Origin of the sequence: Nostoc sp. NZL, assembly GCF_015714705.1 — a bacterium.
GTDB classification, from domain to species: domain Bacteria; phylum Cyanobacteriota; class Cyanobacteriia; order Cyanobacteriales; family Nostocaceae; genus Nostoc; species Nostoc foliaceum_A.
This window is the reverse complement of the sequence record NZ_WBKL01000165.1, coordinates 1-57,671: the sequence shown is the minus strand read 5'-3', so window position 1 is coordinate 57,671 and position 57,671 is coordinate 1. Positions and strand designations below refer to the sequence as shown.

Below are 57,671 nucleotides of genomic sequence, written 5' to 3'. Positions count from 1 at the left end.
TTTGAGTTCGGCTCTTACAGCCGCAGCTAACATATTCACAGTTACAGGCTTGGCAGCTTGTCGCACCGTGTTCAGGGCATTTTTCACAACATTCGGTTGAGATCCCTTTAACGCATTAGCAACTTGTGGTAAAAGTGTAGGAGTCCCAGGAATAGCCGGCAGCGCATAGCGCATTGGCGACGGCGCTTGATAAACGGGAACGTAGATCCGCTCAACAACGCTTCCAGAACGGTTGGGGACTGGTGGTGTATTGTTTGCTAAAAGTGGAAGTGGTGGTAGATTACCAGTTGTTTGCTGGTTACCAAGAGCTATTTGGTTAGTATTTGCCTGACTGGAGAATCCAGGGGTGAAAGATTTTTGATTGCTTTTTGCTCCTTGCTTATCTATAACTGCCAGTGCTCCCAGCATGTAGTCAACTAACTCTGCCTCAATTTCTGTTTTTACGGGCAACTGTGACTGCGGTTGCGGCACTAGAAGAGCTGGCTGGGTTAAGTTGGTATTTAAAAGATATACGACTCCAGACTGTACCAGGTAGATCATACCAGCGATCGCCACGCCTAAAGTTGTGCCCACAATCAGCAGTTTGCCCAAAGTCCGACTACTTTTCTGATGCTTTCTACTAACTGGTTTAACGGTGGCGGTGTCAAATACAACGGTACTCAAGTGCTTGTGGTTATCTTGAGTAACTGACTGTACTGCTTGATTCACTGTGTTCGGTAAGATAATCTGCGGTATCGTAACTGTTTGCAGCACGTTTTCTGGAGGCGGCTGGCGTTGAGGTTGGGGAGAAACCCCAGCAACAGACTGGTTCGATTTCTTCTGCCTACTGTGGTTAACGGTTTGAGAAAGCAGATTACCACTAACATCCAGAATGGAGTCGATATCGGCAAAGAGTTCATCCATTAAACCATCAGCATAGTTTTCTATCGACCAAGGCTCGTTGGCGATTAAGTCTTCTGATGGTTCCGGTACTATGAGACGGGTGCTGGCTTCTTGTAACATAGACTTTCTGGGTTGTTGCTAGGACGAGGAAACGCCGCGCCTACTGCCTGGGAATTAGGATTACAGATAAAATATCCAATCCGCCGTCTTATTGAGACGAGTTGGTTGAGCGTTGGTATTAAAGTCAACTTTAATCTGGGGATTGTTGATGATGCCACTACTATTATTTATGTCATCTATCATACCAATCTCCTTCCCTACTACTATACTCAGTCTTTATCAAGCTTGTGTTAAGCTAATGCTGGAAACTCTGATTGGCTCTTGGTTCTACGCAATTCTAAATATAATAATAAAGCGTTAACGTCTGCTGGGTTTACACCACCAATACGTGCAGCTTGACCAAGAGTGAGTGGTTTTACGTGAGTTAGTTTTTCGCGTGCCTCTTTAGAAAGAGTATCAATTGTTGTATAGTCCAAGTCCGCAGGTAACTGGCGGTGCGCTTGGCGAGCAATTTGGTCAATCTGATTTTGTTGCCTAGCGAGATAGCCAGAATACTTGATGTCAATTTCTGCACCTTCTTTCTCGGCACGGTTGAGGTTGGGGTTTCCCAGTCCAAACCTGTCGAGGTCAACGTAATGGAATCCCGGGCGGCGCAGCAAGTCATTGAGAGTAATTGAACCTTTGATTGCTTGTTGGGTATTAGATGCGATCGCTATTCCCATTTCATCATGTTCTTTGACTCGTGTAGCTTGCAATCTTTGTTTTTCTGTGGTAATATTTTGCTGCTTTTGGGTAAATAGATCCCATCTGCGATCGTCAATTAAACCAATTTCCCGCCCCAAGGGTGTCAAGCGTTGGTCAGCATTATCAGAACGCAATATTAACCGATACTCAGACCTACTAGTGAGCATCCGGTAAGGTTCCCGCAGGTCTTTTGTACACAGGTCATCAACTAGCGTCCCGATGTAACTTTGCTCACGGGCAAAAACAATCATTTCTTGAGAGCGAACAAATCGAGCTGCGTTAATTCCCGCCACAAGCCCTTGAGCTGCGGCTTCTTCATAACCTGTGGTGCCGTTAATCTGCCCAGCACAAAATAGCCCGGCAATCTTCTTAGTCATCAGTGTGGGGTAACACTGAGTTGCAGGTAAATAGTCATATTCCACAGCATAGGCGGGACGCAGCATCACACATTTTTCTAAACCGGGGAGAGTCCGCAACATTTGCAATTGCAAATTTTCTGGTAACCCTGTGGAAAAACCTTGGATATAAAGTTCAGGTATATCCCGTCCTTCTGGTTCAATAAAGATTTGATGGCTTTCCTTATCGGCAAAGCGCACAATTTTATCTTCAATACTGGGACAATAACGTGGCCCTTTCGCTTCCACCCAACCGCCATAAACTGGCGATAGGTGCAAATTATCTTGAATTAGGCGATGGGTTTCGGCGGTTGTGCGGGTGATGTAACAAGGCATCTGTTCCCGTTCTACCCACGCATCTGGGTCAAAGCTAAACCAGCGGACATCTTCATCCCCTGGCTGGATGAGCATTTTACTATAATCTACTGATCGCTTGTCTACCCGTGCTGGAGTTCCAGTTTTGAGTCTTCCGGTTTCAAATCCCAGACGATTCAGGGTTTGTGTCAATCCCTCAGCCGCAAATTCTCCAGCCCGTCCGGCTGGCATTGACTTGTTCCCAACCCAAATTTTGCCCCCCAGGAAGGTGCCAGTCGTTAAGATAACTGCTTTACACTGGAACCCGACACCAAAATAAGTTTCAACGCCGATAACTTCACCGTTAGCACCCAGCACCAAATCTGTCGCCATACTTTCGCGGATTGTCAAGTTTTCTTGGTTCTCGACAATATTCTTCATCACCGCTGCATATTCGCGCTTGTCTGTCTGGGCGCGTAATGCCCAAACAGCAGGCCCCCGTGAAGAGTTGAGGATACGTTTTTGCAGGTAGGTGCGGTCTGCTACTTTACCAATTTCTCCGCCAAGTGCATCTACCTCATGGGTCAACTGAGATTTGGCCGGGCCACCCACTGCTGGGTTACAAGGTTGCCAAGCGATTCTATCCAAGTTGAGCGTCAATAGCAGGGTACGACAACCGAGGCGTGCAGAGGCGAGAGCTGCTTCGCAACCGGAGTGACCTGCACCGACGACTATGACATCAAAAGCGTCTTGGAATTCAACGGAATTGTGCATGGTCATACTTACAGGATCAGCAAGCTTAGAGTTCTTTCCAATTTTAACTGTTCCAGTGGTTTCATGGATGTATCTTTCTAATAAAAAAGTTATCAAATTTACTAGTACTCAATTAGAGACAAGTTTCTTTTTTTAACTTGAGCAATAAGTAAAAAATATAATATTTTTTAAGAATCGTGGCAATGTTCCAGTTTATTTACCACAGCAATCTTTCACATAGCTAACCATGAGAATAAGCTGATTTGTTACGGTTCTATATTAGATATATTGCATAAGTTATATAGAGGCATATATCAACGTGATAAATTCTCTGCTTTTATCTATATCATTTTTGGCTGTAACTCATCATTAACAGATTACAAGAGATTTATCACTTTTATTCTTAAATCAACTAAACAATTATTTAAAAATGAAACTCCCCATCAGAAAGAAAAAAAATATTACTAAAATTGTCAGAAAGGCGACCTTCATTAGTATAGTTATCTTGATGATTTTTATCTTAGTAGCTAGTAATGAGATTACGCATCACAAATTAGCTAGAACTGCCCAACCATTAAATGGATGCTTGAGTAGTGATTTATTAACTTGTACAGATACCTCTAAAAAGACAATATTAGAACCATTTATTCCCAACCAAGAATTAAATGAGCAACAGCGTTTTTTATCTGCGATCGCCAGGAAGTTACCAGTTCCCCAGACTGGTACTTATGAATATATTTTGCTACGAGCTTATGGTGCAGTCTTTGTAAATCAAGATGTCGGGATTAAACTACCGCCAAAATATATCTTTGCTAATGAACAAGAAACCCAAGAGTTTCAAGCTACTTTAACAATGGGTCATGTTGATGGCACTAGGGATTGTTATTTACAAAATTCGGCGGCTGATGCTTTAAATAAAGCGCGATCGCTACAAAAAATACCGCTAAAATCTGGTTATGGTTCTGGTGATTGCACTCGCACTTTTAACACGAATTTAAGATTTTGGCACAAATATGCTAATGAACAAGTTTTGGCAAAAGTTAAAGAGGGTAAAGAGACAAAAATTCTCGGTTTAGTTGCACCTCCTGGAACTTCACAACATCTCTGGGGATTAGCAATTGATTTACGCGTAGGTAGTAAAGAACAAAGAAAAGCTCTTAATGAAAATGGTTGGTTTCAAACTGTAGAAAATGATGTTCCACATTGGACTTATGTAGGTTTAACTGAAGAGAATCTACCTCTATTTGGTTTTAAGAGACAAGTTGTTAGAGGCATTACTTATTGGATTACGCCACTTTAATTGTTAGATAGTAATAAAACTTGGGAATACTAACTTAAAAGATGTATTGTCAGGGATTTAGCTATGCCAAATGAAGCTGCTAGCCAGGAGCAAAGCTTCCTGATTGATTTATTAAGAGCAACTTATCAAAATCAGGAAATCTATCCAATATTACAACATAACTTAAGCAAACTCAACGAAAATTTAGCTTTAATTTTGCGAAAATGGGTAAGCGATCGCTTTGCTCAAGAACCTGCAATTGCTATTAATTTAGCTAGAGTCCTTATCAAACTGAGTACCATTATTCAAGAGTTTGAACAAGGGAACCCTGCGAGTAATCTAGAAATTGCAATCGCTGGTTATGAAGCAGTTTTACAAGTGTGTACCCATGAGGCTTTTCCCAAAGAATGGGATATTGTCAAGCAAGCTTTGGTAATAGCTTATCAGCAACGCCAGCAAATTCTCTCTAGAACCATTGGTGAACTTCGGGATCAGACTGTACAAACCCAGAGTCAAATTAATACATTAACTGAGCAATTACAAGAAGAATTACAACAAGCAAAGCTGCAAGTCAAGGACTTAAAAACAACAATTGCACAGTTACAACATGAAGTAAGTAGTTCCGAATCAACGCGAGAAATAACGTCTTTAATAGCTGAGTTACAAGAGTTGAAGCAGCGTCAAATTCGTGTAGAACAGGTTACCACCACGGCTCATGCTTCACCTAAGATTGAGCAGTTTAATACAGCTATTTTTTATGATATTGAAAACTTAACAATGGGTAGAAGCAACCCTAACTTAAATTTTTCTCTGAAACAAATTCAAACAAATCTGGAAAACACTAGCGTAGTTAATAAAATTGCTATCCAATGCGCTTATGCTGACTGGAGTGATTCTCGATTAAGGCTACTCAAGAATGAAATTCAAGAACTTGGCATTGAAGCAATTCAAATTTTTGATTACAGTCATAAACGGAATGCAGCAGATATGCAACTAGCCATTGATGTGATGGAATTAGCCCAGAGTCGTCCTACCTTACAAGTTTTCGTTATTGTATCAGGTGATGGTGCATTTGCCGCTTTAGCTAAAAAGCTTCATGAATATGGAAAGACTGTAATTGGATGTGCTTACGAAGGACAAATTAATCGGGTTCTCAAGTCTGTTTGTGATCGCTTTATACCTATACCTACTCCCCAAGCAAAAATAGAGGAGATTCCAATTCATCAAGTAAATAGCGATAGTTCATTAAATGATAATATTTTAGTGGTAACCAAGAAGACTTTGCAGGAATTAAAGCAAAATTTTGAGTACTTAAATCAGCTTAAACAAGGAGGCATTCATATACCTCAAATTCACAAGATATTGAGAGAGAAAATTCCATGCTTTGACCAAAAAAGAGAAAAACATGGTGAAAAGTTAACGAACTTTTTAAAAAAAGTCATTGCAGGAACAGATATTTGTCTATCGATTGAGAACAATAAATTAGTTTTGACAGAAATAACGATAGGGTCTACAGGCTCATCAAATAACATTTTGAAAGGTGTAACTGACTCTAGCAGTAACTTCAAAGAGATTGTAGTAGCTGGTAAATCTTAATATCAATTATTTGTGAAACTTTATAACATCAAGTTTGTTGAGACAAGAAGCTTAAACACCTTGTTCAATATTTTTAGATCCTAGATGTAGATCGGCTTGTTGTTAAACATCGCAACCTACAATATTAGAATTTACGCAACAATAGCCAAAACACTGATTTTTATGTAGGGGCAATTTATGAATTACCCCTACAGCGTTTATTTTTGTCTAAGTCCTAGATGTAATCAAATAGATCCTCTAGTTTGAGCAAAATATTAATTGAAAAGTCGATTTAGTATTACTTCACTTCGTTGGGTTCAAACTTTGTCACCTTACCTTTCTTAATTGCTACAATCACATCGTAGTGTGAACAGTAAGCGAATGTGACATCATTGGTTTTGTTATAAAGGTTAACTACATGACCTGCACCACCTAGCTGGATACCGATTGGCTCCAAGTCAGCAAAAAAGAAACGACGCAGTTGATCACCACTACCAATCTGACCCTTACTCTTAGTAAGTAAATCTAGTTTCTGTGCTACAGACATTTCTTCGGCTGCTGATGCTTGGACTAATAACGGATTAATCACCTTTAATGGTGCGTCCCAAACTGTGAAAAAACCAACCAAAGCAAAACTTGTAAGTAGGGGCGCGAGTTTCATTTGTGACTCCTCTTGTTTGTTTTATCCTGAACATCCCAAGCATCTCAGGCGGGAGTGAGAACCTATTGAAACTAAGCCACTATTTTTATGAATTTATCCCTTAAGAAAATTTAGTTGATTCTCAGCGCTTTCTCAGGCAAGGATGGTAGTTTAAAGCCACAGCATAATTTAAGTATTTTCTCAACAAAACTCATTTTTAACTGCGTAAGCGCAACTTAATATAATGAGCAATGCTTTCATTGCAGTGGTGTTATTGTGACTAGACCCAAAAGACCACATCGCCTAATCCATAGAGTTTCGGGACAAACATATCTCTGGCTAGCAATGGTAATTTTTGCAGCTTCTGGCGCAGTTACTCGGAAGCTAACAGAAATTGGTGCTGAACATTTTATCGGCAATCGCAATCCGATTTCTTTGTGTAATGTTTTATTCGTGGGAAACCTTTGCGCCTTGATACTTCTGATCCTAATCTATGGGCGACAGTGGAACAAAGCTACTTTGAAGCAATTCTCAAGGACGGATTGGGTCAGTCTAACAGCAGTAGCTATTTTATCAGGAGCCTTAGCCCCTGGCTTAATTTTTCAGGCATTAGCACTCACAGGGGTGAACAATGTCATCTTGGTGGGACGTTTGGAACCGCCTCTAACTTTGGCTTTATCAGTCTGGTTATTGAGGGAACGCGTAAATATTTGGGAATTTATCGGAGCGATCGCAGCGTTTATCGGTGTTATCCTAACTATCATTCTTCAGCCTCCAACAGATGCCATGATGAACATGGGAGGTTTCGGTTTAGGCATAGGAGAACTTTTGGCAGCAGTAGGATCTGTGGCCATAGCCGCTTCTACGATTCTTGGTAAGAAATACCTTTCGCAGATACCTTTGGGAATCTATAGCATTTTTCGGACTGCACTAGGAACTGTAATCTTTTTCTTCATTGCTTTAGTCCTCTATGGTAGCGATCATTTTGCTGATGTTCTCTCACCGTTCTTGTGGCAATGGATGTTTCTCTATGGTGGGTTAATTGTGGTACTAGGTCAGTCTTTTTGGATTAAAGGCTTGAAAACTGCCACTGTATCTATGGCTTCCTTAGTTAGCTCATTTAGCCCAATTGCAGGCATCCTAGCAGCTTATTTAATTTTAGGTGAAGCCCCAACCCTACCTCAATATATTGGTGGTAGCGTGATTTTAGTAGGCATATTCTTGAGCCAGCTTGGCACTTGGCATAAGATTACTAACAGAGTTGCATCTGAGAAAGTGAATTCTACTCCAGCAAAGCAACAGGTAGAAACTGGTATGGGATTCAAGGGAATTTAAAGTGGAAAAAAGCTTATGTCTTAAACCTTTGCGTTATTTTTAACTGTACAGTTATGAATGTCCTGCTGCATTACTGCATTACTACATACAGCACTGCATACAGCACTGCGAAAGCAAACCACCCCTTCCAAATCAGTAAAACCCTTGTGGTATAAGAATTACGAATTACGTTAGCGTAGCGGGGCGAAGCCCATTACGAATTACGAATTACGAATTCTGCCCTGCTGCACTAGTATGTCAAAATGAAAATACCCGATACATCAAGGTGAGCGATCGCTCCGAAAGCTAGATTAAAGGATTGACCTGAGCAATGGCAGACCCAACCAATCACAATCAAGCGGGAGAAGTAGCTCCCAGCACTGTTGACAAGCAAGCTCCCAGTGTGGCTGAAGAACACGCTCCTAGTACAGATTCACCCGAAGCTACAGACCTTCCTACTGCTAACACGCCAGACCCTAAAGCCGCAAATCCAGAAACTAACCCAAATGCTGCGAAACCAGTTGCTACACCCCCCAGGCGAGAAAAACCCGCAGCCGCAGCTAAAGCCGCAGTAGGCGAGAAACCAGCCGCCGCAACAGAAGAAAAACCCGCAGCAGCAGCTAAAGCCGCCAAAAAGGAAAAAGCTCCATCTGTTGAAGACAAGCCATTTGTAGAGTTCATTGAGCAAGACTACTTGCCAGCTTTACAAAAAGCGATCGCTCAACAAGGTGTGCAAGATTTACAAGTGTCTTTTGCCAAGCAGAAAGTGCCAATCACTGGCTTTGAATCTGCTGAAGAATGCTGGCAAATTATCGGCAGTTGGAAAGAAAAAGGTCAGCGTCAGTTTAACCTGTATTTTCCCGAAGAAGATATTCAAGGGAAAAAGGGATTTTCCTGTAATGAAGGCAAAAAACCTAGCACTCTTGAGTCATTCTTAATCGATGAGCGCAAAATTACCCTCGATTTGTTGGTCTTTGGCTTAGTTCAGCGCTTGGACGGTCAAAAGTGGCTAGGTATAAATTAGTCATTGGTCATTTGTCATTAGTTTTTTAACAAATGACTAATGACAATTTAAAGTTCATGGAAATGGTATATAACGGCTCCAGTATTGGGGTCGTTATCTATTTTCACGTAACCAGATTTGTACATCTCATTGAGAGTAGCTTCAACTTCAGCAAAGCTAGCTCCCGTGAACTTTACGCCTTGAGTAACAGTTAAAATACCACTTTTGTTTTCCGCCGCTTCAATCAGTTTAATCATCAGTTGGTTGCCTGTTGGGCGGTGGACTTGAGAGGCAACCACTGTTTGATTTAACGGCACACCCAAGGGAGATACACCCGCTTTTAATCTCAGGTTGCGTTCGTATTCGTCAACCATGTTGGGGATAAGAAGCAGATCCACCGTCTGCCCTATGTAAAACAAACCAAAAGTACACAGCCACAACAAACCCGTCCCTATTTTGCCATTGTATAAGCGGTGTAGCCCTCCCAAGCCGAAAAATCCGACTGCACACAAAATATAAGAGACAAGGAGTCGGTCTTTCTGTTGATTGTTTTCAAGATTCATCTTGTTTTCAACCCTTTGGATTTGCTCTTGTTGTCGGAGATGGGTTTTCCATGTTGTAGTCACAACTATAGAAAATTACTGAGATAGCAGTGCATTGAGAATACAAGAAGTGCGTGCTACTCCACTTGATCGAAACAGTTCTAATCACTGAACTACGTTTATTTGACTACTGATCCGCGATTCTTGGTTCCGTAAACATTGAATGATTGTTGCAACTCTTAATCTTTTGCTTACAAATTTCTCACCCGCACCTTGGTAGACTGAACTTTATACAATTGGATTATTGTGGGCTGTTACGCCTTGCCAGAGCTTTAACCTTGGCTTTCTGGTCTACTTAAGATAATAAAGACGAAAGAGCAATCAAGACATGGTAGATTCCCTCAAAAAACCAGGCTTTGAAGAAATCCGGCCAGGGATTAAAGTCCCGGCAAAAGAAACCCTGTTAACACCTCGGTTTTATACTACCGATTTTGATGAAATGGCGCGGATGGATATCTCGGTCAATGAAGACGAGTTACAAGCCATTCTCGAAGAGTTCCGCACCGACTACAACCGCCATCACTTTGTTCGGGATGCCGAGTTTGAACAATCCTGGGATCATATTGATGGGGAAACTCGCAAATTGTTTGTTGAATTTCTAGAACGTTCTTGTACAGCAGAGTTTTCCGGCTTTTTGCTGTATAAAGAACTTGGCCGTCGCTTGAAAGGAAAAAGCCCCGTCTTGGCAGAGTGCTTTAACCTGATGTCACGGGATGAAGCACGTCACGCTGGCTTTTTGAACAAAGCTTTGTCGGACTTTAATCTGTCTCTAGATTTAGGGTTTTTGACTAAGAGCCGCAGTTATACCTTCTTTAAGCCGAAATTCATCTTCTACGCTACTTATCTTTCTGAGAAGATCGGTTATTGGCGCTATATCACCATTTATCGCCATTTAGAAGCGCATCCCGAAGACCGGGTTTATCCAATCTTCCGGTTCTTTGAGAACTGGTGTCAAGATGAAAACCGTCACGGCGATTTCTTTGATGCGATCATGAAATCCCAGCCGCAAATATTGAATGATTGGAAAGCAAAGCTGTGGAGTCGCTTCTTCCTATTGTCGGTATTTGCGACAATGTATCTTAATGACATCCAACGTAAGGACTTTTATGCCACCCTTGGATTGGATGCGCGAGAATACGACATCCATGTAATTAAGAAGACTAACGAAAACGCAGGTCGCGTATTCCCGCTGATGCTGGATGTAGAAAATCCAGAGTTTTATCAGCGGTTGGATACTTGTATAAGCAATAACGAGAGGTTGGGTGCGATCGCTAACTCCAACACTCCCAAATTCCTGCAATTCTTCCAAAAACTGCCACTTTACATCTCCAATGGCTGGCAGTTATTGCGGCTGTACCTGATGAAACCGATTGATACTGTTTCTGCTCAAGGAGCAGTTCGTTAAGTTATAACAGATTTGCAAAAGCTTTAGTTAGTGGTTCTGCTGGTTGCAGAGCCACTTTTTTTGTCCGAAATATTACCCTTAGGGGTACTACTCGTCAATAAGTCTAGGCAGTTAGTTTAGATATGTAGTTTCGCTGTAAACAAACAGATGACAGACATATCAAACGGAATTGGAATCATCAGACAAAGACCAACTTTAGTCTCAACCTTTGAACTGCTAGTAAAGCCAATTACACCAGTTACTGCTCCTGGTGGCGGGGCTGTTGCTCGCACAGTTGTCCAAGGTTACTTTTTAACCATCGCCAATACTAGCAACTCCAATGTAAGATTGACGCTGCAATTCACTGCAACTACACCGCAATTAAATGTAGCCGACACCGTAACAATCAGCGATGTCACAGGAGCTAACAATTTTAGTGATCTAACTCCTGTTCCAGGCGATCCCAACAGATTTACCTTCAGTGTAGGCATTTCAGCCAACGACACAGCTTTAGTTACCTTACTACCTGATGTCACCAAGCCAGAGATATTACAAGCAGCAAACCTAGAAATTCGCGGGTATGTGGAAATCTTAGTAAATTCTCCCTCTGCGGCAACTCCAGTTAATCTGCTGTTAACGCCTGAACAGAGAGGTACATTCCTACCTCAAGATTTAACTATTCGCAATCTTGACTTCGATCAATTAGCCTATTCTCTGCCCACATCTACTGGTGGAAGCTTGTTTACACTGACAGGGCCGCTGGCGTTGAAAAGTACCAAGGAACTGAAGATAGAAGTCAAAGAATTCGAGAAAGTTCAGAAAGATAAAGACTTCGAGAAAATTCAGGCTGAAAAACTCCCTGAGACAAGTCAAGTTGAAAATCTGGCTTCAGCAGATGGTTCAAATGACCTACAGCGGCTAATCGGTCTGATGGCTCAACGTCTTGATCAAATAGAACAGGCAAATGGGCAATCTTTCATCCAGCCCCAAGAACGCCCAAGCGTCGGTCAACAAGTAGTTAATCAACCAAGGAATTAAGCAAGAGTGTTGGTTGTTGTCGCCAGTCGTCATGACAAAGCCGCCGAGGCGCTGGTTACTAATTGGGCGGCTCATGGTCATGGTGTCAGCCTACTGACACCTGAAGATTTGTCAGTGGTTGGATGGCGACATTACTTGAGTTCTATTGATGGGGAAGCAGGGGAAGAAAATTCTTCCTCATCCCCCGCAGCAGTGGTAGGTGGGGTTGCGAGTGCTCTCGATCAAATCACTGGCGTTTTGACTCGCCTACCTTCTATTTTTGAACAGGAACTTCTGCACATCGTTCCTGAAGACCGGGCATACATCGCTACGGAAATGAATGCTTTTTTAATTGCTTGGTTGTCTAGCTTAAAATGTCCAGTCTTGAACAGACCAACGCCGACATATTTATTAGGGCCTGCTTGGCGACCTGAACAATGGGTTTATGCGGCTGCTCAACTGGGTATTCCAGTATGTCCGGTGCGACGGCAAAGTTCAATGTCGGCAAATGTGTGTCCCCAGGTTCTCGAAAAATCTTCGGTAAAGGTGACAGTGGTGGGCGATCGCTGTTTGGGTGAAGTTGAAAAAACCTTAGCTTCACACGCCAGACGCATCGCTGATGCTGCTCAAGTTGATTTGTTGACTGTTCATTTTAGCAGTAGCGAATCCCCAGCAGAGTTTTTGGGCGCTGACTTGTGGATTGATATTTCTGCACCAGATGTTGCCGATGCCATACTTGAGTATTTGAGTGGAGGTAATGCCAAATGCTGATTTTATTGTGGGGTATTACCGAAGAATCTCCCTTAGCAGCAGTTCACTCAGAATTAACTAGTCTAGGCATACCTACAGTATTCCTCGACCAACGAGATATTTTAGATACTGAAATTGAACTTTCTGTAGGCGATCGCTTACAACTACCCGTCCAAGGGCAAATTCGCACTTGGTATCAAAAAATTGATTTGAGTGAAATTACAGCAGCGTATTTGCGCCCCTATGACTCGCGCCGCCTTCCTCAAATTGCCCAAGCAGGTGCAAATAGTCGAGCTTGGCAACATGCGATCGCAGTTGATGACACCTTAATGTCTTGGTCGGAAATTACACCTGCCTTTGTCGTTAACCGTCCGTCAGCAATGGCTGCTAATGGCTCTAAACCTTATCAGTTAGAGCAAATTCGCTCACTCGGCTTCAAAGTTCCCGAAACCCTTGTTACAACAGACCCCGAAGCTGTGCGATCTTTTTGGGAACTCCACGGTGACATCATTTATAAATCAATCAGTGGTATCCGTAGCAAAGTTTCGCGTCTGGGAGTTGAGCATCTAGAACGCCTTGATAATGTATCTTGGTGTCCAACTCAGTTCCAGCAATATATACCCGGTAGAGATTATCGCGTTCATGTTGTAGGGACAGAGATTTTTGCCAGCGAGGTAATTTCTCAAGCTGATGATTACCGCTATGCAGCAGAAAATGATGAATCCACAGAAATCCGTGGTTGTCATCTACCTGAAGAAGTAGAACAGCAGTGTAGAGTATTGGCAAAAGCGATAAATTTACCTCTTTGCGGCATTGATTTACGCCGCACACCTGGAGGTGATTGGTATTGCTTCGAGGTTAATCCTTCACCTGGATTTACTTATTACCAACAGTTTACAGGTCAGCCGATTAGTACTGCGATCACTAATTTGCTGGCAGGCAAAAATCGAATCTGATCAATAAACTTGTTTTATAACTTTGTCTTTTAACTATGCTGTTATTCCCAATCTGCCTTTGTCTACAAATATTCAAAACTCAGAATGGGAGACAGCAAAAAGATAGTTGGGTAGGTGTAGTTTTGTATTAGATACCTTAAGTTAAGCTGATTTTTCCATTCTGATTACATCTGGGGTGAATACTTGATGCTTTGCTGCTTCTGTCTCGTAACATTTAAGAATCAGTGATCCAAGTTTATCGAAATCATTGACAGAGGAAATAATTACTTTTGATGCGGCATCTCCCAAAGAAGCTGTTACTTCTTGCACTTCAAAGTTTGAAGCTAGAGACTTTACTTCATCTACACTTAGCCGAGTAATAAAACTTTTTTTCTGTGAAGACAGATATAGTCTCAGAAACCACCAAGTACTTTTGCCAAGATTGATCCCAAAGTAGGAGGTAGTGTCTCTGTATTTGAGTTCAAAACTGTAGCTCTTTGAAATTTGCGTAATCGCTTTAATTTTTTCAAAAGCTGCGATTTCTTCCGCAGTTGTTACTACTTTTAATTCTTGAGGGTCTTGGGGTTGTTCCTCTTCTTCAATTTCTGCTTCTACTTCAACTTTGACAGGTTGAGACATTTCTCGGCTAAGTGAGCTTGTCATTAAGTCTAGTAAACTTCCCTGAATCGACTTTTTAACAATTACCTTAAATTTTTCAATTATCCTAGCATTAATCTTACCTTGAAATTCATACCTGTGGTCAGAGGAACGCAGTTCAGATACCAAGAAACGAATAAATTCTTCAGAAGGAGAACGTAAAAGATTTCCTACAAGCTGAGTCATGCCTTTTACATAAACCATTTCTTCAGCATGGCTGGTAATAGCTGTGATATCAAAATTATCACGGTGAAAGAATTTGAGGTTATCAATATCTTTGGAATCATATTCAAGGATGTTAAAAGTAAAAAATGGCTCCTTGTCCATGACATTTATTTCACGCAAGTCTGTAAAAAAACGGTATTCAATACCGTTAGTGACGATAGCTACTTTTGTTGTCGAAAGTGAATTAAAATATCTGCTCAATTGTCCATCATGTGCCTCAGCTTTTTGCCCACGGGCTTTTGCCTCTACGAGCATAACTTTAGTACCGTTAATAGCTAAGGCATAATCTACCTTTTCAAACTGCCCTGATTTTTTAATAGCAAAATCTGCTATGTATTCCGGCATGACTTCACTAGGATCATAGACATCGTAGCCAACAGCAGTCAAAAAAGGAACAATCAGTGCCATCTTAGTAGCTTCTTCGCCAACAACTTGGTCAGCCCGCTTACGAACTTGTTCAGATAGCTTGGCAATCTCTTCAGTAAATCCCATCTTGTTTGCTCCTGGTAGATTAGTGAGTATTGATACGTCTTTTTTGTAAAATAGGAGTGATTGTCAGGTGACGTAGTACATTTGAATTGAAAGTCTTAGCGCGATCGCCTTCTTCATCACTCCTATAAAAGTATTCCCAAACAAGTACCAGCCTGTAACACTCATTACCTGTTCACAAGTGCAATGGCATCAGTAATGAGTAACAAGAAATCAGAATGATTTTTTATGAAGCGTCAGTCTATAGGGATTCTCAGAAGAAAAATACTTAAGCTAACTTGTTGTAGTTGCTTTGTTTCCATTCTGGCTGCCATTTTTGCTGCCGTTACCGTTCACACTAGCAATGAATGACGGTTCCAGTGAACTGGGAACTGCTGACTCGCCTCGCAGTCCCTTGCGGCGCTGGTTTTTAGGAACACCCCCCGCCATGCCGTACTCCACACTGCTTTTACCATATTGAGTAGCAACTCCCAACAGCATGTGCTCTGCCATATCTGCCAACTCGCGCTCTGTTTCGAGCATTTCATGGTACAACTTATCGAGGTTGGAAAGAGCAGTGTTGTATAAATGCTCTCTAGTTCGCATCGTCTCAATTAAGCTTGAGAAGGCCGGTAGGGTGAGTCCATTGCCTACATTTAAATTCGGATCAATTGAGTTGATGCCAGCAGCACGACGCGCTGCTTTTTCTAACACCTGAGACGTTCTTTTTCTTCGAGCCATGATCTGAACCTTGTAATCCAATACGGTTAATATTCTTTACTTTAAAAAACTTCCGTATTGATCAGCTTGAGAGAACTCCAGCAATTATCCAATGGTTTTTGTTACATAGCGATGGTTGTCATGAATGCGCGATATACCGAAATGAGAAAGCAATCAAGCTTTTGAGAAAGCAATATGTATTTTTGCTTGCTAAATTTACTGAAATGAGAAAGCAATCAAGCATTTTGAGAAAGCAATATGGCTTTTTGCTTGCTGAATCTACTGAAATGAATACGCGATATACCGAAATAAGAAAGCAATTAAGTTTTTGAGAAAGTAATATGTCTTTTTGCTTGCTGAATCTACCGAAATGAGAAGGCAATATAGCTTTTTGCTTGCTAAATCTACCGAAATGAGAAAACAATCAAGCATTTTGAGAAAGCAATATGGCTTTTTGCTTGCTGAATCTACTGAAATGAGAAAGTAATCAAGCATTTTGAGAAAGCAATATGCTTGATTGCTTATTGAAATAAACTTGAGCAGGTATTAAAACCTTGACAAGCTTAAGTAAGATATTTTACTTTAGGGTGAGCCTGTTAAAACTAATTAACGCATCTCAGCCGAACCTTGAAAACCTTATAATTCTATTGATACTAGTACCGCAAGGCGGAAGTCAAAAGTCAAAAGTTTTGTCTATCAAGGAATGAGTCATTATTAAATTTCTGCGGCAGAATCAGATTTGTTGTTCACTGTTAGACGCTCAAGGAGGGTGCTAGGGCTAAAGTTTTTGTCAGATCAGCAAGGAGAATGCGATCGCAGAGGTTAAGCAATTCTACCTCGGTCTGGGTCTGTCGCATCAGCCGCAGGAAATGACCCTCAGCGTCAACACTCAGGGCAATGTAGTTGAGGAACATTTTGAGGTAGCCTACGCGCGATCGCTCTGGCATAGTTGCCGCATTGGGGGTTTGCCATAAACGATCAATATAGTTGCGTACCTCTACTAAAGGAACGGGCGTGATCGGCTCGAAGCGCAAAGCCTGCCGAATTTGGTTAAAAAGCCAAGGATTCCCGATCGCCCAGCGTCCCACCATCACACCCGCCGCACCCGTTTGAGAAAGCACTTCTTGGGCAGTTGTCGCAGAGTTAATATTGCCATTGGCAAGCACTGGACAATTGACTCGTCTAACCGCTTCACCGATCAAATCATATTTCACTGCCCCGTGGTACATATCTTTCACTGTGCGACCATGTAAACTCAGCAAATCAATGCTGTGGCGATTAATTATATCTAGAATCTCGTAAAAGTTATCTGTATTTTCAAAGCCTACGCGCATCTTGACGGTCAAAGGTCGATCGTTGATTGCCTGCCGCAGTTCTCCTAAAATCCGATCCACTTTTTCTGGTGAGAGCAGCAATCCACCCCCAACATTTTTGCGATAGATTCTAGGTGCTGGACAGCCCATATTCAAGTCAACTCCAGCGATATTATAGTTGCAAAGTTCCTTTGCTGTTCTTACCAAGTCTGGAATGCTTTCGCCAATCATTTGAGCAAAAACAGGGCGACCCGTGTCGTTTTCGGTGATTGCTGCCAGAATGCTACGATTGAGCCGTGAGGTATCATTGACGCGGAAATACTCGGTGAAAAAGTAGTCAGGACTGCCGTAGTGGGCAATAACCTTCATAAACCAAAGGTTTGTCACATCCTGCATGGGCGCTAGAGCGGTGAGGGGTAAGTATGGATAGAGCGAATGGGGGAGCGATACCTGGGACGACATAGAAATGAAGAGCGTTCGACAAAGCATCACTCTATCAAATTCAGAAAAATAGTGCTTACATTCGGTAAAAGCAGATACTCAAGATGTATCCAGCAAAAACCTTCGCCTTCACCAGCCTAGCTATGCCCAAAGACAGTTCAGTTAAGGCTTAACTCTTTGTCAAACAAAGTCAATTTTTAACGAACCGCAAAGAACGCAAAGGGCGCAAAGGAAGAGAAAAAAGGGAAGAAAGAAATGCTTAACTGAACTGTATTGAGCTATGCCCAAAGACTTCTCCTGTCAGAGCAAGGAAGAGAGGTCGTTCTTTCAAAAGTCAAAACCTTGCTGGAGCAAACTTTAGTTATGCAGATATTCTGGAATCTGTTCAATAGTCTCGCTCAAGAAGCAGCCCAAAAGTTATAGAGGTGTCCCAGAAGGCTGCTGCACCCTATCGTTAACAGTTTTTGGTTCTACAAAAGCTTCTCGACCTGTAATCAATCTAGAGCGACGATTACGAGTGATATAATTCCACGCCCACTGAAATACTACTAGTAATTTAGTGTCAAACTCGATTAAGAAGTAGATGTGAACTAGTAGCCAAAATGCCCAAGCAATGAAACCTGTGAGTTTGATTAAGCTTAAATCTACAACAGCTAAATTTTGCCCAATCATCGCCAAACTACCCACATCGTTGTAATGAAATTGTGGCAAAGTCTTACCTTTAAGCCGTCGTTGAATTAGTTTACCTACATACTCTCCTTGTTGTTTAGCTACGGGTGCAACACCAGGTAAAGGTTTAGCATCTTGATGGGAGAAGTTGGCTAAATCTCCAATTACGAAAATGTTGTCATAACCCTCGATAGACAAGTCAGGTTCTACAATTACACGCCCAGAGTAATCGCGCTCTACACCTGTAGTTTCTGCTAAGACTTTCCCCATTGGCGAACCTTGAACACCTGCTGCCCACAATATAGTTTTTGAGGCAATTTCTGTAAATTCATTGTCTTGCTTGAAAGTAACAATATCACCTTCAATATTTGTCACCCTGGTGTGAGTGTGGAGTTCTACACCCAACTTTTGCAAAGATACTGCTGCTGATGCGGATAATTCTGGCACCATGTGTGGGAGGATGCGAGGACCCCCTTGTAATAGTAAGATTTTCGTTTCTGAGGTGTCGATGCTGCGAAAATCTTCTTTAAGAGTTTTGTATGCCAATTCTGCGATCGCACCTGCTAATTCTACACCAGTCGGGCCACCCCCCACAATCACAAAACTCAACCAAGCACGGCGTTTTTCGGGGTCAGTTTCTTTCTCTGCTGCTTCAAATGCGCCAAATATCCGGCGACGCATTTCTATCGCATCTTCCACAGTTTTCAAGCCAGGAGCAACTTTTTCCCAATTATCTTTACCGAAGTAGGAATGGTTCGCACCTGTGGCAACAATTAATGTATCATAAGGTACTACTTCATCACCCAAAATAACTTGTTGCGCTTTTGGATCAATTTCATTTACTTCTCCCAACAACACCTTTGTATTCTTGCTTTTCTTAAATACAGATCGCAATGGTGCGGAAATATCAGAAGGTGATAGCGTACCTGTGGCAACTTGATATAAAAGCGGCTGAAATAGGTGAAAGTTACGTTTATCAATGAGAGTAACATTTACATTCGCTGCATTCAGAGCCTTTGCTGCATACAGTCCACCAAAACCACCACCAACGATAACAACCTGATGTGGTGCATTTTTATCAAGTGAGACTTCCATAAGAAATATTGCCTTGTGTTAAGAACTTGTAACTATTCTTAACAAAGATGTAACAGCATTATGAGGTAGGTTGCTGTTTATTTAGAACAATTGAAAAAATCATAAAAGTAGTCAAAGTTAGTTCTTACCCTACAAGGAAAATCCCTGTTGTTTTACTCGATTGGAACAGCTTGGTATAAGGTGACTCTCGAAGCGCACACCTCTCCAGCACCAAATTAAAACAAAAACTACTTGCGCCGTTCTGTACTGACACCTTTTTTGCTTCTGTTTGAAATTATCACAAACAGAAGACTCAACATTGTACCAAGGCATTCTATTATCTATTTTCTTTTCCTAAGCACTACCAACCGTTTTATTTTCAAGGCAGGTCTAGACACTCAAAAGCAATTTCTTTAGGGACACTTGGCTGCATTCGTTAGGCAGTATATGATTTGACTTTAATTGCTTGTGTCTATGCTTAAACTTCAAGCAAAGGGAGGGTGACGGTAAAGGTTGTACCAACTCCAACTTGACTATCGACTATAATCTCGCCTCCGTGTGCATCGACACATTTTTTGACGATCGCTAGTCCCAAGCCAGTACCAGGGATGTTTCCAACATTGTCCGCACGTCTGAAAGGCTGAAACAGTCGCTTTTGGCTTTCTTGAGGAATACCAATTCCCCAATCTTGAACTCGGAAAATTACCGCTTTTTCCTGACCAATTAGTTCAAAACGCACTATGCCGCCCGGTAGTGAATACTTAATAGCATTACTAAGTAAATTGCCCAAAATGTGCCGCAGTAAGCTTTCATCCCATAATGTTTCACCTAATTGCCCAAAACTGGCGAACACCAAAGTCAGATGCTTATCACTTGCCATTAATCGAACTTCTTCGGTCATTTGGCGGCAAAAAGCTTCTAAATCTAAGCAGATGAGTTCATAGCCCAGCCTACCAGAATCAGCTTTCCCAATGAATGTAACTTCATCCAAGAGCTTTGCCATATTTTTGATTGCCGAGCGAATCATTTGTAAATGATTCAGTTTTTTCTCTTTGGTCAATCTTTCATCCTGGTTTTGTAGCAAACCAGCAGCCAAGAGAATAGTATTTAGGGGATTGCGGATGTCATGGGAGAGCATCGAGACAAATTCAGATTTGAACTGGTTGAGTTCATTGGCTTTCACCAGTTCCGCAGTTCGTTCTTCAACGCGGGTTTGTAACGTCTCATTGACCGTGCGTAATGATTCTAAAACCTGCTTGCGCTCGATCGCATAACGTAGCGATCGCACCAACACATCTACATTTACCTGGCGCTTGACTAGATAATCTTGTGCCCCCTGGCGCACTGCTTCAATTGCCAGTTCTTCATCATTTGTATTGGTTAGGACAACAATCGGTATGCTTGGCGCTTGACCAATTAGAGGAGGTAGAGATGACAATCCTTGGCTGTCAGGTAGAGTTAAATCTAACAAAATAACATCATAATTACACTGGCTTAGTTCCTGAAGTGCTTCTCCCAATCGCTTCACATGAACCAGAGTAAACTCTTGGGACTGGGCTTGCGCCAGAAACTCTTGTAACAACCTTGCATAAGCTAGGTTATCCTCAATTAACAAGATTTTTACTGAGTAGCTCACAACCATAATCTTCGGGTTTCACCCCCTATTGCTCCTCTATCTTGTCATTAGTCATTAGTCATTAGTCACCTTGTCCTCCTGCTCCCTGCTCCCTGCTCCCTGCTCCCTGCTCCCTGCCCCCTGCCTCACTCTGATGGTAGCGTCACAGTAGAGAGCCAAAAATCTTCAATACTCTTGACGATTTGAAATAATTGGTTGAGGTTGCGAGATTTAGTGATATAGCAATTCACATGTAAATCGTAGCTGTGAAAAATGTCATCCTCATTTTTTGAGGTTGTTAGCACAACAACTGGAATACGCTTTAGTAGTGGGTCGGCTTTAATTTCCGCCAGCACTTCTCGACCATCTTTCTTAGGCAAATTCAAATCCAGCAGGATGAGGTCAGGGCGCGCTGCATCAGCATATTCACCTTCTTGGCGTAAATAAGCCATAGCATCTATACCATCCCTGACCGTTACTACTTGGTAGGGCACTGAACTATTTTTCAACGCTTCTTGGATTAAGCGAATGTCAGCTTTATTGTCCTCGACCAAAAAGATGGTTTTGTGTTTTTCTTCCGTTTCTACGCTCAAGTTCGCGTCCTCCAACTGGAATCGTAAAGTAGAAGGTTGCGCCTTCACCCAGTTCTGACTCTACCCAGATTCGCCCCCGGTGACATTCGACAATCTTCTTACAGATGGCTAAACCCATACCTGTACCAGTATATTCATCTCGTGTATGTAAGCGCTGAAAGATGACGAAAATGCGATCGCTAAATTGTGGGTCAAAGCCAATACCATTATCCCTAACTGAGAACAGCCATGCATCTTCTATTCTTTCTGCTCCCACATGGATTTGTGGCGGCTGGTCACTGTGGAACTTAATGGCGTTACCGATAAGGTTTTGGAATAGCTGCATCAGTTGGGTGCTGTCAGCCATCACAGTTGGTAAGGGGTCGTGGGTGATAGTAGCCCCAGTTTCATTAATGCGTTGACGCAAATTGCCCAACCCCCGATTTAAGGCTGTCTCTACCTCGGTCATTTGAAATGCGATCGCTTGCATATCCACTTTCGAGTATGCCAGCACATCATCAATCAACGTCTGCATCAGGCTAACTCCCTGCACAGCATAGCTGATAAACTCCTGAGCATCTTCGTCAAGTTCTTCGCTATATCGCATCTCTAACAACTGCACGTAATTCACAACTTGATTGAGTGGTTCTTGCAAGTCATGGGAGGCGACGTAGGCAAACTTTTTCAATTCGGCGTTAGAACGTTCTAAATCCTGCGCTAACTGGGCTAATTCATCAGCTTGACGCAGCACAATATTGACAATAGCTTTTCGCAGTTCCAATGCTGCTTTAACTTCGACATCTTTCCAAGGTAAAGATGTCAAGCGAACCGTTTCTTTCCAGAGTTCAAATGATTTGCGTGGACATAGGCGGACATTCCCTTCTGACTGGCTAACTTCAAACGCCTTATTAGGATCGCCACCCCAATTTACAGTTTGAATTACTTCCGGTCGGAACCACAAAACATAATTTCGCTTGGCGATGGGAATCGCTAACAAACCACTGGCGACATTTTTAAAACCTTCGGCATCTGGATAAATGTGTGGTAGAGAATCTGTATAGAAGACTTCTTCCTCAACATTATTCTTAAGCCATTGGACTAAAAAATTCAGGTCTTCTTCTCTAGGCGTTTCACCAACTACTGTGCAATTTCCTCCAAAACACACAGCTGCGCCTTGAGCGCTGGCCAAATCTAAAAGATACTGCGGGTTTTTCACTAAACCATCAATAAAGTTTTCTTCTTGAGACATGTATTCAATCAAGACTGATTGAAGGTGTGTCAAATTTATCCGGTGATAGTAGTCTTGAGTCTCTTCTCTAGCTGAGATTTCTGCAAATATTACTCGCCCCAAAAATTCGCAAGCTTTACGCAATTCGTAGGAAACATATTTAGGGGACTGATGATGACAAGCAATTAGTCCCCAGAGTTTTTGGTCTTTAATTAAAGAGATAGTAAGCGAAGCACCAACACCCATATTATGCAAGTACTCCATGTGACATGCAGCAGCACTTCTGAGAATAGAGTTGGTTAAATTAATCGGGCGATCGCTAATTGGATTATTGACAGGAAAAAGTTTTACTGGCTGAGAATAAGAATCCGGTATGATTCTGATCGAATTGGCAGCAAATAATTTTCTCGCTGGTTTGGGAATATCTGACTCTGGGTAATGTAGTCCTAAGTATGGTTCTAGGCTTTCTAGTTTTTCTTCAGCGACAACGGAACCATGTCCATCATCATCGAATTTATATAGCATTACCCTGTCAAATTCCGTTATTTTCCGAACTTCTTGAACGATAACTTGACAGAAATCACGGAGATTTGCTGTTTTTTCTAGTTGGTTTATGGAGGCTCTAGCAAGGTGATAAAAGCTTAAAAATGGAATATTTTCCTGAGTAATAGCAGGTTCTAATTCCAGAATTAAAAATCCCTCTTGATTGCGGTGAAATATTGCATCAAATACTATGTAATCATCACCTTTTTTTCGCACCCAAACTTTTGTGGGATTGATGAAATCAAGATTTTCCCCGGATAGCCCTGTTTTAATTCTCTCTATTTGAAAGGGATCAAGTAAATCTTCTAGTTTTTTGTGCAACATATTTTCGGGAGCAATTCCGAAAATATTTAATGTATTAGTACTAACTTGTAATATTTTTAGCTCAGGCTCCTCTAAGACTAACAGGACACCATGAGGCTGAATTTGGCTAGAAATATGAATCGGTGCCTCTTTCAAGCTAATTAAATTAATACCTGGGAATTGTAAGTTCATTTCCATGACGATCCTCCTGTGTTATCCGGGAGCATCAAAACTAGAGTATCTATAATAACGGAGAATGATGAATGTAAGAAATTTTATAATTTTCAATTCATCATTTTTACTTAGTATCTAATTTCCCATGCCCTGGTGTTGCGTTTTGCAGCCTTAGTATCATCTGCTTGCGCTTTGAAAAGTCTAACAGTCGCTAAAGTTACATAGCGATAAGAAATGTGAAATGCATGTGATTAAACAATTCTGTATATGTGTAGATATGTTAACAAACAGAATTCAGAAGCCAGAATTCAGAATCGCTCAAATTTGGCTGAAGTTAGAGAACGCGAAACATTCCAAACTCAAAAGAAAACTAAAAATCAAACTATCCTCATCAGGTTTACTTGTATTTCATAGTTTGTGACATTAAACCACATACTAACTAAGCATCTGGGGGTGATCACTAAGACATTAAGGGTAATATTGGTCAGCCAGGGATAACAAACAGAGGCAAACAGGGTTAACCCATCGGATATCTAAAGGTAAACCGGGGCTTTGAATATCACTTTGAATATCATTTACCCCAGTTTGTCTGTTTTTGATTGTCCTAAAAGGCTGAAAGCCTTGAAGGCGGCACCCGGATTTGAACCGGGGGTGGAGGTTTTGCAGACCTCTGCCTTACCACTTGGCTATGCCGCCACATCATGAAATATAGAGCTTTGTTTTGTCTACTGCTCTATAACTTAAAGAGATAAAGAGTATTTAACAATGCTAATTTAACAATAATAGCACAAGTTTAACCTAGTAAGCGCCTAAGTTTGACTTGACTTTTGACTGTTTGACTTTACCAATCGAGCATGACAACAACATCTGCCTGACGTTAAAATAAATGTATTAAATATTACATAAAAAAGCACAAATGCTAAGGAAATTATTACCAGAAATAGCAAAGGTAGTCGGGTTAGAAAATCACCAAATTTTTTGACAGATGTAAATGATGAAGATCAGTATTCGATATGGCCAGCCAACCGAGAGAATTGGCTTGGCTGGCAGTATGCTGGCAAAACTGGTACGAAAGGACGAAAGAATTTGGGTGCGATCGCACCCAATCAAAAACAGATCAATCTCGTCAGAGATCACTTATTACACCTTCACTTCATCGGCAAAATTACCCCATCGGACAAAGTGAAATGGGCCAGCGATAGAACCCCAGAGATGTTCATCTGTGTCTACATCCCTTCCCCGATCGAGGCTGAAAAATTCTTTAGCGTCAATCTCAAATTCGTTATCTAGATAAGTATTTTTGCCGTCACGAACCACAATGCAGCATTTACCAGGTTCAACCCTACCTTTAAAGCTAGTACCTGTCCAATCTACAACCATGTTGCAACCTGGCATTTTTTCCAATTGGTCAACGGATAAAACTTTTAAACGTTCGGGATCACGAGATGCGCCGTAAAATTTTTGTTCTTCTTTGATCGTGTAGTGTTCAATAACAATGTAGTTTTCTGCCGGAATCAACTTCATTACCCGCATCCGGTAGGGTTGATTGAGCATAAAATCATAAGCTTGTTCGAGAAACAAACTTACCCCTGAGAACAACTCCAAGGGAAGGGGACGGATACAAACACGAATGTGAGCATACAAAGGCGGATTTTCAAAAGCTTGTTCTTGATTGCTGAAGTCAGCTGCCATCCAGCGGGCTAAGGTGGCGATATCAGTAGAATGAGTCATTACAAGATAATCAAGTAGTTGCTTAAAAATTAACTAGGATTATTTTGACACTCCACAGACTGAAAAAACTGGCTGTGATAACTTCTGATGCGTCCGCTACGCGTAGCAAGATCCAGTTCGCCCCTGCTTCACGTAGTAAAGGTTAGAGTAGGCTTTGCCTACGCAATTTTTCATAGTTCCAGAGTTTTAGTTCCAGAGTGCTTAAAATCCCATTGCCTCGGCAACTGCGCCCAGTTTTGCTGCAATCCCCTGTTTAAATTGACTGTGATTGTGTTTAATAGCTGTATCTGGGTCTTTTAGACCATTGCCTGTGAGGACACAAACCACTGTCGCCCCTGTGGGAATTTGGTCTTTCACCTGCAACAACCCGGCTACAGAAGCGGCGCTAGCAGGTTCGCAGAAGATACCTTCTGATGCTGCCAAAAGTCGATACGCATCGAGAATTTCTGCATCGGTAACGGCGTGGAAATTCCCCTGACTTGCGGTTTGCGCTGCGATCGCTAACTCCCAGCTAGCAGGGTTGCCAATACGAATTGCTGTCGCTAGGGTTTCGGGATGTGGTACTGGCTGACCATGTACTAACGGGGCTGCACCTGCGGCTTGAAATCCCATCATTCGCGGTAAGCGATCGCACTTCCCGTTTTGATGATATTGACAAAATCCCATCCAATATGCTGTGATATTCCCTGCATTGCCCACGGGAATGCATACCCAGTCTGGCGCATCACCCAGCACATCAACTATTTCAAAGGCCGCTGTTTTCTGCCCTTCTAGGCGGTAGGGATTGACCGAATTTACCAAAGTGACCGGATAGCTTTCGGACATCTCGCGGACAATTTCTAGCGCTTGGTCAAAATTACCTTTAATTGCCAATACTTCCGCCCCGTACAATAATGCTTGGGCTAACTTGCCCAGTGCCACATAACCGTCAGGAATCAGTACAAAGGCATTCATGCCCCCACGCTTTGCATAAGCGGCGGCGGCGGCTGAGGTATTTCCCGTGCTGGCACAAATTACTGCTTTTGCCCCTGCTTCCTTGGCTTTGGAAATTGCCATAGTCATCCCCCGGTCTTTGAAGCTGCCGGTGGGATTGAGACCGTCATATTTTACAAAAACCCGCACTTGTCTACCAATGCGTTCTGCGATCGCTGGCACTGGTATGAGGGGTGTGTTGCCCTCCAACAAAGTGACGATCGGTGTTTTTTCGCTGACAGGCAAGTATTCGCTATAGGCTTCTATCAGTCCGGGCCAGGGTTGGCGATGAGATTTAGCAGCAGACAGGCTCAAAGTCACGGGATTTAAAATTTCTTAATGTAAGGATTGGATATTTAGAAAGGGTGGCATAGGGAAGCGCAGGATGGGGAAGAGGAAGAAAGTGAATTTTTCCTTGCCAGTTCCCAGCCCCTTAATTCCAAAAGAATATTACTTAAGAATATTATTTTTTGTGGTGTAGGCGTTTCACTTGCCATTTTTATTTAGAATGTCAGTTTATCATAACCGCCACAGCAACCTTCGGTTTAACAAATTCGGCTGGGAATGCTGACGGAGTGAAAAAAGGTAAAATGCGGTAATAATTAATACAAAAATAATTTACTGACTATCAATTAAGTATTTCTAAATACCGCAGAGTGTACAGAAGCTTTGCACAGTTGGGGCGATGTGTTCTCAGGAACACAGCCCTTATGTTCACCGTCTCTTATGATTGAACCTAAAAACCATTAGAGTAATTGATTGAAAATATACAATAATTTAATAAAGCTTAAAAGAGCATTATTATAATATTTCTAATGGTGTGAGTTAAGTTGTGGATTTAATTAGCGATGCCTACTTGTTTATCTAGTGTTTCCGATCGCGAGTCCCAGGCTAACTGGGTAAGTAAGTTAACCAAGTCTTATTATCAAGACGATCAGCAAGCTAAATTGATACATTTACAAGCAGAGGTAGATTCTCTGTTGCAACAGTTGGAAAATCTGAAGCACCAACGTCTAGCCGAAACCAAGCAAAAAGAATAAGTCAGTCTTGAAGATAGCGATGTCTACGACGGGCTACGCCTACGCTTTTCCCCTCTCTAATCTAAATTTGAGTAAAGGGTAAATTTGAGTAAGGGCGTGTTATTCAAAGCGCTGATTTTTCTCTGACCAGCGCCTCAAACTGTAGTTATGAGCATTTTCTACTAATAAAGCTAAGGATTGCACGCCTGAAAGCTTGGCGATCGCAGAGAGTCTTTGTAAGTAATTTCCTGTAAAATCAGTATAAATGACTTCATTACTATCAGACAAAATTATAGTCCGGTCACGGCGTTCCTTTGTGTTTTCCCCCTGAATTTCAGGTGTAGGCTGATTCAAGGATGCTATTGCTTCTGCTGAGATAGTCAGTATTATTTCTGGTTGAGCGTTATTTGTTAAATCAATCACTTGAACGGGCCAATCACCCAATTTTTCCTGCATCTGCTCAAAGCTAGGAATAGCACCAGCCGGAACTTCACCAGATTGCTGTAAAGATTGCCACAGACTCGATAACATTACCTTCATCCCTTGGGGATTTTGTTGATGCAGTTCTTGTAAAGTAATTGGAGATGGCTGTACCCATTCCAGTGCTGCATTTGTCAAGGCTAAAGGTTTGGGTTGGAGAACATCGTTTTGATTCTCTGGAATTTTTGGGCCAGCAGCTAATAGGCGTAAAACTTTACCCTGTAGTTGCACCGCTTTGATAGCGGCTATTGTAATTTTTTGTTCTCCATTTGGTAACCAGACCACAATCTGGATTTCAGGGTCAGAACTGATTCCCAAAGTTTCCCAGAAAAATTTGGCGGCGGAAGTTTTGGGTGGATTCAAATTCTCAAAGGGGGAATTTAACCAGCGTTTCCCGTCATGAAATGCACTCACCTCTACCTGATACCAAACTTGGTTATCTGGAAGTTTAAAGTCTGCTGAGGATAGTTGCAGCCATTCGGTGCTAGTAACTTGAGTAATTGGTTGCACCGTACCGACAATTTGACTAGGGTGAGTAGAGGATATTTGCGACTTTTTACCCTCACCCTTGAGTTTTGCTAACAGACCTTGAATATAGGCAAGGTCATCTTTTGTAATTTTTAGTTGCGCCTTCAACCAAGAATTAGCATGTCCTTCTCCTCGCTGAACAGCTAAAATCAAGGCAAACCAAGCTTGTACTTCTCGTCTATTTGGGTTCACCCGCAACGCTGCTACTGTGCGATTCCACAATCGTTTTTCATCAGCTTTGAGTAGGGTAGCAATTTCTTGGGCATTATGTGGCGACGCTTCAAACACCTGTAAAGCTTTTTCCCAACGACCATCAATCAAATCTGCCAGCGCTTCTTGACTAGGACTTGCCCAATTTTTCTGGGCTTGGGTTTTAGTAAGTTGGGAGTGCAAGCGAATCAAATCCATTTGCGCTTGCGCCGCCTCTGGCAAAACTCCTTTGCGCTGTTTCTTGATGAATTTCAACCATTCAAAGGCTGGTGTCCACAGTCCACTACGGGCAATTGACAGGGCGTTTTGATATGCAGAATCCTTGAGGACTGCTGATTGGAGGGTAATCGCTTCCAATTGAATTGGTTTGAGGAATAACTTCAGAGGCTTAACTTGGTAAACCTGTAAGTGCGGTTCTAAACCGACTGTTTGATCAACAACTAACTCTTTTGTACCATCACCAGTTACTTGCTGCCATTTGGGCAATTGTCCATTAGGACTAGTCCAAGACAACATTTGTAATAAGTTTGTGCGTTCTGGATTGTAGTATACGATGTGACCATAGGCGAACGCACCAGTTCCTTGTTGACGTTGACCCCGCAAATTAAACCAAACCCCTGGTAATGGTGTCCCACCTTCAATGCGTTGCACATCAGTTAAAGGTAGGGGAATATTGATATCCTGAGATTCTGATATCCCATCAAGCAAGGGAGAAGTCACAAAGGATTCTTCTGGCCCAGTTACAGATAATTGAGTCGCCAGATAGTAGTAATTTTCTGACTGAGATTTAAACTCTAACTCCTTTGAGCGCTCGTAAACCCTGAGTTCCACAAGTTTTTCACAATCAGATTGACAATTAGCACGCTGTTGAAAAACTGGCAGTAAAAATGAGTTTTCCGCATCCTGATGTAAAGGCAGAGTTTTCCCAAATATTTGGTTTTTTTTACTCAAATCGAGTTGAATTTGTTTGAGAGTTTGGGGGCGTTCATGATTACCAAGGGGGATTTGTGCCCATGCAGGTAAAATTTTATTTAGCCAGCTTACCTGATCTGGATTGAAGATAAAGAGAACACTAATCCAGGCAAAAGCCATAATTAGACTAGCACTACTCAACAAAATTGCGATCGCTAGTGTTGATGACAACCAACTTCCCCGTTTTAGCTTTTTCTGGGGTTTTTTAGCGACACGTTTCATCACACCTGCATGAGGTTTATTTAGTTTAGAGGGTTTTGGTGTCAGCTTGCGTGAACGATTTGCCATAGATTCGGGATTAGAGAATTGAGGATTAGGGATTGAGAAACTCTTTCCTAGTCCCCAGTACCTAGTCCCTAGTCCCCACTCCCCAATACCCTGTTATACTCGCCCTTTCAGAAGTTGCCCAGAAGCATTAAGTCTAATTTGGGACAAAATCCGTAAATTTCCCCATGTGAACGCTAGATGATCGGGAATACACTCTTCACTTAAGTATGTGAGCAGAGTGTAAAAAATTGAAAGGTAGATTTATTAGTAGCCGCAGTCATAGCAAAACCTGGATGCTCGCATGGTTACTAATTGCGGGTGTAAATGGAGTTGCACAAAAAGCAATAGCACAAGAGTACACAGACACAATAACTACTCAGGAGTCAGGAGTTAGAAATCAGGAGACAGAAGTTAAGAGCGATAATATTATTCCCTCATCTCCATCCCTCTCCCCAAAAGATCCGATGGAGCAAGTTACATCGGTTTCTCAACTCAAAGACGTACAACCGAACGATTGGGCATTCCAGGCATTACAGTCTTTAGTAGAACGTTATGGTTGTATCGCCGGATATCCAGATAGCAGCTATCGTGGTAATCGTGCCTTAAATCGGTATGAATTTGCGGCCGGTGTGAATGCTTGTCTAGATAGAGTCAACGAATTAATCACTACAGCCACCAGCGATTTAGTCACCCGCGAAGATTTAGCAATATTACAAAAATTGCAGTCAGAATTTGCCCCTGAATTAGCAACTTTGCGGGGTCGTGTGGATAGTTTAGAAGCTAGAACCGCCGAAATCGAAGCTAACGAATTCTCAACAACAACCAAACTCAGTGGACTACTGATAGTTGGCATTCAAGGACGAACTGACAATCGTGGCGATGTTAATCCTAGAGATGGACAAAAAGATACAGATGATGCAGGGACAAACATTAATGTTATGTCTCTGGCGCAGCTGTATTTAACTAGTCAAATCACTCCCAGTAGTTACTTGTTTATAGGTCTTATAGATGGAAAAGGTACTACTGCGCCGAGATTTACCAATAGTGTTTCCCGGAATGATGTTTTACTTGGCTATGAATTTCCTACAAATAGCTTGATTGTAAGTGACCTTAATTTTCATTGGCTAGTGACAGATAAATTAGCAGTGATGGTGGGAACGGAAGGCGTAAGTATGCCAGCTGCTTTCCGAGGACCTAATCGGGTAGAAAGTGCTGCAACAGGGCCGTTATCTTATTTTGCCCAAAGAAACCCTATTTTAAATATGGGATACGGTCACGGCGGTATAGCTATTGATTGGCAATTTGCTCAACGCGCTAGTTTGCAAGCAATTTATACTAGTTATCAACCAGGAAATCCCGGTCAAGGCAGCGGTTTATTTGATGGAACCACCACTACAGGCGTGCAATTGCTGCTGACACCAACCGATACTCTAGATTTAAGTTTGTATTACGTTAACAATTACTCTTCAGATGGTTGTTTACTAACCTTTGTTGGCGATGAATGCTTAACTACAGCTAATACCACTACCGGAAAATCAGCACCCTTGCAAACCAACGCCGTGGGTGCGACTGTAACTTGGCAAATTTCTCCCCGCATTAGCGCAGGTGCGTGGGGTGGTTATACTAAATCTTACATTCCTGGGCGGTCTGGAAATGTAGAGACGACAAATTATATGGTGTTTCTGAATTTCCCTGATTTATTCGCTAAAGGAAATTTGGGGGGAATTTATGTCGGTCAACCTCCTAAAATCACCAGTAGCAACTTACCTTTAGGGAATAATGTCCCTGATTTTGTCAATACAGGTTTAGGACGTGCAGGTGGACAACCAGGGACGACCACTCAAATTGAGGCATTTTATCGTTTCCAGCTAACAGACAACATCAGCATTACACCAGGAATAATTCATCTCTTGGAACCTGGTCACACACCAGATAGTGACTCAGTTACCATCGGGATTTTGCGGAGTACTTTTACTTTTTAATTTCGCTTGCACATAAATATTATTGAACTTAAGCATTTACAGATGTTTATACCCAATTGGACACAACATACAATGAAAATCTCTTTTTAAATATCCTCTACTCAATGCCCTATAAACCATGCTCCATTTTTAATGGATATAAAAAAAGGTTTGGCTCATGGCCAAACCTCTATATAAATCCAGTGCATAACAACATCCCGAATTAATTTACTCATTATTATATTCATAGGGCATCTTCCCATAGGATGTGTGCAAATATCCTGAAACCTGATAGAACATTACCTGAGTATCTCTGAATACTAAAATAACAAATTAATCTGCCATAAGCTAGAGGCTACGACAGATTTATTGAGATGTTAAAGTTAGTAAAATAGTTAGAAATATTTTTACTTCCAGAACTTGCATTAAACCGATTTTTCCAACTAGCAAGCAAAATAAAAGACGGGATAATTTATCCCGTCTAAATAGCTTGAAAGTGGCAATACACCTTGGACTCTAGAAAAAATAGCACAAATAAAATTCAATAGGTAGGTTGTAAGGCTAGCAAATAATATGAACAAAAGGAATGCTAGTTTAGTTGACTCTTAATGTTTTAATCATTTGCATTCTAGCTAATCTAACATAGTTTGATTTTAATGTAATGCCAAAATGCCAAATAATGAGCAACAAAAAAGACGGGGGTTAGCCCGTCTTCTGTATAATAAGTAAAACATCTTGGTAATTTCTGCAATATATCAAAATACTTTAATCACAATCTGCCAAATTGCCAAATACTTACCAATAAAGCATAAATATGAATTTCTCTGTAGTTGGATATTTTTATCAGCTATAAATTTTGCTCCCGCCAAAAAATAATAGTTACTCAAAGGGTCTAGTTATGAATTGCAACAAGAGAATATAGTTTTAAATTGTGGTTAATTAACGTGAATCCAACACCTCATATCGTGTCTGTTTAATTAGCCCAATCAATAGACCTCTCCTTGGTTTTACTAAACAAAACCTTCCCTCTAAGAATTGGAGCTACGGTGTACACACAAGTAGACCCAGAGCCAGTTTCCAGGCGAAAAAAGTGGATTTCTCTCGTTCCCATACTCCGCATGGGAATGGATTATTAGGGGCTGCCGCCTCCAGTCAGATATTGAGTCAGAGACTCAATGAATGCATTCCCAGTCTCCGACTGGGAACGAGTCAAGCCTTATCAAGCTAGGTTTTTAAGACTTGTGTGTACACCGTAGCCGAATTGGAGAGGGGCTGCCTTGAACCTTACTTAAAGGCAGGGAGAGGTTCGTCGAACTCACGTTGTTCAGATAATTGCTGCATATTTAGCCAAGCAAAATTAGCCCCACAATACAAGTAGTGTGTCATTCCTTATTAGTATCAAATTAAGTCAAAAGACGGGAGAAAATCTCATTTCCAGAATCTAAAAAGGAAATGCTGCCTACATCATTTTTGCCGCGAGTCACGTAGGCGGAGGGTAGCCTCTTAATGGGCATTCCCAGTCTCAGACTGGGAACGAGGCAATTTCTCAAAGATTTGTCTAGTCAGGCTTTTACTTTATTTACTGTTCTCTATATTAACCACCAGCAACAGCGGGGACAATACTTACTTCATCGCCATCTTTAAGTGGTGTATTTATACCTTCTAAATAGCGGATATCTTCGCTATCAACGTAAAAATTTACAAATCGGCGTAGCTTCCCTTCTTCATCGCACAATCGGGATTTAATACCAGGAAAGCTTTGTTCTAAGGAATCCAACAATTCAGCAATGGTGCTACCGCTGGATTCTAGAGTAGCTTGATTATTAGTCAAATTCTGAAGAGTCGTAGGAACTAAAACTGTTACAGCCATAGAAGTACAAAGTTAAGAGTGAGGAGTTAGGAATACGGTTAAGAGTTAGGAGTCATGAATAAAAAACTCATAACTCATAACTCCTAACTAAACGAGGACTTGTTGCCATTCCAAGCGATCCAGAGTACGCGATCGCTCTAGCGCACGTTCAAAACTATCGAGTTTGGCATCAATAGTCAAGGGTTCGCCAACATAACCTTGGATTGCTTCTTGGGTTTTCAGACCATTGCCGGTGATGTAAATCACGGTAGTTTCATCTGGATCAATTTTGCCAGCTTCTACCAGTTTTTTCAGCACGGCCACGGTTGTACCACCAGCAGTTTCTGTAAAGATACCTTCGGTTTCTGCCAGCAGCTTGATGCCATCAATAATTTCTGCATCATTGACTGATTCAATGTTACCACCAGTTTTCTGAGCTAACTCCACAGCATAAATGCCGTCTGCTGGATTGCCGATCGCTAGAGATTTAGCAATTGTATTTGGTTTAACTGGTTTAATAAAGTCGCGTCCTTCTTTGAAGGCTTGGGCGATTGGTGAACATCCTTCCGCTTGAGCACCGCTGAAACGGACTTTCTTATTTTCTACCAAACCAACTTCTACAAATTCTTGGAACCCTTTATAGATTTTGGTAAATAGTGAACCAGATGCCAAGGGAGCAACAACATGATCGGGTAGTTCCCAGCCTAGTTGTTCAGCTACTTCAAAACCTAGCGTTTTAGAACCTTCAGAGTAATAAGGACGCAGATTAATGTTGACAAAACCCCAGCCATGTGTGTTAGCAACTTCCGAGCAAAGACGATTTACTTGATCGTAGTTGCCCTTGACGGCCATCAGGGTGGGACTGTAGATTAGGCTACCTAGAATTTTACCGGCTTCTAAATCTGCGGGGATGAACACACAGCAGTCTAAACCGGCGTGAGCTGCGATCGCAGCTGTAGAATTTGCTAAGTTACCAGTGCTAGCGCAAGAAACAGTTGTAAAACCCAACTCCCGCGCCCTGGATAGAGCAACTGACACCACCCGATCCTTGAAACTAAGGGTGGGCATATTAACGGCATCATTTTTTATATAAAGCTTATTTAAACCCAGGCGACGGGCAAGACGGTGGGAACGAACTAAAGGAGTCATGCCAGTTCCCACATCTATAACATTGTCGGTTGCGACAGGCAAAAAGGGACGGTAGCGCCAAATTGAATTGGGCCCGGCTTTAATTGTTTCACGAGTGACAGTCAGACGTAGGGCACTGTAATCATACTTGACTTCTAACGGCCCAAAGCATAACTCACAAACATTACTGGCTTTGAGTTCATATTCCGCACCACATTCCTTACACTTCAAGGCTTGAAAGTAGGCAGTGCTGGCTTTGGTTTGGGTTGTGATTGCCTGAGTCATAAACTAGCTTTCCCTGTTTGTCTGTCACTGTCGACTGATAGTAACACGAGCAAAAATACCAGTCAAACATACCCGATAAAAATTGTCGGGTATGTTTGGTATTGAAAGGGATGATTTTTGTAAACCTTTGATACAAGTAAGCCCCGTATCAAGCATTTACACTTACTCGGATATTGTTATAAAAAAATAAAATAGCCTTAGATAGGCAGTAATAACACTGCTAGAGAACATGATTAAATTGCATTTAAAATATGAGGAAATTACATTTATTTAAATCACTATTCCATTTAAGTGATCTAGACAACTTAGTCACCCTTCTATTTTTTTATCTAAATGGCTCCACAAGGTAATATGCATAGCATGACAGCAAAGATTCAAAAGCTTTTGCAGATATAGGTTTTAGTGCTTTTAGCGTCTGATTAAATCGCTAAAATTGCTATGTGTGTTGCCAAAATGAAGTTAATTTTTCAGTTTTGATGCACTCATTCATAGCTAGAGAAGTTACTTATTTATACGGAAGTTTTTTTCTGCTATAAAAGCTACATTTCTATTGACATCGACAATTCAGCAAAATACAGTAATAAATTACACATATTTGCGATTGCCAGCCTTGAGTCTCAAGGATAAGAGTAAAACAAGTAGGCAAAATTTTTCTGCTTATTGCCTCAATGTAGTTTTTAAGGAGTGTCAATAATTTATTCAAATATACGCTCCCCGAAACATTAAGGTTTTGCGGAGATGTAATCGGTAATTCTTTAAGGAATTGCCGAACTTTATCCTGTCTCAAAACCCAAGATAAAAGTTCAGCAAATAAACAAACTACTTCTATGGTAAATCGAAATAAATCTGTCAACCAGCAGCGTAAACTTTATCAATCTCTAGTAGCAACAGCATTGTTAACTGGTAGCCTTTTCCAATTTCTCGCACCTGTATTAGCTGACGGAACTACTGCGGGTACATCTATCAGTAACACCGCAACAGCGACCTACGAAGATCCCAACAGTCCAGGGACAACTATAAATGCCACTTCTAACACTGTCGTTGTCACCGTGGCAGAGGTTGCTGGTATTACCGTCACTGCGTCTGGTGTAACAGATGCCACTTCTAGCCCTACTAATACAACAGTTCAGGTTGGCGACTTACTAATCTACACCTACACCCTGACCAACGTAGGTAACGACCCAAGCAAATTCCACATTCCTAACCAAGCAACAACAACTGGTCCGGGTACAGTTTCTGGCACATTACCAAATGGTGGTGCACTTAATAGCCTGCAATATAGCACCGACGGCGGTCAAACTTGGACAAACGTTCCCCAAGGTGGCATAGACACACCCTCAGTTCCAGTTGGTGGTACTGTACTGGTACGTGTGCCAGTTACTGTACAATCTGGTGCTCAAACCAACGACATCATTACCGTTACCCTTGGCAATACCCCTGGTGATGCTCAAAACCAACTGCGGAGTCCTGATGGTGGTGACGTGTTCACTGTAGATAATCCCGATATTGGTATTACTGGTGAAGTACCTGGGGCACCAGTTAATGGTACACGGGAAGCTAGCGCTACTGAGCAAATTAAGGTTGGTTTAACGCTGAAGACCTACGCTTTAGGCACTATTCTCAAGATTCGCAGTGGCTATAACAATGCTGGCACAACGGCGATTACAGATGATAAGCTGACCTACGATTTGAGTTTGCGAGTTGAGTCCAACGATCCCACAGGACAGGGAATTATACCAGCAGCTTTGACGGGTACAAGCATCAATGTTAATGGTGCTGCTGGTACTTATATCTTGGTTTCTGATGCGATTCCTGCCGGTACAGATTTGGCAATAGCACCAACTGCGCCTCCTGGTTGGCAAACTGTCTATACCACCACTCCAATTGGAACTAATGCTAATACAGCTAGTTGGACTACGACAGCACCACCCTTGGCCTCAGTCACCCGCGTTGGTTTTATCAATAATCCAGCAACTATTACTTCCATCGCTCCTGGTACAACGGTGAATGGCTTCTCGATTCAGCTAGCCGTTGAATCAACTGCAACTTCACCCTTAACTGTTGCTAACATTGCCCAATTATTTGGTCAAACATCCAGCAGCAATTTCCCAGTATACGACGAATCCGGCGACCAAAATCCCAGCAACTACGAGGGTCCACCAGGGAATATGACACCTCCTGGGGGTACAGATACCAATGGTGATGGTGTTCCCGATACTCTATTGGCTGGCAACGTTGATGATGGCTATATTATTACTCCAACAGCTCCAGAAACTGGGACTGACACGGGTAACAACAACACTGGTGATGGTACACCAGGGGGTGAGGCGAATGTCTTCACAGTGCAAGCACCTGTTGCTTCTGCGATACTCAACGGGCCGCAAAATGCGCCGGATGCTACTGGCCCATCGGGTCTGACTAATGATGACTTCACGAACAAATCTTCTCTCGTTCCTGCTGGTACGGCACTTGGTACTACACTTGATCCTCAGTCAGTCGGCTTCACCAACACAGTTAAGAATAGTGGTACTGACCCAGGCGTTTTGAAGATAGAGCCAACGCCACCAACAATTATAGGAGATTTACCGAATAATACGAAGGTGACTATTACCTATGGTAGTCAGTCTGCTGTTTATACCTACAATAATGGAGCGTTTACAATCGCTGGTGCAGCAATTACAATCCCCAACTTTGCTCCTGGTGCAAGTATCAACTATGGCGTAGAAGTTGATTTACCTCCAGGTACGCAGTTATCTACTGATATTAGCAAAGGCTTCCCAGTACCCATAACTGCTTCTATTGATAACTACACGACCGATAGCAACGCTGATGGAATCAAGGATACTGGAAACGATAATACCTTTGATTCTTTTAACATCACTATCGATCGCGTATATACTGGCTTCCTGAAACTGCTGAAAATGTCGCGAGTCTTACAAGGAACTGGGCCTGTAGTCCAAGGGAATGATGGCACATTAAGTACCGATCCGAAGAAGCCTGCACCAGGAAACATTATTGAGTACCAAATTCAGTACACAAATATTTCCGAGCCTCAATCTGGAACCGGGAATGTGATTTTGAATGCTGACAAAGTTGTGATTATTGAAGATGGTACGCAAAGCCCCAACAATTGGGCGCTAGATAACGATAATAACACTCAAATTGATACTAGCAATATTGTTGGTTCAGCTAAGGATTCTGGGGCTGCAACCATTCAATTCTTCAGTGGTAATCCAGCTAATAGCTCTAGCATCGACCAAACAGGAACTACGGTAAACACGGATATTACTAAGTATGTGGATACTGTAACTGGCACGATCGCACCGGGTATTCAAAGAACATTTACCTTCCAACGCAAGGTGAACTAATTCGTTGGATCTCACCCCCAACCTCTCTTTGCAAGCAAAGAGGGGAGTGACTCTTTTTAAGTATAAGCAGGGAAAGATAAGTCAATAATCAACATTCTAGAAGTTTTTTGAGGTTATCTATATGAGGCGTGTTTCTCTTTCAGGTTTAGGAGCGATCGCACTGATTGCTACAGTTCCATTTCTCAGTCAAATTCCGGGAATTGCAAATGTATGGCATTCAGGAAGTGCTGTTGCTCAGAATATCAAAAATCAAGGGCAAATTCAATTGCGTTTAGAAGCCGAAAAGCAAGTGGTAGCTCAAGATCAGCTGGGTAAGCAAAGCCAGAAATGGGAACCTTTGAAAGGTCAAGCTGTGGTGCGACCAGGAGATGTATTGCGATATACCTTGAGTGGCGAAAATAAGAGCGATCGCCTAGTGAAGAATTTGACTCTTAATCAACCTATTCCCAAAGGAATGGTATATGCACTGAAATCTGCAAATGTGACTAATAATGGAAAAATTACTTACAGCATTGATGGTGGGCGCAGCTTTGGAGAAAATCCCACTGTTAAAGTTACTCTTCCTGACGGCAAAGTGGAAACTAAACCAGCACCGGCCATTGCTTACACCCACATCCGTTTACAGGTTCCGTCAGTTCCAGCAAAGGCGACGGTCAAGGCGACTTATCAAACCCAAGTACGCTGATTGAAATTGGGGTCGTTCTTTACCTTTTCTACTAAGGACAACCCTCACGCAACATTTAAGAAATCAAATCGGATTGATGTAGCGGTGGACTTTTAATAATTTTGAATTTCTACAAATAAATAAGTGTTTTTCTTAACAAGAAGCTTGGCATCCCAGAGGAGATATGTTCAGTGAGCTGTCCTCAAAACCAAAAGCAAATTACTTCTAGCAGTAGCTGGTGGCGACGGTTAACAGCTACTGTTCTTCTGGGAAGTTTTTTGCATAGTACTATACCTATACCAGCGATCGCACAACAGACTAACAATCTGGCTGCGTCTTTGCCACTAATAAATCAAGCTACTTATACTTATACAGACTCTGCTAGTAATTATAAATATCAAGGAAGTTCTAGTCAGATCAATATTAGTCCTAGCCCATTAGTTGACCCATTAGGAAGAATTCTAGGTTGCGCTGGCACAATTTTACCTGACTATACAGGTTTTTCAGTTGGGGTATACGAACCTAACTCCAGTGATCCAACTGGGACAGAATTGGGTAGCTTGGTTGCTTTGACTCGAACAGAGTTACCAGATATTCCTAATAACAACGTTCCTGGCGGTAAATCACCAAATACTGAGAATAGTAACCCTTACTTTGTTACGAATAACCCTGCGGGTGTCTACAATTTTTTACTCGATCCGAATAAGGGTCAAACTGATCCAGGTAGAACCTACATTTTTGTAGTTAATCCACCACCGACTTCTATCTATAAACAACGACGCGTCAAAATTGAAATCCTTGGTAGCAGTGGCACACAAGGTAATGGTGTCGTGCGATATGTCGCTACTTCTTTAGATGGTCAACCAATCAGTCTCACAGGCGAAACTAGGGTAGAGCAAACAGTTGTTTTAGTTCCCAATGCAGAAGTTGTAGGACTGGATTTATTAGCTTTTGAATTCACCACAAATTTGTGTCAAGCCAATCAGTTGCAGATTATCAAAACAGGCGATCGCGCTGCTGCTGAACCTGGAGATACGGTAATCTACCGCCTGTCGATAAAAAATCTCGCTGATGCTGGTTTGAATAATATATTTGTCACCGACAACCTACCTTTAGGATTCAATTTCTTGCCTAAATCTGTGCGGGGAGAATTGGATGGTCAAGCAGTCACTATCACCTCAGAACGGAATGGTAACACAGTGACATTCCGCACAGACGTAACGATTCCCACAGAGAAAGTCCTGAATATTGCCTACGCTGCTCAACTAACAGCCGATTCGCTGCGTGGTAATGGTCGTAACAGTGCGATCGTTAATGCCCAAAGAGCTGATAACCGTTTTAGTACCAAAGATGGGCCTGCAACGCACCAATTGAAAATTCGTCCAGGAATCGTTTCTGACTGTGGGACGATTATCGGTCGGGTGTTTGTTGATAAAAACTTTGACGGTGAACAACAGCGTGGTGAGCCTGGAGTCCCCAATGCCGTGATTTTTCTAGAGGACGGGAACCGCATCACTACAGATCCTAACGGTTTGTTCTCCTTAGCCAATGCCTTACCTGGATACCACACTGGTGTACTAGACCTCAGCAGTGTAACCGGTTACGCCCTAGCTCCCAACCAAAAATTCCGCGAACGGAATAGCCAATCTCGCTTGGTGCATTTAGAGCCTGGTGGCTTGGTACGCATGAATTTCGGTGTCACCCCCACATTTCAGGAGCCAGTCAAGAAATGAAACCCAGACTGCACTGTGCAACTACATTAAACCTGAGATTGATGGGGGCGATGCCGATAATAGCTCTCAGCCTCGTTTTGTATCCTGCGATCGTCAAAGCAGAAATCACCAGTGAAAAGGAGGTTTTCACTGATTCTGCTTCGCAACGAGACAAGGGTGTGGAAAACCTCTCCCCTAAAAGGGGAGAGGCTTTGAATTCTTCTCTTTCCATGCAAGGGAAGGGGGATGGGGGGTTAGGTTTCGCTTTGGTTGTTGCAGATGACGTGAAAAATCAGGTCGAAGATCAAGCCGATCAGACACCAACTACTGATATTTCAAGGCCAGATGTCCAGCCAAGTGAAACGGAAATACAAGCATTTCAACCAGCAACTTTTATTGATTTGCCTAGAGGCTTACGCAAAATAGCAGGAATCAAGAATGACAGAAGCGAAGACACAGAGACACAGTTTCAAGCTTCTCCAACGGAAATACAAGCATTTCAACCAGCAACTTCTGTTGATTTACCTAGAGGCTTACGCAAAATAGCAGGAGTGGACAAGGAGACAAGGGAACAAGGGGTAAATGAAAATCTTCCCGCGTCTGCCACTCCCATCTCTACAGCAATCAAAATCCTGACTCCGACGGCTGACAGTGTTGTAGATGTACAAGCTACCACGGTGATTGTGCAGTTTCCGTCTGGTAGTCAAGTAGAATTGCGGGTAAATGGCGCGTTGGTAGACCCTTCCTTAGTGGGACGGACGGAAACTGATGCCACCACCAACTTGGTAACGCAGACATGGTATGGTGTCTCGTTAAAAGAAGGTAATAACACCATCACTGCACAAGTAGTTGGAGGAACAGAACCCGTTGTAACGGTGCAAGTCGCAGTTCGGGGAGCGCCGCAGCAACTAACTTTAGAAACAGTTGAATCCCGTATCCCAGCAGATGGACGTTCTACAGCTACAATCCGGGGTCAACTCATTGATGCAAGTGGCAATCGCTCTAATCGTGATGCTGTTGTTACTTTGATACCCACTGCTGGGGAGTTGGTCGGGAAAGACTTCAAACCCGATGAACCCGGATTTCAAGTGGAGGCGACAGGGGGGCAATTTACAGCGATTTTGCGATCGCATCTAAAAGCGCAAACTGTCACAATTCGGGCGATCGCTAATGATTTAGAAGCCTTTACTCAACTGCAATTTGAAACAGCACTGCGTCCGAGTTTGGTGACAGGGGTCATAGATTTGCGTTTGGGCGCTAGAGGTACAAATTATTACGGCAGTTTCCGAGATTTCCTCCCTCCTGACAAAGACAACGGAACGCAATTAGATTTTCATTCAGCAATATTTGCCACTGGTGCGATCGGAGAATGGTTGTTTACAGGTGCATATAACAGTTCTCGCAGCCTCAATGAAGATTGCAACTGCGATAATCGCCTGTTTAGAACTTACCAATTCAGTGAGCAAAACTATCCTGTCTACGGCGATAGTTCCAAAGTTGATGTGGTCGCTCCTTCCATTGACAGTTTCTTTCTACGTTTTGAGCGTTCAAGTCGTATCCCCGGATCTGATCCTGATTATGCAATGTGGGGTGACTACAACACAGAAGAATTTACGCGGCGATCGCAGCAATTTACTTCTATCACCCGTCAACTCCACGGTTTTAAAGCTAATTACAACTTAGGAAACCTACAAATTACAGGTTTTTATGGCAACAACTTAGAGGGGTTTCAACGGGATACCATTGCTCCCGATGGTACTAGTGGTTATTACTTTCTCTCTCGCAGAATATTACAACCAGGTAGTGAAAATGTCTTTATCGAGTTAGAAGAACTCAATCGTCCTGGAACTGTACTAGAACGCAAACAGCTTAACCGAGGCCCAGACTACGAAATCGACTACGATCGCGGTACATTAATATTTCGCGAACCGATTCTTCGTACCGATATTGACAAAACTGGACAAGTGTTAGTACGTCGGATTATTGTTAGCTATCAATATGACAGCACAGACTCTGATGGCAATATCTATGCTGGTCGTTTGCAATATAATCTTTCTCGCAAACTTAACCAGGAAAGTTGGATAGGAGCAACTTACGTTCAAGAAAATCATGGAGTGCGTGACTTTCAACTCTACGGCGCAGATGCGCTGATAGCTTTGGGTGACAAGGGGAAGTTAATCGCAGAATATGCCCATTCCACTAATGATTCTGATGTTGTGGGAAAGGTCAGTGGTGATGCATATCGCTTGGAAGCTGAGGGAGAAATTGCCAATGGTATTCAAGGTCGTGCCTATTATCGCTTTGCTGATACAGGCTTCGCTAATAATGCCACTATTAGCTTTGTCCCAGGACAAACCCGTTATGGAGCACAGGTTACAGCTAAACTCACCTCAAGTACCAATGTTAGGGCGCAATACGACCACGAAGACAATTTTGGGATTGCTCCCCAACCACTAGACACCTTTGAAGAACTATTTGCACCCCGTTATGAGTCTATACCTGGGAGCAAAGTTGATAATTCGCTGACAACGATTACTGCTGGGATTCAACAACGCTTAGGTAGCGCTACCTTTGATGTGGATTGGATTCATCGCCATCGGGAAGACCGCATCTCTACTAACGCCCTGAGTAGTAATTCTAATCAATTGCGTTCGCGTTTCACAGTTCCCATTGCTAAAAATTTGACTTTCCAAGCCCAAAATGAACTGAGTTTATCTTCCCAAAAAGATACTGTTTACCCAGACCGTACCATCTTAGGTTTGAATTGGGCAGTAATTCCTGGTGTCAGCGTCAGTCTGGCCCAACAGTTTTACACTGGCGGTCAATTTTCGGGTAATTCCATCACCAGCTTAAGTGTTAATGGTGAACACAAACTCGGTACTGATACCACCTTGACTGGTCGTTACTCAATTCTGGGTGGTGCTAATGAACTTACTACCCAAGGCGCAATTGGTCTAAATAACCGTTGGACTATTGCTTCAGGATTGCGGCTGAACTTGGCTTACGAACACGTATTTGGCAACTTCTTCGGACGAACTGCGGCGGGTCAACAATATGCCCAACCCTACGCCTTTGGTCAAGCAGCATCTGCGATCGGTTTTGATGGTGGTGATAGTTACAGTGTTGGGCTGGAATACTCTGATAATCCACAGTTTCAAGCCAGTGCTCGGTACGAACATCGCTCCTCTTCTAGTGGTAGTAATACAGTAATTACCGCAGGGGCGGCAGGTAAAATTTCGCCGGCTCTCACAGCTTTGGTACGCTATCAACAAGCAAACTTTTCCAATCAAAAACTTTCAGGATTGGGAGATACCGCTAACCTGAAGCTGGGTTTAGCTTACCGCGACCCCAATAGCGATAAATTTAATGCTTTGTTGCGTTATGAATATCGCCAAAATCCGGCGATTATCCCTGAGACCATTCTGTTAGGCAGTGGTACGGGTTCCCAAGACCATACTTTTGCTTTAGAAGCTATTTACGCCCCTAACTGGCAATGGGAATTCTACGGTAAGTATGCTTTGCGTAACAGTACTTCTTATTTAGCTAACGATTTAGTTGGTACAAGTATGGTTAATCTGGGACAATTGCGAGCTACTTATCGTTTGGGATATAGCTGGGATTTAGTTGGTGAGGCTCGCTGGATTGGTCAATCTAATTACAGTGAGACAGGCTTTGTTGTAGAAACAGGTTACTATCTCACTCCTAATCTGCGCCTTTCGGCTGGATATGCTTTTGGTAAAGTTGATGACCGAGATTTTTCCGGGACACGTTCCGCAGGTGGGCCGTATTTGGGTTTAACAGTCAAGCTGGACGAATTGTTTGATGGCTTTGGACAGCAGAAGCCTGTGCCACGTCAGCAACCAGAATCTACGGTACAAAGCCTGGTAAAGAGATTACGAAAGTAAGTATTAGACAGACAAAGCTTGTTTGACTTCAACTGGTTCACCCGTCAAGCTAAAAGGGCGAACTTCGGTAATTTTTACCTTTACTAGCTGCCCTTTCAATTCTTTGATGTCGCCACTGAAGAATGTCAAACGATTACCGCCAGTGCGTCCCATCACCTGGGTTTGATCTTTAGGATTTTGGTCTTCTACTAAAACTTCTTCGATGCGTCCGAAGTAACGTTGCGATCGCTCGGCTACTTTCAAGTTTCCTAGATGATTGAGCCGTTGCAGGCGATCGCTTTTAATTTCTTCACTTAGCTGATTGTCCCACAGCGCGGCTGGTGTCCCTGGACGCGGTGAATAGGCTGCTGTATTCAACATGTCAAAGCCAATATCTTCCACCAGTTTCAGGGTATTTTCAAACTGTGCTTCTGTCTCCCCAGGAAAACCGACAATCGCATCGGCACTAATGGAAGCATCTGGCATATACCGCCGAATGGTATCGATGATGCGGCGATATTTTTCATGGGTATAACCCCGCGCCATCGCCTTTAAAAGTTCATTATCCCCAGATTGAAAGGGAATATGGAAGTGTTTGCAGACTTTGGGCAACTCAGCACAAGCCTTAATTAATCTCTCTGTAAAATAACGCGGGTGGCTAGTAGCAAATCTTAGCCTTTCAATCCCCGGCACATCATGGACGTAATAAAGTAAATCTGTGAAGTTGTGCAGATGTCGACCTTCTGCTGTCGCTCCAGGCAAATCTCTGCCGTAAGCATCAATATTTTGACCGAGTAGAGTAATTTCCTTGTAACCTTGCCGTCCTAATTCTTCCATTTCAGCCCGGATAGCTGACGGAGTGCGAGATTGTTCAACACCACGCACATTAGGAACCACGCAATAGGTACAGCGTTCGTTACAGCCGTAAATTACATTTACCCAAGCTGTTACCTTACTATCCCGTCGCGGTTGGGTGATATCTTCAATAATATGAACAGACTCGGTTGCAACAACTTGGTTACCCTCGAAGACTGACTCCAGCAAATCTTTGAGGCGGTTGGCATGTTGTGGCCCCATTACCAAGTCTAATTCTGGGACTCGCCGCAATAGTGCTTCACCTTCTTGCTGGGCAACACAACCAGCAACAATGAGCGTTAAATCGGGCTGCTCATGCTTGCGCTTCGCTTGTCTGCCAAGGTAAGAATATACCTTTTGCTCGGCATTATCCCGAATTGTGCAGGTATTGTAGAGAATCACATCTGCATTATTCGGATCTTCTGACCATTCAAAGCCCATGTCTTCCAAAACGCCAGCCATGCGCTCTGAGTCAGCTTTATTCATCTGACAACCGAAAGTAGTGATGTGGTAGTGGCGTTTAGAAGTGGTCATGGGCAATTCTGCTTAATCAGCGTAATGTATATAAGGTTTATTTTTATTCTAACCTGCGTAACGCAGTGTCTCCTCTCTACTCTCTGTCTCAGCCGTAGTCAATTCATCTGTAAATCACTGTAATATCATGTGGGGTTAATCAACCTGAGTAAAAATGTTCGTAGTCAGGACTTCAGTCCTGGTATTGTTATGGGAATTGTGGCAGATATTATATAAATTACAATGCAGTTTTTTGCAACTTTATATACATAAAAATGGACTCATCAATGATAAATGCTCATATTTACGTTGTTGCTTAGTTAACCAATTAGAATGAGGTTATTCTTGAGCCTCAAAGTCAACTTTATCATAAATATCTAACAGAGAGATTTGAAATTGAATAGAGGATAATATTAGAATACTATTCTCTTCTTCATACTCTGAGAAAATCCATTTCTTTTCATCAGTTTTAGAATACTGTTCCACATGATTTTTGTACTGATCAATCAAAACATATTCTTGAAAACTGGGGATGGTGCGATAAGCCGCAAATTTTTCATCTATGTCATAGCTTCTGGTAGATTTGGATAGCACTTCACAAATAACTAAGGGATTAGTAATTGTATCTTTACATCCCTCAGAAAATTCTAATGAACCTGCAACAACCATTACATCAGGATATGTATGAATTCGCTTTTTGGGAATCCATAGACGTTGATCGGCGACGAATACTCGATAAGGTTGTCGCCTGAAAGCAAAATTGAGGGCTGCATAAAAATTACCAGCTATTTGGTTGTGATTTGGTGTTCCACCTGTCATGGGTATAATTTGACCATCTATATATTCATGACGATACTCGGAAATGACTTCTAGCTCTAGGTATTCTGTGGGAGAATAGTGGCGTTTTTCTTGTAATTGCATAGGGCAGGATTTTTGATTTTGCATTGACCAGATACCATTAATTATGTCTGATCAATGTGATTCGTTTTTACTGTAGCGTTGTTTCTTAAGGCAGAGGAACGCTAAGAGATTATTAGGCTGGGTTCCAAGTACCGTGAAAACTGTGGGGGATGACGCTGGGTAATCCTAGTTTGCAGACGGGTTCGGCATCCAGGCGATCGCTATCAAATACCCAAACTTCACTACTATGAGAATTACCATAGTAGACAACAGTTAGTACCCAACCTTGTTCAGAGTTTTGGTTGTCTTGGGCGTAGATGGGTTCTGAAGGATAACGATTTTCTCCTAAGTTCGCTTCGGTGAGGGTTTCGGTCTTGTGATCAAAACGAGCGATCGCATTTACTATTTCTTGGCTAATATCTGTTCCTGAAAGGGATTTTGACATATATGTGTACCGGGAAGCTTGCCCCACGTTTTGCTGTGGTACATTCGGAAATTCGCAGTGTCCGTTGAAGAGTTGCTGAATTGACGTAACTTTGCCAGTTTGGGGATGCAGATGAACTCGCGTTAGTGTACTTTTCGCTGGGGTATGAGTCTCACCTGTAGCTACTTCCTTGAGATATTGGTTAGTTTGAAAATCTTCATAACGGGCGATATCCACAACCACTGAGCCGCTAGCATCTACATAACCATTACCAAAATGCCATTGGAACCAAGGTTCAGTTTCTCCACGACTCACCACAGATAGGGTTTCTCGATCAATAACTAAAATCTGAGTTCCTAATCTAGGTTGCCACTCTAGCGAATCACTATAGTTGTTTGTCCCTATTAGCAGGGGTAAGATATTCAACCGCACTGGCGGAATGAAAAATACAATATACTGTCCTGCTAAAACAAAATCATGCACCAATGGTACACCTTCTAGCTGGTATGCGGCTTGTTGGATAATCCGGCCAGTCGAATCGCTTTTGTAAATATTTAAGGTCGCATTTAGTCCAGCACTGATGCCAAAGTTAAAAATCTCCCCTGTTTGCTCATCACGCTTATAATGTGCGGAATAGTTTAATCCTTTAGTTAACCCCCCTAAATCATCTTCGCCCCAAGTTTCTAAAGTTTGTAAATCGAGGGCGTAGGGTTTACCACCTTCCCAGAGTGCCAAAAGTTTATCTGGAAGTGCTAGCACCGAGGTGTTAGCAGCATTCTTGATCGGCTTTTGCCATTGATTCCAAATTGGCCCTGGTGCAGTCATACCATAATTGCCGTAGAGTAGTTTACCTGCTGCGGCTTCTTCTTGATAGCCAGAGGTTTGCACGTAGCGATAAACCCCGGTTGCACCTGCATCGTTAAAATTTACAGCCAGAATTGCCCCATCTCCATCAAACCAGTGTCCCATGTGAATGCCACCGCGTTCTAGCCGTGCGGGGCCATTGCGGTAAAGTGTGCCACGCAAGCCATCTGGAATTTTGCCAGAGATAATTGGCAGTTGGGTAGGGAAGAATTCTTTTGCCGGTTCTGCGATCGCACCTGCCCAAGCTTTTGTAGTCGACTTTTTCTCGATAGTATGCATATCTAAGTTTTGCTTGATAAATTATCGATGTACATAGTTGCATTCTTACATTTTTCTCTTTGTTGCAATTTTTTAATAATGCCTCTGGCTGTAGATGTATAGAGGCTTTGACATGATATTACTCGTTAACTGAGCTAGCTCATAGTAACTGCTAGGAATAACCACTAAATTGAAGTTAATCAATATTCAAAGTGGTTCAAGATACTATGATTAGCCAACAAACAATAGATATCGTTAAATCTACAGCACCTGCCTTAAAAAAGAACGGCCAGCTAATTACAACTCGGATGTATGAAATTATGTTTCAAAATCATCCAGAAATCAGAGAGCAATTTGATATGTCTGCTCAAGCAAATGGTTCTCAGCCTGCGAGGTTGGCTACAGCAGTTTATGGCTATGCTGCCCAGATTGATAATCTACCTGCTTTAAAATCGATGGTGGAAAAGATTGCCCATCGTCATGTGCAGACTCATGTTACACCAGAGCAATATCCTATTGTTGGAGAAAGTTTACTGCAAGCGATGAAAGATGTTTTAGGGGAAGCAGCTACAGAAGAAGTTATGGCAGCTTGGACTGAAGCTTATCAGGTATTGTCTCAGGTGTTTCTCAACAGAGAACATGAGATATACAGCGATTCTCAATTGTGTGAAGTATGCTAAAAAATTTAACCTCTAGCCCTTTCTCGACAGTTATCAAGATAATCAGCTTTGCTTATACTGTTAACTGTTGAGCGGCTTTTGTCTAAAGCGTTTTGCGGTTTAGTATTTACATCACGGTACTATCTAAACGCAATCTCCTGCAACTCTATTGCATCGGCTGACAATTAGATTGTATTGCGTTGCAATAGAATTGCATCAACCTGCAATTCTATTGCATCGACCTGCAACTCTATTGCATCGACCTGCATAAAGTTAACACAACCCACTTCAATTATTTTCTGTTCTTCACCTTCTTCCACAAGTTGTTTCTTCAAAATCACATGACTGCCACTTTGGCGTACCTGAATAAAGCCTAAGTGTTCCAAAACACTAATGGCTCGAACTCTTGGTAGCTTAGGCACTGGTTACCTCAAATGTGGTTAACAACCGACGAGGTGCTATTTCAGCAAGCGGGAATTCTTCTAAATACATTTCTGTTGCTTGCTGCAAGTAAGCAATAGCTTCTTCTATCGTCTCTCCTTGGCTGGCGGTTCCTACCTCTGGACATTCAGCTACATAAACATCCTCTTCCCAATGCAAGATTGCTGTAAAGGTTCGAGTTTTTGTATCCTTAGCCTGTTGTAATGAACTCATGGAGTGTTTATCTGGCTATCTTTTCATTTTTCTATTGTTACTTAATCACCTGGAACCAACAACATCCGCGCCTCAATCATTTCCCAGGTTTGGGGTGACACCCGCACTGCTGCTTGTTTGCACTGGATAATGAGGTGATTGGCGTAGAGATAATTGTTGAGTGCATCTGCTTCTTCCTTAGATAAATTGACCATTTCTGGGGTGAGATAGAAAGCATTAAGTAAGGTTTCTTGGAAGCACTTAGCAAATGCTTGAAGTATTTCTGGTTGCTGTCGATCATCAGGAACCTGAACTTTGAGTGCTTCTAGTCGAGCAATCAGCACAGTCAAGTTGATTTTATCGAAGATTTTTAATTTTTCCAGTTCACGAGAGTGGTCGATAGCTTTGGCAATGGCGATCGTGATGACGATGGCGACGGCTTTGGTGTTGGCGTAAGCGTTGACGTTGACGTTGCTGTTAATGTTGGCGATGGCGTTGGCGAGGGCGTTGGCATTGGCGTTGGACTTAACGTAGGAATTGGCGATGGTGATGGCGATAGCGTTAGTAGTATTGGAATTGGAATTGGAATTGGAGTTGGAGTTGGAGTTGACGTAGGAGTTGGCGATCGCAACTGCACGTTTACCCACAGGTTTAAAATCCCTTGCTGATCCAACTGTTACCTGTTCAGCCCAGTTTAATAAAGCTTGTAACTTCGGGGTATTAATAATATATTTTTGCGCTTCCTTTTCCATCAGCAGCAGCAAATCATCTGCACCACTACGCATTAACCCGGCTACTAACAAAAACACCTCTTTCCAGCGTTTATCTGTTATGTGTTCAGTAATTAACTTCTCAATTTGGCGATGGTCATCAATATATTGTGCTGTTAAATATTCCTGTAGCGTTAGATGAGAGAAAGAAAAGACATCCTCGGCTCGTTCTACTAAAATTCCTTGTTGAACAGCAATCGCATTCAGCACTGATTCCCCATTTAAATGCTGGGGTGCATTCAGATTACTCGCTAAGAATGTTTTGATTTGCTGAACAATATCACGCCCAGAAAAGAACAGTCTGTCAGACTCAAAACCTGTATAAGCAATCTCTGATAGTAATATCTCTTCTAATTCTGTATGCAGTCCTTGATAAATCTCTTCTCTGAGAATTCGCTTTTCTGATGCCCACTCTTCTAGCAATATCCGCAGTGCCTTCCGGTAAAGAACACTACGATTATTTGGAAAACTTTGGGAACGGTCATAAACTAAACACAGAAATGTCAACAATAAAGGTGTGTGCGCCAACTCTTTTGCAGCTTCATGTTCTAGTTTTTGCAGTAACTCCCAGCATTTCTCGCCTGTCTTCTCCTGCTTATCTACATCTGAATGAAACCAGTTATAAATAAATTGCTGAATTTGAGCATCGTCAAAATCTGCCATTGATACATCGCTAAAGCGACGAAAAGCGCTGCGATAAGCCGCCGTGCGACAGGAGGCAATAAAACGATTTTGGTCATATTTGTCGACAAAATTTTGAATTTGGCTAATTGCCTCGGTCAAGTTTTTTGTTGGTACTTCATCCAAACCATCCAGCAAAATTAGTAACTTACCTTTTTCTAAAGCTTTAGCTGCAAATTCATCAGGTGATGGAAAGCCACAAATACGAAACTCTTCAGAAATAAACGTTTCAATATTAATATTGCTAGATGCAAACCTTTTCAATTCAATAAAAACTGGAATGCAAGCGTGTTTAAACCCTCCTCTTTTACCTTTGAGCGCTTCTAGTCCCATCTTCCGCACAAATGTAGACTTTCCGGCACCAGGCCCACCAAGTACCATCAGATATTGCTTATCGTTAGCAACTTTTATTCCTTTTTGTTTGCACTTATCTTGAGATTGAAACCTTCTGACTTTAGCTTGACGATAGAAATTTTCTAAATTCTCAATAGATTCAAAACTCTGAATAGTATCATCATCTAAAAACTGTACTGCTGTATAGAGCGATTCCAGCTTGACAGGTTCACGCATTCCTAATACTTTGAGAATGCCATGCCGTTGTTCGTAGTTCTTTTGATATTGATTTGATGCATCAAAAATTAACTTCTTAGTTTTTTCATCCAGAGTTTTGCCCAGTACTCCTAAAACCTGACCACCGATTTGGGCAAACATAGCGGCGACACCACTAACGGCTGATATCGCCCAAGGTTCCATTCCTGTCATAAAATTAACAGTTAATATACTTAAAAATTAAAGCAAAGTTGTATTATCCAACTCTAAGCTCTATTATGACAACTACACCAAGCTTCAATTCCTGGGTTATCTCTCCCCAACCAAATCCTCAAGCCAACTTGCGTTTATTCTGCTTCCCCTACGCTGGTGGTAGCGCGGCAATTTTTCGCACATGGCCTAATAATCTACCTAGTAATGTTGAAGTCTGTGCTGTGGAATATCCAGGACGGGGAAGACAGATTCAGTCAGCACCCATGACGCGATTAGAATCTCTTGTTGAAGCGATCGCTCCAGTTCTATTACCATACTTAGACAAACCATTCGCCTTCTTCGGTCACAGTATGGGCGGATTAGTTAGCTTCGAGTTGACACATCTACTTCGTTCTAAGTATAGTCTTGCTCCCTTCCACATCTTCATCTCTGCTCGTCGCGCCCCGCAAATCCCGTCCACAAAACCACCCCTCCACGTCCTATCAGACTCTGATTTGCTTAACGAGCTACACAGTCTTAACGGTACACCCAAAGCAGTATTAGAAAACCCGGAACTAATGCAGATATTCCTCCCCATTTTGCGGGCAGATTTTGCCGTTCTGGAAACTTATATTTACACTCAAAAACAGCCACTGGAGTCTCTTATTACTGTTTTTGGCGGTTTGCAAGACCAAGAAGTTAGTCATGAGGATCTGCAAGCATGGCGAGAGCAGACAATCGCTGCTTTCTCATTACATGAGTTCGACGGTGACCACTTTTTTATTCATTCACACCAGGAATTATTATTTAAACTTATATCTCAAGAATTGCAGATGCGTAAGCGTAGCTGGTAATAATCATTAGACAAGAAGGAGTTAGGAGTCAGAATATATCATTTTCCTGACTCGCTGAACTTCTGATGTACAATATCTCTACTTTTTATTTTTGGGTAGCGATCGCTAATTTTGCCCCTTCAACTTGACGTACCCGATCCATCACGGCTACTACCCGACCATAATCAACTTTTTCATCAGCATTAATAATCACTAACACTTCTGGGTTAGAACCAACTAAAGCACGTAGTTGCTCTGTCAAATCATCAACTGCAATTGGTTTACGGTTTATACTTACCTGTTCTTTTTCATCTACCGTAATCGTAATTTTAGTAGGAACTTGCTGTTGTTTTGCCGTAGTTGCCTTCGGTAAATTTACTGGTAAACCTTCTGAACGCGTTAAAAACAGAGTTGACATAATAAAAAATGTCAAAATTGCAAATATCACGTCAATCATCGGCACGATGTTGATCTGTAGTGGAAGTTCTGGCTCATCTTGTAGACGCATACGTTTTTTCTCCTCGTTCATAGCGACGGCGGTAAAGTAATTCTAGCTGTCCCCCATACTCCTGAATTAGGGCGATTTGCCGTTGGTAGAGTCCCCGGAAAGTATTGGCAAACAAGAGTATGAATATAGCAACTATCAATCCCGATGCTGTTGATACTAGGGCTTCACTAATCCCAGCCGTAACACTTGCCGTTTTACTACCTCCCACGTCACCAAGATTTAAGGAGGCAAAAGAGGCTATCAATCCTAATACTGTGCCGAGAAGACCCAACAGTGGTGCCAGACTAATGATTGTCTCGAAAATGTTTTGGAAACGTTTTAACACAGGTATCTCAGCCTGCGATTCGCTTTCTAACGCCAAACGAAATTCCTCTGGATTTGGCTCCTCCAATTCTAAAGCCGCCAGAAAAATCCGGGCGAGCGGCAAATCTGCGTTTTTCTGAAGTTTATCCATTGCACCGACAACATTATCGAGACGGTAGAGATTCAAAACATCTCGCACCACTCGGTTTTGACGCTTATTGATTCTTACCCAAAACCTGATCCGCTCAATGATCAGTGCAACACCCAAGACCGAAAACGCCAACAGGGGCCACATGACCACACCGCCTGCTGCAAACAAATTCTGAATTCCCATGTAGTGCCTCTATAACATCATCCACAATACAAAATCAGACTACCAGAATCTAGAGAAAAGCTGAAACTTTTTCTCAATAAAATATAAAATATAATGATAAATTTTTCAAATATAATGCTCATTATTTTTATTTACTTGTTCGTTTGTTTTACATAAATTAATTTAATTCAATTGCAACAAAAATTAATCTTGTTCAAAAACCATGATGTTGGTGGTTTGGAAAGATATTTTTGCTAGTGCAGGGTTCCGTAACATTATCCCAACTAATTTTAATTTTTTACTTGATATTTGTAACCTTGCATTCTAAGATAGCTAAATTAGTGAGAATAGGTAGCAATAGCTATGAGCTTTTCCGGCATTACTGTCGAGCAACGTTCCAAAGAAGTTGAGGCTCTCAAGTCTTTTCTGACTTACAGTCTAATAGGTTCACTGGCGCTGCATATCGGCGTACTGTCCTCAGGCATAAGTAATTATTTGACGAGAGTGCCCACAGGAGAAGAAGAACCAATAGAGGTGGCGATCGTGGATTCTCCAACTGCGGAACCGGAAAAACCACTTGAAAAAATTCCTGAAGAACCCAAAAAATTACCAGAAGTTATTCAAAAACAATCTATAGAAACTCCGCCAGTACAAAAACCAGTACAAGAATTTATTGAAAGACCAAAAATTCAGCCAGTTGAACAACAACCAAAACAAACTACTCAAATTCAGCCAGTTGAACAACCAAAACAAACCACTCAAAACCCACAACCAACAAATACGCAAATTGCTCCCAAACCACTAGTTCCTGTGACAACTGTTGCTCCTCAGGGCGGTGGCGGAGGTGGCGGCTCTGGCGTTGGTTTAGGCTCAGGTAGTGGTATTGCTGTAGGTACAAGCAGCGGTACTGGCACTGGTGGAGGAACTGGCACTGGCACTGGTGGTGGCATTGGCAGTGGAACTGGTACTGGAATCGGCAGTGGCATTGGTAGCGGCTCTGGCAATGGAACTGGCAATGAAGTAGGAAACCGTCCGCCAGTAGCAACAGCGCCAACAGCACCAACACCTCCAAAAATTAACAGTTCAGGTAATGGTAATGGTCGTGCAGCCTGCCGCGAATGTAATGCCAAGTATCCAGAGGCAGCAAGACGGCGAGGAGTTGAAGGCAGAGTAGAAGTAGCTGTAGATACTGATGCACAAGGTAATGTTACCAATGTGCGGATTGCTCGCTCCAGTGGAAACCGCGACTTGGATGAAGAAACCATGAGACAAGCGCGTGACTGGAAATTAAAACCCGCAGATGGTGGTAGACAAGGGGTATCTATAGCCACTGAATTTGCCATACAAGGTTCACGGCGATATCGCCAAGCTCAAGAACGGAAAAGACAAAGACAAGCAGAAGAGAGAACCCAGCAGACAAGGGCTGCTAACTCCACAGAAGAAGCTCCAAAACGTAGACGCAGAGAGTTGCAACCCTCATCTAATGAAGCTAGAGCCACAAGACCGGCAATATCTGGATTTAGTCGGCGACTGGAACCTCAAAGAAGGGAAAGTACTACTACAAACTCATCATCTGGAGCTAGGACAACTCCTTCTCAAGGAAGTGCAAGAGAATCTCTACGCCGTATCCGTACTGAACGAGCGGGTAGTAATTCATCACAAAAGCCACAACCAACCTCAAATCGGCGGCGGCGAAGAGATAACGCTAGCCAGAACAAGTTGCGGGAATCTTTGCGCGGTTTACGCCAAAAACCTCAATCGCAACCTGCTGCTCCCAGTCAAGAGTAGTAGTCTGTCAAGTTAAGTTTGCTGGGTTTGTAGTGAGCGCTTTAGCGATTCAAATTAAGGACTACAGTCCTGACTACAAACTTCTAATAGAGCGGCAAAGCTTACTGGAATCATACTTTGATTAGCGATCGCACACCGCCTCCTAAAAATAGGAGGCGGTTGTTTTTTATACAGGAATAGCTTTATTAAGCATTACCCCTCTACCATGAGGATGAGGGGTTAGGAGTGCAGTAATTTTATGATGGATAATTAGACACACTGGCAATAACTTGATTTGACAATCAGTGGAAGTGAATAATCCTGAACTTCCCCATTCCCCAATTTCTTTGATGAGGTCGATGAAATCGCCTGCGCCTAAGAACTGGCAGTAGTGTTTGCTCATCACCAAATTATATGCTGAGAGAATAGTTAATAGCTAACTATGAAGTTGCTCATCTGCGCTTTATGCTAGGCGTTAAATTCACTGATTTGAATAAAACTTCTACATAAACACACACTGATGCAGTTTGATTTGCTTGAATAGCTATATTGATAGGACATTGATACGACGGCAATTCACAATCCTGATTATGGCAAGTAAATTCATTGATGTTAGGGAATATACTGTCAGGGCGCACAAAAGACAGATTCATACTCGTGTTTTCCAGTTTGTCTGTAAAGAGTGTAACGATCTGACAAAGCGCGAGACTTTTGGCCCTCGACCTTTATATTGTGAGAGATGTCGGCCTCCCCAACCGCCTAAAAAATCCCAGCCAACATCTCACAAAGCAAAACCCAGAGCAATGTCTTACAAAAGTGACATCGATTTAAATTGATTGAAGCCTTATGAATCAAAATGGACAATTAGAACCGCCTCCGGGCACTTTTCTCTCACCACTGTTGGAATTACGAGACTATTATGCTCGTCTTACAGAAGAGTATGAACGCCTCTTTGTGCAGGCGCGATCGCAGCTCGACCATGTAGAAGCGTTGTTATCTAACTGGTCTTTTTCTGATACCAACAAGCAGATATCAAGACTAGCGGCGGCTGATGAAACCTCAAATCTTACCCAAGAAGCCTCTCTGCGGTTTTTATCACCTCTTGATAACATTGACGAAATCAACTTGGTGGAGTCTGTACAGTCAGAACGAAAAGACTCAGATCAGGTTGAGATAGATAATTCTTTTTCTGCTGCTGTTGATACAAAAGAGAGTCAACCTCTAACTACATCGCCAGATGCAAAGATCGCCCCAGAGAACAACGATAGTTCAACGAAGGTGGCGGAAATTCCCATGCTACCCCAGTATAATCACGCTCTCTCGCGCATGGAAGCCATAAAACAGCTATTGCAAGAGCAGATAGGCACTGTCTGTCATATCGATTTTATCGTGCGATCGCTTTATGGAGAGTTAGATTCCAATCTATTCAAAGTAGTTAAAGGTAGGGTTCAATCTTCCCTCACCCAAGGCAGAGAAAGGAATTATTGGGTAACTATTCCTGATGAGCCAGGTTGTTATACTCTGGATTTAAGTTTGGTAGCCCCAAGTAACCGCAATGGTGCTTCTAGGAGCATCAAAAACAAAAATAAGAAGCCTTTTGTACCCCAGACAAAAACAGTACCGATGCTCAAAGCCTTTGAGGGTCAATTCTTAATTGATGCCCTCACCTCTCTGTTTGAAGAAAATCCAGGTAAAGTTTTCAGCGTTGCTGAAGTCATCGCCGGAATTTATGGAGAACTAGATTCTCAGCAAATTAGAGAGATCAAAAATAAGGTGCTAAATGAATTATCTAGAGGCTATCGGACAGGCAGATTCTCTAGGGTTCCTAACCAAATTGGCTTCTATACTTGGGACTCCAATCTGATATTGGGGGCTAGTTCTCGCTAAATTGGCATGGGGAAGAGGCAGAGGTGCAGGGGGCAGGGAGCAGAGGGGAAAGAGGTAATTTTATTATTCTCCCCCTTGCCCCCTGCACCTCTGCCTCTTCCCC

General features: G+C 42.3%; 45 protein-coding genes, 1 tRNA gene and 1 pseudogene (1 of these 47 running past the window's edge). 20 read left to right on the top strand and 27 right to left on the bottom strand.

All coding sequences use genetic code 11. From position 1 onward, the window contains the following. The 3 genes in view from F8R90_RS23700 to mnmG are tightly spaced (at most 60 nt apart) and all read right to left on the bottom strand, a layout consistent with a single transcriptional unit that may run on beyond the window. Positions 1-1,002, bottom strand: partial view of a hypothetical protein gene (locus F8R90_RS23700; protein WP_196512719.1) — the 5' portion only. Its footprint begins 357 nt before the window's first position; 1,002 of the gene's 1,359 nt are visible here — the first part of the coding sequence; its start codon is at positions 1,000-1,002; the stop codon falls past the left edge of the window. Between the two features lie 60 nt (positions 1,003-1,062). Continuing rightward, on the bottom strand, positions 1,063-1,185 hold the full coding sequence (locus F8R90_RS33540; protein WP_269141790.1) for a hypothetical protein: 123 nt from the start codon (positions 1,183-1,185) through the stop codon (positions 1,063-1,065). Positions 1,186-1,232: 47 nt separating this feature from the next. Continuing rightward, positions 1,233-3,155 carry a tRNA uridine-5-carboxymethylaminomethyl(34) synthesis enzyme MnmG gene (gene mnmG / locus F8R90_RS23695; RefSeq protein WP_196512806.1) on the bottom strand — a complete coding sequence of 641 codons (1,923 nt, stop codon included), beginning with the start codon at positions 3,153-3,155 and terminating at the stop codon, positions 1,233-1,235. A 403-nt stretch (positions 3,156-3,558) separates the two neighbouring features. Here mnmG and F8R90_RS23690 point away from each other — a divergent pair, with 403 nt between their 5' ends. Together F8R90_RS23690 and F8R90_RS23685 are read left to right on the top strand one after the other, a co-directional pair. Next, positions 3,559-4,428: a D-alanyl-D-alanine carboxypeptidase family protein gene (locus F8R90_RS23690; RefSeq protein ID WP_196512718.1), complete on the top strand. Its 870-nt coding sequence runs from the start codon at positions 3,559-3,561 to the stop codon at positions 4,426-4,428. Between the two features lie 63 nt (positions 4,429-4,491). Then, entirely contained in the window at positions 4,492-6,003 is a 1,512-nt protein-coding gene (locus tag F8R90_RS23685) for an NYN domain-containing protein (protein WP_196512717.1), read from the top strand. 277 nt (positions 6,004-6,280) lie between these two features. Here the strand turns inward: F8R90_RS23685 and F8R90_RS23680 are convergent, their stop codons facing one another. After that, positions 6,281-6,643, bottom strand: a complete 363-nt coding sequence (locus tag F8R90_RS23680) for a hypothetical protein (protein ID WP_196512716.1) — start codon at positions 6,641-6,643, stop codon at positions 6,281-6,283. Between the two features lie 255 nt (positions 6,644-6,898). Here F8R90_RS23680 and F8R90_RS23675 point away from each other — a divergent pair, with 255 nt between their 5' ends. Then, positions 6,899-7,957, top strand: a complete 1,059-nt coding sequence (locus tag F8R90_RS23675; RefSeq protein ID WP_196512715.1) for a DMT family transporter — start codon at positions 6,899-6,901, stop codon at positions 7,955-7,957. A 310-nt stretch (positions 7,958-8,267) separates the two neighbouring features. Beyond that, a complete protein-coding gene (locus F8R90_RS23670; protein WP_196512714.1) occupies positions 8,268-8,960 on the top strand; it encodes a DUF2996 domain-containing protein in 693 nt (230 codons plus the stop codon). 47 nt (positions 8,961-9,007) lie between these two features. Here the strand turns inward: F8R90_RS23670 and F8R90_RS23665 are convergent, their stop codons facing one another. Then, on the bottom strand, positions 9,008-9,502 hold the full coding sequence (locus F8R90_RS23665) for a TM2 domain-containing protein (RefSeq protein WP_196512805.1): 495 nt from the start codon (positions 9,500-9,502) through the stop codon (positions 9,008-9,010). A gap of 367 nt (positions 9,503-9,869) precedes the next feature. On the opposite strand from F8R90_RS23665, the gene acsF reads away from it, so the two are divergent. The 4 genes from acsF to F8R90_RS23645 all read left to right on the top strand — a co-directional run bounded on the left by acsF (position 9,870) and on the right by F8R90_RS23645 (position 13,648). Continuing rightward, positions 9,870-10,946, top strand: coding sequence for a magnesium-protoporphyrin IX monomethyl ester (oxidative) cyclase (gene acsF / locus F8R90_RS23660; RefSeq protein ID WP_196512713.1), 1,077 nt, complete (start codon positions 9,870-9,872; stop codon positions 10,944-10,946). Between the two features lie 147 nt (positions 10,947-11,093). Further along, positions 11,094-11,963 carry a hypothetical protein gene (locus F8R90_RS23655; protein WP_196512712.1) on the top strand — a complete coding sequence of 290 codons (870 nt, stop codon included), beginning with the start codon at positions 11,094-11,096 and terminating at the stop codon, positions 11,961-11,963. 6 nt (positions 11,964-11,969) lie between these two features. After that, entirely contained in the window at positions 11,970-12,713 is a 744-nt protein-coding gene (locus F8R90_RS23650) for a hypothetical protein (protein ID WP_196512711.1), read from the top strand. Beyond that, entirely contained in the window at positions 12,707-13,648 is a 942-nt protein-coding gene (locus tag F8R90_RS23645) for an ATP-grasp domain-containing protein (RefSeq protein WP_196512710.1), read from the top strand. The genes F8R90_RS23650 and F8R90_RS23645 overlap by 7 nt, the downstream gene beginning before the upstream one ends. A 141-nt stretch (positions 13,649-13,789) precedes the next feature. Here the strand turns inward: F8R90_RS23645 and F8R90_RS23640 are convergent, their stop codons facing one another. The 8 genes from F8R90_RS23640 to F8R90_RS23605 all read right to left on the bottom strand — a co-directional run bounded on the left by F8R90_RS23640 (position 13,790) and on the right by F8R90_RS23605 (position 24,325). Next, positions 13,790-15,001 (bottom strand): type I restriction endonuclease, encoded by a 1,212-nt coding sequence (locus F8R90_RS23640; RefSeq protein ID WP_196512709.1) that lies wholly within the window; start codon positions 14,999-15,001, stop codon positions 13,790-13,792. A gap of 270 nt (positions 15,002-15,271) precedes the next feature. After that, entirely contained in the window at positions 15,272-15,718 is a 447-nt protein-coding gene (locus tag F8R90_RS23635; protein WP_196512708.1) for a hypothetical protein, read from the bottom strand. A gap of 731 nt (positions 15,719-16,449) precedes the next feature. Further along, positions 16,450-17,472, bottom strand: a complete 1,023-nt coding sequence (locus tag F8R90_RS23630) for a tRNA-dihydrouridine synthase family protein (RefSeq protein ID WP_196512707.1) — start codon at positions 17,470-17,472, stop codon at positions 16,450-16,452. 396 nt (positions 17,473-17,868) lie between these two features. Further along, entirely contained in the window at positions 17,869-19,215 is a 1,347-nt protein-coding gene (locus F8R90_RS23625) for an NAD(P)/FAD-dependent oxidoreductase (protein WP_196512706.1), read from the bottom strand. 457 nt (positions 19,216-19,672) lie between these two features. After that, positions 19,673-20,836: a hybrid sensor histidine kinase/response regulator gene (locus tag F8R90_RS23620; RefSeq protein ID WP_196512705.1), complete on the bottom strand. Its 1,164-nt coding sequence runs from the start codon at positions 20,834-20,836 to the stop codon at positions 19,673-19,675. Positions 20,837-20,955: 119 nt separating this feature from the next. Continuing rightward, entirely contained in the window at positions 20,956-21,402 is a 447-nt protein-coding gene (locus F8R90_RS23615) for a response regulator (protein ID WP_196512704.1), read from the bottom strand. Then, positions 21,347-23,653, bottom strand: coding sequence for a sensor histidine kinase (locus F8R90_RS23610; protein WP_196512703.1), 2,307 nt, complete (start codon positions 23,651-23,653; stop codon positions 21,347-21,349). The genes F8R90_RS23615 and F8R90_RS23610 overlap by 56 nt, the downstream gene beginning before the upstream one ends. Before the next feature lie 601 nt (positions 23,654-24,254). Then, positions 24,255-24,325: transfer RNA gene (locus F8R90_RS23605), tRNA-Cys, on the bottom strand. A 282-nt stretch (positions 24,326-24,607) separates the two neighbouring features. Between F8R90_RS23605 and F8R90_RS33930 the strand changes: the two are divergent. Continuing rightward, positions 24,608-24,664 (top strand): annotated as a pseudogene (locus F8R90_RS33930) (hypothetical protein); the annotation flags it as partial. Positions 24,665-24,769: 105 nt separating this feature from the next. Here F8R90_RS33930 and F8R90_RS23595 read toward each other — a convergent pair. Next, positions 24,770-25,360, bottom strand: coding sequence for a chromophore lyase CpcT/CpeT (locus F8R90_RS23595; RefSeq protein WP_196512702.1), 591 nt, complete (start codon positions 25,358-25,360; stop codon positions 24,770-24,772). 201 nt (positions 25,361-25,561) lie between these two features. Continuing rightward, positions 25,562-26,653: a threonine synthase gene (thrC, locus tag F8R90_RS23590; protein ID WP_190895575.1), complete on the bottom strand. Its 1,092-nt coding sequence runs from the start codon at positions 26,651-26,653 to the stop codon at positions 25,562-25,564. 527 nt (positions 26,654-27,180) lie between these two features. On the opposite strand from thrC (F8R90_RS23590), the gene F8R90_RS23585 reads away from it, so the two are divergent. Continuing rightward, positions 27,181-27,372: a hypothetical protein gene (locus tag F8R90_RS23585; RefSeq protein WP_196512701.1), complete on the top strand. Its 192-nt coding sequence runs from the start codon at positions 27,181-27,183 to the stop codon at positions 27,370-27,372. 99 nt (positions 27,373-27,471) lie between these two features. Here the strand turns inward: F8R90_RS23585 and F8R90_RS23580 are convergent, their stop codons facing one another. Continuing rightward, positions 27,472-29,829, bottom strand: a complete 2,358-nt coding sequence (locus F8R90_RS23580; RefSeq protein WP_196512700.1) for a hypothetical protein — start codon at positions 29,827-29,829, stop codon at positions 27,472-27,474. 272 nt (positions 29,830-30,101) lie between these two features. Between F8R90_RS23580 and F8R90_RS23575 the strand changes: the two genes are divergently transcribed. Then, positions 30,102-31,790: an iron uptake porin gene (locus F8R90_RS23575; RefSeq protein WP_196512699.1), complete on the top strand. Its 1,689-nt coding sequence runs from the start codon at positions 30,102-30,104 to the stop codon at positions 31,788-31,790. A 1,573-nt stretch (positions 31,791-33,363) separates the two neighbouring features. Here F8R90_RS23575 and F8R90_RS23570 read toward each other — a convergent pair. Next, positions 33,364-33,639 (bottom strand): MoaD/ThiS family protein, encoded by a 276-nt coding sequence (locus F8R90_RS23570; protein WP_190901029.1) that lies wholly within the window; start codon positions 33,637-33,639, stop codon positions 33,364-33,366. 87 nt (positions 33,640-33,726) lie between these two features. Continuing rightward, on the bottom strand, positions 33,727-35,031 hold the full coding sequence (thrC, locus tag F8R90_RS23565) for a threonine synthase (RefSeq protein ID WP_190901028.1): 1,305 nt from the start codon (positions 35,029-35,031) through the stop codon (positions 33,727-33,729). 827 nt (positions 35,032-35,858) lie between these two features. On the opposite strand from thrC (F8R90_RS23565), the gene F8R90_RS23560 reads away from it, so the two are divergent. From F8R90_RS23560 to F8R90_RS23545, 4 genes are all read left to right on the top strand, one after another. Then, a complete protein-coding gene (locus F8R90_RS23560) occupies positions 35,859-38,399 on the top strand; it encodes a beta strand repeat-containing protein (protein ID WP_196512698.1) in 2,541 nt (846 codons plus the stop codon). Between the two features lie 121 nt (positions 38,400-38,520). Next, the gene (locus tag F8R90_RS23555) at positions 38,521-39,084 is read left to right on the top strand and encodes a DUF11 domain-containing protein (protein ID WP_196512697.1); all 564 of its coding nucleotides are present in this window, start codon (positions 38,521-38,523) and stop codon (positions 39,082-39,084) included. 170 nt (positions 39,085-39,254) lie between these two features. Next, positions 39,255-40,796 carry a hypothetical protein gene (locus F8R90_RS23550; RefSeq protein ID WP_331000700.1) on the top strand — a complete coding sequence of 514 codons (1,542 nt, stop codon included), beginning with the start codon at positions 39,255-39,257 and terminating at the stop codon, positions 40,794-40,796. Next, complete coding sequence (locus F8R90_RS23545) at positions 40,793-44,680, top strand: TonB-dependent receptor (RefSeq protein WP_230966722.1); 3,888 nt, start codon at positions 40,793-40,795, stop codon at positions 44,678-44,680. The genes F8R90_RS23550 and F8R90_RS23545 overlap by 4 nt, the downstream gene beginning before the upstream one ends. 3 nt (positions 44,681-44,683) lie before the next feature. On the opposite strand, the gene miaB is transcribed toward F8R90_RS23545, so the two are convergent. From miaB to F8R90_RS23530, 3 genes are all read right to left on the bottom strand, one after another. Further along, the gene (miaB, locus tag F8R90_RS23540) at positions 44,684-46,048 is read right to left on the bottom strand and encodes a tRNA (N6-isopentenyl adenosine(37)-C2)-methylthiotransferase MiaB (RefSeq protein ID WP_196512696.1); all 1,365 of its coding nucleotides are present in this window, start codon (positions 46,046-46,048) and stop codon (positions 44,684-44,686) included. A 318-nt stretch (positions 46,049-46,366) separates the two neighbouring features. After that, entirely contained in the window at positions 46,367-46,948 is a 582-nt protein-coding gene (locus tag F8R90_RS23535) for a Uma2 family endonuclease (RefSeq protein ID WP_196512695.1), read from the bottom strand. Positions 46,949-47,060: 112 nt separating this feature from the next. Further along, a complete protein-coding gene (locus tag F8R90_RS23530; RefSeq protein WP_196512694.1) occupies positions 47,061-48,494 on the bottom strand; it encodes a carotenoid oxygenase family protein in 1,434 nt (477 codons plus the stop codon). Between the two features lie 191 nt (positions 48,495-48,685). Between F8R90_RS23530 and F8R90_RS23525 the strand changes: the two genes are divergently transcribed. After that, positions 48,686-49,153, top strand: coding sequence for a globin domain-containing protein (locus tag F8R90_RS23525; RefSeq protein ID WP_331000699.1), 468 nt, complete (start codon positions 48,686-48,688; stop codon positions 49,151-49,153). 164 nt (positions 49,154-49,317) lie between these two features. On the opposite strand, the gene F8R90_RS23520 is transcribed toward F8R90_RS23525, so the two are convergent. From F8R90_RS23520 to F8R90_RS23510, 3 genes are read right to left on the bottom strand one after another with little or no spacing between them, the layout of a single operon-like run. Further along, entirely contained in the window at positions 49,318-49,554 is a 237-nt protein-coding gene (locus F8R90_RS23520; RefSeq protein WP_196512693.1) for a type II toxin-antitoxin system HicA family toxin, read from the bottom strand. Continuing rightward, entirely contained in the window at positions 49,547-49,786 is a 240-nt protein-coding gene (locus tag F8R90_RS23515; protein WP_196512692.1) for a type II toxin-antitoxin system HicB family antitoxin, read from the bottom strand. Before F8R90_RS23515 ends, F8R90_RS23520 begins: the two co-directional genes overlap by 8 nt. Positions 49,787-49,827: 41 nt before the next feature. Continuing rightward, on the bottom strand, positions 49,828-51,978 hold the full coding sequence (locus F8R90_RS23510) for an NACHT domain-containing protein (RefSeq protein ID WP_196512691.1): 2,151 nt from the start codon (positions 51,976-51,978) through the stop codon (positions 49,828-49,830). A gap of 65 nt (positions 51,979-52,043) precedes the next feature. Here F8R90_RS23510 and F8R90_RS23505 point away from each other — a divergent pair, with 65 nt between their 5' ends. Then, the gene (locus tag F8R90_RS23505; RefSeq protein WP_196512690.1) at positions 52,044-52,811 is read left to right on the top strand and encodes a thioesterase II family protein; all 768 of its coding nucleotides are present in this window, start codon (positions 52,044-52,046) and stop codon (positions 52,809-52,811) included. A gap of 85 nt (positions 52,812-52,896) precedes the next feature. Here F8R90_RS23505 and F8R90_RS23500 read toward each other — a convergent pair whose 3' ends face one another. Beyond that, positions 52,897-53,298: an ExbD/TolR family protein gene (locus F8R90_RS23500; RefSeq protein ID WP_196512689.1), complete on the bottom strand. Its 402-nt coding sequence runs from the start codon at positions 53,296-53,298 to the stop codon at positions 52,897-52,899. Next, on the bottom strand, positions 53,282-53,935 hold the full coding sequence (locus F8R90_RS23495; RefSeq protein WP_196512688.1) for a MotA/TolQ/ExbB proton channel family protein: 654 nt from the start codon (positions 53,933-53,935) through the stop codon (positions 53,282-53,284). The genes F8R90_RS23500 and F8R90_RS23495 overlap by 17 nt, the downstream gene beginning before the upstream one ends. A 342-nt stretch (positions 53,936-54,277) precedes the next feature. On the opposite strand from F8R90_RS23495, the gene F8R90_RS23490 reads away from it, so the two are divergent. Next, positions 54,278-55,702: a TonB family protein gene (locus F8R90_RS23490; protein WP_196512687.1), complete on the top strand. Its 1,425-nt coding sequence runs from the start codon at positions 54,278-54,280 to the stop codon at positions 55,700-55,702. 166 nt (positions 55,703-55,868) lie between these two features. On the opposite strand, the gene F8R90_RS23485 is transcribed toward F8R90_RS23490, so the two are convergent. After that, complete coding sequence (locus F8R90_RS23485) at positions 55,869-56,084, bottom strand: hypothetical protein (RefSeq protein WP_196512686.1); 216 nt, start codon at positions 56,082-56,084, stop codon at positions 55,869-55,871. 187 nt (positions 56,085-56,271) lie between these two features. Here F8R90_RS23485 and F8R90_RS33090 point away from each other — a divergent pair, with 187 nt between their 5' ends. Further along, on the top strand, positions 56,272-56,517 hold the full coding sequence (locus F8R90_RS33090; RefSeq protein ID WP_094327534.1) for a hypothetical protein: 246 nt from the start codon (positions 56,272-56,274) through the stop codon (positions 56,515-56,517). 10 nt (positions 56,518-56,527) lie between these two features. Then, entirely contained in the window at positions 56,528-57,568 is a 1,041-nt protein-coding gene (locus F8R90_RS23480; RefSeq protein WP_196512685.1) for a hypothetical protein, read from the top strand. Positions 57,569-57,671 lie beyond the last annotated feature (103 nt).

Bases quoted from the DNA above. Each gene is read 5' to 3' on its own strand.
- F8R90_RS33540 (WP_269141790.1), bottom strand. From the start codon at position 1,185: ATGATAGATGACATAAATAATAGTAGTGGCATCATCAACAATCCCCAG.
- mnmG (WP_196512806.1), bottom strand. From the start codon at position 3,155: ATGACCATGCACAATTCCGTTGAATTCCAAGACGCTTTTGATGTCATA.
- F8R90_RS23690 (WP_196512718.1), top strand. From the start codon at position 3,559: ATGAAACTCCCCATCAGAAAGAAAAAAAATATTACTAAAATTGTCAGA.
- F8R90_RS23685 (WP_196512717.1), top strand. From the start codon at position 4,492: ATGCCAAATGAAGCTGCTAGCCAGGAGCAAAGCTTCCTGATTGATTTA.
- F8R90_RS23680 (WP_196512716.1), bottom strand. From the start codon at position 6,643: ATGAAACTCGCGCCCCTACTTACAAGTTTTGCTTTGGTTGGTTTTTTC.
- F8R90_RS23670 (WP_196512714.1), top strand. From the start codon at position 8,268: ATGGCAGACCCAACCAATCACAATCAAGCGGGAGAAGTAGCTCCCAGC.
- F8R90_RS23665 (WP_196512805.1), bottom strand. From the start codon at position 9,502: ATGAATCTTGAAAACAATCAACAGAAAGACCGACTCCTTGTCTCTTAT.
- acsF (WP_196512713.1), top strand. From the start codon at position 9,870: ATGGTAGATTCCCTCAAAAAACCAGGCTTTGAAGAAATCCGGCCAGGG.
- F8R90_RS23655 (WP_196512712.1), top strand. From the start codon at position 11,094: ATGACAGACATATCAAACGGAATTGGAATCATCAGACAAAGACCAACT.
- F8R90_RS23645 (WP_196512710.1), top strand. From the start codon at position 12,707: ATGCTGATTTTATTGTGGGGTATTACCGAAGAATCTCCCTTAGCAGCA.
- F8R90_RS23640 (WP_196512709.1), bottom strand. From the start codon at position 15,001: ATGGGATTTACTGAAGAGATTGCCAAGCTATCTGAACAAGTTCGTAAG.
- F8R90_RS23635 (WP_196512708.1), bottom strand. From the start codon at position 15,718: ATGGCTCGAAGAAAAAGAACGTCTCAGGTGTTAGAAAAAGCAGCGCGT.
- F8R90_RS23630 (WP_196512707.1), bottom strand. From the start codon at position 17,472: ATGTCGTCCCAGGTATCGCTCCCCCATTCGCTCTATCCATACTTACCC.
- F8R90_RS23625 (WP_196512706.1), bottom strand. From the start codon at position 19,215: ATGGAAGTCTCACTTGATAAAAATGCACCACATCAGGTTGTTATCGTT.
- F8R90_RS23620 (WP_196512705.1), bottom strand. From the start codon at position 20,836: ATGGTTGTGAGCTACTCAGTAAAAATCTTGTTAATTGAGGATAACCTA.
- F8R90_RS23610 (WP_196512703.1), bottom strand. From the start codon at position 23,653: ATGGAAATGAACTTACAATTCCCAGGTATTAATTTAATTAGCTTGAAA.
- F8R90_RS23595 (WP_196512702.1), bottom strand. From the start codon at position 25,360: ATGACTCATTCTACTGATATCGCCACCTTAGCCCGCTGGATGGCAGCT.
- F8R90_RS23585 (WP_196512701.1), top strand. From the start codon at position 27,181: ATGCCTACTTGTTTATCTAGTGTTTCCGATCGCGAGTCCCAGGCTAAC.
- F8R90_RS23580 (WP_196512700.1), bottom strand. From the start codon at position 29,829: ATGGCAAATCGTTCACGCAAGCTGACACCAAAACCCTCTAAACTAAAT.
- F8R90_RS23575 (WP_196512699.1), top strand. From the start codon at position 30,102: ATGCTCGCATGGTTACTAATTGCGGGTGTAAATGGAGTTGCACAAAAA.
- F8R90_RS23570 (WP_190901029.1), bottom strand. From the start codon at position 33,639: ATGGCTGTAACAGTTTTAGTTCCTACGACTCTTCAGAATTTGACTAAT.
- thrC (WP_190901028.1), bottom strand. From the start codon at position 35,031: ATGACTCAGGCAATCACAACCCAAACCAAAGCCAGCACTGCCTACTTT.
- F8R90_RS23560 (WP_196512698.1), top strand. From the start codon at position 35,859: ATGGTAAATCGAAATAAATCTGTCAACCAGCAGCGTAAACTTTATCAA.
- F8R90_RS23555 (WP_196512697.1), top strand. From the start codon at position 38,521: ATGAGGCGTGTTTCTCTTTCAGGTTTAGGAGCGATCGCACTGATTGCT.
- F8R90_RS23545 (WP_230966722.1), top strand. From the start codon at position 40,793: ATGAAACCCAGACTGCACTGTGCAACTACATTAAACCTGAGATTGATG.
- miaB (WP_196512696.1), bottom strand. From the start codon at position 46,048: ATGACCACTTCTAAACGCCACTACCACATCACTACTTTCGGTTGTCAG.
- F8R90_RS23535 (WP_196512695.1), bottom strand. From the start codon at position 46,948: ATGCAATTACAAGAAAAACGCCACTATTCTCCCACAGAATACCTAGAG.
- F8R90_RS23530 (WP_196512694.1), bottom strand. From the start codon at position 48,494: ATGCATACTATCGAGAAAAAGTCGACTACAAAAGCTTGGGCAGGTGCG.
- F8R90_RS23515 (WP_196512692.1), bottom strand. From the start codon at position 49,786: ATGAGTTCATTACAACAGGCTAAGGATACAAAAACTCGAACCTTTACA.
- F8R90_RS23510 (WP_196512691.1), bottom strand. From the start codon at position 51,978: ATGACAGGAATGGAACCTTGGGCGATATCAGCCGTTAGTGGTGTCGCC.
- F8R90_RS23505 (WP_196512690.1), top strand. From the start codon at position 52,044: ATGACAACTACACCAAGCTTCAATTCCTGGGTTATCTCTCCCCAACCA.
- F8R90_RS23500 (WP_196512689.1), bottom strand. From the start codon at position 53,298: ATGCGTCTACAAGATGAGCCAGAACTTCCACTACAGATCAACATCGTG.
- F8R90_RS23495 (WP_196512688.1), bottom strand. From the start codon at position 53,935: ATGGGAATTCAGAATTTGTTTGCAGCAGGCGGTGTGGTCATGTGGCCC.
- F8R90_RS23490 (WP_196512687.1), top strand. From the start codon at position 54,278: ATGAGCTTTTCCGGCATTACTGTCGAGCAACGTTCCAAAGAAGTTGAG.
- F8R90_RS23485 (WP_196512686.1), bottom strand. From the start codon at position 56,084: ATGAGCAAACACTACTGCCAGTTCTTAGGCGCAGGCGATTTCATCGAC.
- F8R90_RS33090 (WP_094327534.1), top strand. From the start codon at position 56,272: ATGGCAAGTAAATTCATTGATGTTAGGGAATATACTGTCAGGGCGCAC.
- F8R90_RS23480 (WP_196512685.1), top strand. From the start codon at position 56,528: ATGAATCAAAATGGACAATTAGAACCGCCTCCGGGCACTTTTCTCTCA.